This is a genomic window from Stenotrophomonas maltophilia, from assembly GCF_001676385.1.
In the GTDB taxonomy this organism is placed as follows: Bacteria; Pseudomonadota; Gammaproteobacteria; order Xanthomonadales; family Xanthomonadaceae; genus Stenotrophomonas; species Stenotrophomonas maltophilia_J.
Genome location: NZ_LYVJ01000014.1, coordinates 1 through 55,736, shown reverse-complemented (window position 1 = coordinate 55,736; position 55,736 = coordinate 1). Strand labels below are relative to the sequence as shown.

Genomic DNA, 55,736 nt, shown 5'->3' with positions numbered 1-55,736 from the left:
CTGTTTCCGCTCACCCAGCTGTTCGGTGGCGGGCCGTGGACGCGCATCCTGCATCCGTTCATCGGCCTGGTGATGGTGCTGGGCTTCGCCCTGCTGGCGATACGCATGTGGCGCGACAACCTGCCGGCCGCCGATGATCGCGCATGGCTGCGCGGCATGCGCGATGTGCTGCGCAACGAGGACGAGAAGCTGCCGCCGGTGGGGCGCTTCAATGCCGGCCAGAAGCTGCTGTTCTGGGCCATCATCGGTTGCCTGTCGGCGCTGCTGCTCACCGGCTTCGTGATCTGGCGGCAGTATTTCAGCCACTTCTTCCCGATCGGCGTGATCCGGTTCTCGGTGCTGGCGCACGCGCTGTTCGGCTGGGTGCTGGTCTGCGCGATCGTGGTGCACATCTATGCGGCGCTCTGGATCAAGGGCTCGGTGCGGGCGATGACCCAGGGAAAGGTCACCTACGGGTGGGCATACAAGCACCATCGGCAGTGGTTCCGGGACATCCTGCGCGGGCGCCGGGAAGAGGGGTAGCGGCAGGGCCTGCGGCCCTGTACCTGCTGGATCAACGTCAACGTCAAAAGCTGGCTGCCTGGGGCGGCGGGTTTCTGCAATCTGACGGTGGGTGCCGACCGTTGGTCGGCATTGATCGAATCCCGACCAACGGTCGGGATCCACTTTTGTAGAGTCGAGCCATGCTCGACTGCTTTGCTCGACTGCGTTGTTTGAACCCGCTGGACGCCAGCGCTGACAACGGCGAGGATGGGGGCTGGTTCTTCCGGCTGGCCCTGCATGGCGCAACGCATCCTTGAACCCGGTGAGATCGAGACGCTCGCCTCGCGCGACGTGCCGCGCATCATCCTGCCCGATACCGCGTCATTGTTCACCGGGCGCGCTGCGCGACTGCGCAGCCTTGCCGCGCACAGTGCCATCGGCGGCTACCTGCAGCTGCTGGCCGCGCTGGCCGACGCGCAGCAGGCGCTGTTGGACGAGCTGACGCAGCAGCAACGCGAGGAACTGCAGGTTCATGCGCGCGCGCAGCAGTCGAGTGCGGCCGCCGGTGCCGGCATGCCGCTGCGGCCGGCCAACACGCTGCAACTGGATGGGCGCTGGCGCGGCTGGCTGCGCACGCTGTGCCAGCACTGTGCCGACGAAGCCGGGCTGCCGGCGGAAACACGGCAGGAGCTGCTGCGCGTCGCCGCTGCCGATGACGCCTGGCTGGATGCCCAGGCGCACGCCGTGCTCGAACGCGATGACGCCCCCTCGTTGGACGCAGTGGCTGCACTGCTGGTGATGAATGCACTGCAGGTGTACTGGGCCCTACTCGCGGCCGGCTTCCACCCCGGCGACCTCAGGCCGCTGGCCGATGCGCCCGGCCTGTGCCCGCTGTGCGGCACCCTGCCGGTGACCAGCGTGGTGCAGGCCCGCCCGCCGTATGCCTCCTACCGCTACCTGTCGTGCTCGCTGTGCGCCTGCCAGTGGCACTACGTGCGGGTGCAGTGCAGCCAGTGTGGCGCCGCTGGCCCGGACATCGCCTACCGCGCCCTGGCCGATGTGGACGGCGACTCCGGCGAGGCGGTGCGCGAAAGCGCGGTGCGTGCCGAGACCTGCGATCGCTGCCACAGCTACCGCAAGATCCTCTATCTGGAGAAGGACCCGTCGCTGGAACCGGTGGCCGATGACCTCGGCACCCTGGCGCTGGACCTGCTGCTGGGCGAGGAAGGCTACGCCCGTGCCAGCCAGAACCCGCTGCTCTGGCAATCGGGCGGCGACTGAACGATGCCACGCTCGTCCCCCAACCCGGCATCGGCCGCCGCCCTGCCCTCGCTCGACCGGCTGCTGCGCCTGCCGGCGTTGTCGGCACTGATCGAAGGCCACGGCCGCAGCCGCATCGCCGGGCTGCTGCGTTCGCACGTGCAGATGCTGCGTGATCGAATCAACGCAGGGCAGTTCTCGGCCGAAGCGCTGCAGCAGGCCCTCGACGGCCCGGCGCTGTCCACGGCGCTGGAAGCCGCGCTGGCCGTCGATGCACGGCGGGACCTGCAGCCCATGTTCAACCTGACCGGCACCGTACTGCATACCAACCTGGGTCGTGCACTGCTGCCCGACGCCGCAGTGCAGGCGGTTGCGCGTGCGATGACCGCGCCGGTCGACCTGGAATTCGACATCACCCGTGGCCGCCGCGGCGACCGCGATGCACGGGTGCAGGCCCTGGTCTGCGAGCTGACCGGCGCCGAAGCTGCGACCGTGGTCAACAACAACGCCGCTGCGGTCCTGCTGCTGCTCAACAGCCTGGCCAACCGCCGCGAAGTGGTGGTGTCGCGCGGTGAGCTGGTGGAAATCGGTGGCGCCTTCCGCATCCCCGATGTGATGCGCAGCGCTGGCGCGCGCCTGCTGGAAGTAGGCACCACCAACCGTACCCATCCGGCTGACTTCGCCAACGCCATCAGCGCGCGCACGGCGCTGCTGATGGAGGTGCACGCCAGCAACTACGCGATCACCGGCTTCACCGCCAAGGTCGACACCGCTGCAATGGCGACCATCGCGCACCAGCATGGCCTGCCGCTGGCGGTGGACCTGGGCAGTGGCAGCCTGTGCGACCTGGCGGCGTTCGGCCTGCCGCATGAACCCACCGTGCAGGAAGCGCTGGCGGCGGGTGCCGACCTGGTCTCGTTCAGTGGCGACAAGCTGCTCGGCGGGCCTCAGGCCGGCATCATCGCCGGGCGCGCCGACCTGATCGGGCGGATCAACCGCAACCCACTCAAGCGCGCGCTGCGCATGGACAAGATGGGCCTGGCCGCACTGGAAGCGGTGTTGGCCCTGTACCGCGAACCAGAGCTGCTGGCCCAGCGGTTGCCGACCCTGCGCACGCTCTCGCGCACGCAGCAGGACATTGATGCACAGGCTCAGCGCCTTCTGCAGCCGATGCGTTCGGCGCTGGCGGCCGAGTACGTCCTTGAACGGGCATCGATGCACAGCCAGGTCGGCAGCGGCGCGCAGCCACAGGCGCAGCTTGGCAGTGCCGGGCTGCGCATCACGACCGCGCGCCGTGGCGGACTGGACCGCCTGGCCGGGCAACTGCGGAAGCTGCCACGGCCGGTCCTGGGCCATATCACCGATGATGCCCTTTGGCTGGACCTGCGCTGCCTGGAGCCTGCGGACGAAGCATGCTTCCTCGCCCAGTGGGGCATGCTGCGGTCATGATCGTCGGCACCGCCGGGCACATCGACCACGGCAAGACAAGCCTGGTACGGGCGCTGACCGGCGTCGAGACTGATCGCCTGCACGAAGAACGTACGCGCGGGATTTCGATTGAACTGGGCTATGCCTATGTCCCGGTCGAGGCCGCAGGCGCAGCGGGGGCCACCGCCATGCTGGGCTTCGTCGACGTACCGGGCCATGAGCGCTTCGTGCATACGATGGTGGCCGGTGCCACCGGCATCGATGCAGCGCTGCTGGTGGTCGCCGCCGACGACGGCGTGATGCCGCAGACCCGCGAGCATCTGGCAATCCTGCAACTGCTGGGCGTGGATCGGGGGGCGGTGGCGTTGACCAAGATCGACCGCGTGGACGCGGCACGCATCGCCGAGGTCGAAACGGAGGTCATGGCCCTGCTGGCAGGCACGCCACTACAGGACTCGCCCCTGTTCGCCTGCAACAGCACCAACGCCGAAGATGCGGGCACCTCGGCGTTACGCGCCCACCTGCACGCATGGGCGGCCGGAGGGGACAGCGCACGCCGGGCCACGCGATGCAGCGAACTGTTCCGCATGCCGGTCGACCGCGTATTCTCATTGCCGGGTCATGGCACCCTGGTGACCGGTGCCGTGCATGGCGGCCTGGTCACCGCCGGCGCGCATCTGCAGCTGATGCCGGCGGCCACCGACGTGCGCGTGCGCAGCATCCACGCGCAGAACCAGGCCAGCGAACGTGCGATGGCCGGGCAGCGCTGCGCGTTGAACCTGGCGTCCATCGCGCGCGACGACATCCACCGTGGCGACTGGATCGCCGACCCGCGCGCGCTGCTGGCGACCACTCGCGTCGATGTGCGCCTGCGGCTGTCCGCGCAGGCCGCCCCACTGCGCGACTGGACGCCCCTGCACATCCACTGGGGCACGATGCATCGGCAGGCCCATGTGGTGGTGTTGGGAGACGGCGATCATGGCGACGGGCAACTTGTACAGCTGGTATTCGACGCGCCGGTCTGCGCGATGTGCGGTGATCGCTTCATCGCCCGTGATTCAGCGGCCACCCACACGCTGGGTGGTGGGGTCGTGCTCGATCCGGAACCGCCACAGCGGCGCCGGCGCAGCCCGGCACGGCTTGCATGGCTGGTAGCGCTGGAGCAACTGGTGGCAGGCGCCGGTGTTGGCCCGCTACTGCAGCAGGCACCTTCGGGCATCCCCCTGGCCGCCCTGCAACGCTATTGCCGGCGTGCCGCTGAGCAGATCGACCTGCCCAGGGACGCGCGGCACATCGCCACCGGCGATGACGCGGTGATCGTCCTGGACTCGCACTGGCAGGTGCTGCGCGAGCAGGTCGTCACTTCGCTGCACAGCTGGCACGAGCGTCGCCCGGACGAACCCGGTGTCGACAGCGGTCGCCTGCGACGCAGCACCCTGCCCGCGCTCGCAGCGGGAACCTGGAATGCCCTGCTGCAGGACCTGCTCGCAGACGGCTCGCTGCAGCGGGTCGGCGCGTGGTGGCGCCTGCCCGGCCACGACCATGCGCCACCGGAGCGCGAACGCCTGCTGGTCCAACATGTGCTGCCGCGACTGCATGCCGGGCGCTTCGATCCCCCGTGGGTGCGCACCTTGGCCGCCGATATCGGCCTCGCCGAGGACGAGCTCCGCGCCGTGCTGCGCCGGGCCGCTGCGCGCGGCGAATTGTTCCAGGTAGTACCCGACCTGTTCTATGCACCGGCCCGCGTCGCCGAACTGGCCGCCATCATTGCCCAACTGGCGCAGCCAACCGGCACGGTGGACGCGGCGGCCTTCCGCGATGCCATCGGCCTGGGCCGCAAGCGCAGCATCCAGATCTTGGAGTTCTTCAATCGCGTTGGCTACACTCGGCGCATCGGTGACCATCATCGGCCGCGCGGTGACCTGCAGTGGAACGCCACGCGCGGATGAGCCCACCGGCACCGCCGTACCTTCGGAAGGCATGCGCATCCGGGCATGCGGCTGGGCTTCAAACCCAGTAGGGGGCGTCGATCGTTCCCTGGTAGGTTCGACTCCTGCTGCCTTCCGCCACTCGTGTTTCCGCAGGAGATGCCGGCATGGCCATGCACGCACCGTCCCCCGCCCCTTCTACGGCCGATGCCCCGCAGCGATTGACCTCGCTGGCCCACGGCGGCGGCTGCGGCTGCAAGATCGCACCGGGGGTGCTGTCCGAACTGCTGCGTGGCGTTCCAGCGCTTCCGGCACCGGCCGAACTGCTGGTCGGCCGCGAGCACAGTGATGACGCTGCGGTATATCGCCTGGGTGACCGCCAAGCGATCGTCGCCACCACCGATTTCTTCATGCCCATTGTCGACGACCCCGTCGACTTCGGCCGTATCGCCGCCACCAATGCGCTGTCCGATCTGTATGCGATGGGCGCGCGCCCGCTGTTCGCACTCGCCATCGTCGGCATGCCGATCAGCACCCTGCCCCAGGACACCATCCGCGGCATCCTGCAGGGCGGCGAGCGTGCCTGCGCCGATGCCGGCATCGTCGTTGCCGGCGGCCACAGCATCGACTCGATGGAACCCATCTATGGCCTGGCCGCGATCGGCGTACTCGACCCGCAGCGGCTCAAGCGCAACGCCGATGCGCGCGCCGGCGATGTGCTGGTGCTGGGCAAGCCGCTCGGCGTGGGCGTGTACTCGTCGGCGCTGAAGAAGGAACTGCTTGATGCCGAGGGCTATCGGCAGATGCTTGATTCAACCACCCGGCTGAATACCGTCGGCGTGCCGCTGGCCGCGCTGGAGGGCGTGCACGCGATGACCGACGTCACCGGCTTCGGCCTGCTCGGCCACCTGCTGGAAGTGTGCCGCGCCAGTGGTGTTGCCGCCGAAGTGGACAGCGTACAGGTGCCGCTGCTGCCACAGGCGCTGCAGCTGCTTCAGCGTGGCTGCGTGACTGGCGCCTCCAACCGCAACTGGGCTTCGTATGGCACCGAGGTTCGCTTCGCCGAAGGCGTGGCAGCCCACTGGCAGCCGCTGCTGACCGACCCGCAGACCAGCGGCGGCCTGCTGGTGTCCTGCGCCCCGGAAGCGGTGGATGCGGTGCTGGCCTGTTTCCGCGATGCCGGGTTCGCCCAGGCGGCCGTGGTCGGGCGGTTGGGCAAGGGAACTCCCGGCGTCCGCGTACGCTGATGCGCTGATGCGAAGAAGGCGCCCCGAAGGCGCCCCTGCTGCATCGCCGGGCGCAGCCTCACTCGATGTTCTGCACCTGCTCGCGGATCTGGTCGATCAGCACCTTCAGCTCGACCGCAGCGTTGGACGTGCGGCTGTCCACCGACTTCGATCCCAGCGTGTTGGCCTCGCGGTTGAATTCCTGCAGCAGGAAGTCCAGGCGGCGGCCGACCGGCTCGCGCTGCTTGAGCACGCGGCGGATTTCAACGATGTGGCTGCCGAGGCGGTCCAGTTCTTCGTCCACGTCCAGCTTCTGCAGCCACAGCACCAGTTCCTGCTCGGCGCGACCGGGGTCGACCGGGTGCGGCAGGTCGGCCAGGCGCGCGGCCAGCTTGGCGCGCTGGCCGTCGCGGATGGCCGGAATCAGGCTGCGGACCTCGGTGGCGATGCGCTCGATGCCGTCCACACGCTCGGCGATGGCCGCAGCCAGCTTGCCGCCTTCGCGTCCACGCGCTTCGACAAAGCCGTCCAGCACCTGCTCCAGCAGGGCCAGCGCCTCGGCCTGCAGGGCCGCGGCATCGGTGGCCTCGCCGCGGGTCACGCCCGGAAGCTGCAGCAGATCGGTGAAGCTGACCTGCAGGTTGGGGAAATCGGACGCCAGGCGGTGGGCCAGGCGACCCAGCTGGCCCAGCAGGGCCTCGTCCACCTGCAGGTTGGCCGCCGCTTCCGGCGCGCGCAGGCGCATCACCAGATCCAGCTTGCCGCGGCTCAGGCGTGCGGCGATGCGCTCGCGCAGCTGCGGTTCCAGCGCCCGCAGTTCCTCGGGCAGGCGCGTGCCGACCTCCAGGAAACGGTGGTTGACCGAGCGCAGCTCGCAGCCCAGCGTGCCCCACGGGGTGACCCGCTCGCCGCCGGCATAGGCGGTCATGCTTCGAATCATGGAATGTGTCCGGTGCGTGCAAAGGGGGAATGGTACCCTAGCGCCCTCACCAGAGCCCCCTTGCCCGCCCCGTGAAGGCCGCGGGCGTGGCGGCGTACTCCCTCGCCATTACGGAACCCGCACCATGTCCGATTCCCGCCCCAGCGGCCGCCAGCCCGACCAGCTCCGCCCGGTCGTCATCCAACGCGGCTTCACCCGCCATGCCGAAGGGTCGGTACTGGTGTGCTTCGGTGAAACCCGCGTGCTGTGCACCGCCAGCGTCGAGAACCGCGTGCCGGGTTTCCTGCGGGGCAAGGGCGAAGGCTGGGTGACCGCCGAGTACGGCATGCTGCCGCGTGCCACCCACACCCGTAGCGATCGTGAAGCCGCCCGCGGCAAGCAGGGCGGCCGCACGCTGGAGATCCAGCGCCTGATCGGCCGCAGCCTGCGCGCCTGCGTGGACCGCAACGCGCTGGGCGAGCGCACCATCACCCTCGACTGCGACGTGCTGCAGGCCGACGGTGGAACCCGCACCGCCGCCATCACCGGCGCCTACGTGGCGCTGGTCGATGCGGTGAACGTGCTGATCAAGCGCGGCGACATCAAGCGGAATCCGATCCTGGGCGCAGTGGCGGCGGTGTCGGTGGGCGTGTACCGCGGCACCCCGGTGCTGGACCTGGACTACGCCGAAGACAGCGACTGCGACACCGACATGAACGTGGTGATGAACGACGGCGGTGGCTTCATCGAGCTGCAGGGCACGGCCGAAGGCCATGCCTTCCGCCGCGACGAACTGGATGCGCTGCTGGGCCTGGCCGAAAAGGGCGTGGCTGAACTGCTCGCCGCGCAGCAGGCGGCGCTGTCGGCATGAACCGGCGCCTTGCCCTGACCACCCTGGTGGTGGCCGACTACGACGAAGCCATTGCCTGGTACACCGGCAAGCTCGGCTTCACGCTGCTGGAGGACATCGACCAGGGCCACAAGCGCTGGGTAGTGGTCGGCCCGACCGACGGCAGCGCCGCAGCGCTGCTGCTGGCGCGCGCCAGCAACGAGGAGCAGCGCAGCCGTATCGGCAACCAGACCGGGGGCCGCGTCGCCTTCTTCCTCAACACCGACGACTTCCACCGCGACCATGCGGCCATGCTGGCCGCAGGCGTCGAGTTCCTGGAAGCGCCGCGCGAAGAACCCTATGCAACGGTCGCGGTGTTCCGCGATCTCTATGGCAACACCTGGGATCTGCTGGAGCCCCGTCAATGAAGAAACTGGTACTGGCCAGCCACAACGCCGGCAAGCTGGTGGAGATGCAGGAGATCCTCGCCGACCTGCCGCTGCAGATCACCTCGGCCGCCGAGCTGGGCCTGGGCGACGTGGAAGAGACCGGGCTGACCTTCGTCGAGAACGCGCTGCTGAAGGCACGCGCGGCCTGCGAAGCGACCGGGCTGCCGGCGCTCGCCGATGACTCGGGCCTGATCGTCGACGCCCTCGGCGGCGCGCCCGGCCTGTACAGCGCGCGCTATGCCGGCCATCCGACCAATGCCGCGGCCAACAACGCCAAGCTGCTGGAGGAAATGGCCGACGTTCCCGACGGCCAGCGCAGCGCCCGCTTCTACGCGGTGATCGTGCTGCTGCGCCACGCCACCGACCCGCAGCCGCTGATCTGCGAGGGCCGCTGGGAAGGGCAGATCATCCGCGAGCTGCGTGGCACCAATGGCTTTGGCTACAACCCGGTGTTCCTGGATACCACCCACGGCCTCACCGCCGCGGAAATGGAGCCAGCCCTGAAGAACGCCATCAGCCACCGTGCCATTGCCCTGCAGCAGCTCAAGCAGCAGCTGGCGACACTGTACTGACGCCCCACCTGATCGAGCCAGGGAAGCCGGCCAGCGGCCGGCACTACCGATGAACCCCATGCCGCACGCCCACGACCACTGCAACCACCTGCCCGGCGAAGCCTGCTCCGCTGGCCACGACAGCCCGCCGCGGCTGGTGCCGCCACCGCTGTCGTTGTACGTGCACCTGCCGTGGTGCGTGCGCAAGTGCCCGTACTGCGATTTCAATTCGCACCAGGCCAAGGGCGAGCTGCCGTTCGACGCCTACATCGACGCACTGCTGCGCGACCTCGACCAGGACCTTCCGCTGGTCTGGGGCCGGGTGGTGCACAGCGTGTTCTTCGGCGGCGGAACGCCCAGCCTGTTTCCACCCGAAGCGATCGACCGCTTCCTGCAGCAGGCCAGCGCACGCCTGCGCTTTGCGCCCAATGCCGAGATCACTCTGGAAACCAACCCGGGCACCGCCGAGCATGGCCGTTTCGACCGCTACCGCGCGGCCGGCGTGAACCGCCTCAGCTTCGGCATCCAGAGTTTCGACGACGCGATGCTCAAGCGCCTGGGCCGCATCCACGACAGTGGCGAAGCCGAGCGCGCAGTGAAGATGGCGCAGGACGCGGGCTACGACAACGTCAACATCGACCTGATGTACGCGCTGCCGGAACAGACCCTGGCCGGTGCCGAGGCCGACCTGGAACGTGCATTTGCACTGCAACCGGCGCATATCTCGCACTACCAGCTGACCCTGGAACCGAACACGGTGTTCTTCGCGCGTCCGCCGCAGGGCATTCCCGATGAAGACAACGCCTGGGACATGCAGGAGCACTGCCAGGCGCTGCTGGCGCAGGCCGGTTTCGGCCAGTACGAGGTCAGCGCCTACGCGCGCCCCGGCCGGCAGAGTGCGCACAACCTGAACTACTGGCGTTTCGGTGACTATCTGGGCATCGGTGCTGGCGCGCACGGCAAGATCAGCTCGGGTGCCGAAGAACACGTGCTGCGCCGCTGGAAGCTGAAGCACCCGCAGGCCTACCTGGACAGCGCGGGCACCCCGGCCTCGTTCGGTGGCGACGATGTGATCGCGCCGGAGCGGCTGCCGTTCGAGTACATGCTGAACCTGCTGCGCCTGCACGAAGGCTTCGGCCTGCGCGATTTCGAGTCGCGCACCGGGCTGCCGCGCAGCGTGCTCGACGCACCGCTGGCCGAGGCCGTGCAGCGCGGCTGGCTGGACGTGACGGATGGCCATGTGCAGCCGACCGAACTGGGCCGACGATTCACCAACGATGTGGTGAGCCTGTTCCTGGAGGAGTGAGCCGCGAACAGCACGCGCGTTCACCCTAAAGTAGCGCCAGCCCGGGCCGACACGGTAGATTCACCAGAACGATCCGCGGGATTCCGGATACCGCCTGCCGATGTCAGCTGTCTTCTCCATTCTTCCTGCCGACAAGGACCGCCTGGCTGCCGCCGACCTGCCACCGCGGGTGCGCGACCTGCTGGGCGCCCTGATCGGCCTGTGCCGGCAGACACTGGCCGCCCCGCTGATCCTGACCGTGGAGGCGCTGGAACAGACCCTGATGCTCGACGCCGATCGTGCCCGCAATCCGCAGCAGCAGGCGGAGCTGATGGCGCAGCGCGGGCAACTGCATGCCTTTGCCGGCCACTTCGCCGATCGCATGCTCGATGCCCTGGCCGACGCCCTGGCACGGCTGCGCGAACCGCCGCCCGCGATCGCCGCCGGTTCCACGCCGCCGCCGCTGCCGGGCATGCTCGGCCTGTCGCTGGTCGACGAGCATGAAGTGGATCGCAACCTGCTGCTGGCCGAGATGGTGCGGCGGGAGACGCTGCGTTCGACCAATTCGCTGAACCTGCTGGGCCAGCGCCTGGGCGTCCTCGCCGCAGCGCCAGCCTTCGAGGCGGACGCGCTGCCGCTGGCGCCCCAGGCGCTGTGCGCGATGCTACGCCGGATCGCCGAGCACGACGCGCTCGGCGTGGAGGTGCAGCTGGCACTGTTCCGCAGCTTCGAGCGGCAGGTGCTGGAGCGCCTGGGTGATGTACTGGACCGCGCCAACGCGCTGCTGGCCCAGCACGGTGTGCTGCCGGGGCTGGTCTACACACCGTATCTCGCGCGCTCGTCGAGCACCCGGCGGATCATCACCCAGTCGGTCGGGGGAGGCCGCACGACCCAGCCCGTCCAACGTGCCCGCGCACCGTTGACCGGTTGGAATGGTTCCGCTCCCGCCGGCTCCTGGTCGAACCTGGTGCAGGACGCCGTCAACGACGCGGGCAGCGCGGGCTCTGCGGTCCCCGGCATGACCACATCCACCGGCGGCGCACTGCACGCGCTGCTGCAGCAGGCCCGCCATGCCACGACGGCCCCTGCCGAAACCACCGCCGTACCCAGCGCGGCGGTCGATGCCGTCCTCGCACGCCTGCAGGCCCAGTCCAGCGCAGCCACCGGCGTCGCCGATCTGCAGACCGCAGTGGTCGCCCAGCTGCGCAGCGAGCATGGCGCGCAGGCCGAGCTGGGCAGCCACGACCGCGACAACCTCGACCTGCTGCGCCTGCTGATGCAACAGGTACAGCAGCAGCAGCGCCCCGATCCGGTACCGGCCGCGCTGCTGGCCCGCCTGCAGGTGCCGCTGGCACGTGCGGCGATGGCCGACCCCGGCTTCTTCGTTCGTGACCAGCATCCCGCGCGCGAACTGCTCAACCAGATTGCCGAAGTCGGCGCCCACTGGCTGGCCGACGATGATGTGGATCCGCAGCTGCTGCAGCGCATGGCGCAGAGCGTGCAGGGCCTGCTCGGCCAGGACGTGCGTTCGCCCGAGGCTTTCGCCAGCGCCAGCGAGGAGGTGCAGCAGCACCAGCGCGCGGCAGCCCATCGCGCCGAACTGGCCGAGCGCCGCCACGTCGAAGCCGCCCGCGGCAAGGAACGCCTGGAACTGGCACGCCGCCAGGCCAACGCACGGATCGACCAGTGCTGCGATGCGCGGCAACCACCACGCTTCGTGCAGACCCTGCTGCGCCAGGCCTGGGCAGATGCACTGACCTTGACCCGCCTGCGCCATGGCGACGATTCGCCGCAGTGGCAGGAACGCCTGCAACAGACCGAGCGCATCGCTGCGGTGACGGCGCAGGCCGCCGGTGCCCCCGGCGGCACCGATGCCGCACTGGCCAGCGACGTGGAATCCGCTCTCGTGCAGGTCGGCTACCATGCCGAGGAAGCTGCCGCCGTTGCCCGCCGCCTGGCCACGCCCGGCGGTGAGGACGAAAGCACGTCGCGCACCGAACTCAGCGCACGGCTGAAGGCGCGGGCGCGGCTGGGCGAGCATGCCGGCACGGTCGCCGCTGCCGCTCCCGCCACGCCGCGCAGCAGCGCCGAAGAAGCGGCCTACCAGCAACTGTGCACGCTGCCGTTCGGCAGCTGGTTGGACATCGACCAGGGCGACGGCACGCTGCGCCGGCAGCGGCTGTCCTGGTACAGCCTGCTGACCGGCCATGCGCTGCTGGTCAACCCACGCGGGCAGAAAGTTGCCGATACCGACCTGGACACGCTGGCCCGGCGGATCAGCGCCGGCCACGCGCAGCTTGTCACTGAAGATCAGGGCCGGTTGGTCGACCGCGCCTGGGAAGCCAGCCTCGGTACGCTGCGCGCACTGGCCTCCGGTCCCACCCGGGAGACCCATGCATGAAGCCCGCCCCTCCCAAAGAGACACGCCGTGCCCCGCGCCGCCAGGTCTCGGACCTGGTGCCGGTTACCGACCAGATGCGCGAATGCGTGGTGGGCCGGCTAGGCAATGTATCCGAGACCGGCATGCTGATGCTGGCCAGCACGCCGCTGCGCGAGGATGCGCTGTACCAGCTCCGCTTTCCGCTGCCGATGGGCGACGGCCGCCACCAGGACATCGACGTGGGCGTGCACCTGCTGTGGAGCGAACCGGCGCATGCGCCGGGCCAGAGCTGGACCGGCTTCCGGTTCCTCACCCTGTCGCGCGAGCATCGGCAGCTGCTGCGCCAGTGGGTCGGCGAAGACAGCGACGACGGGCCGGTTTCGACGGCCTGAGTGCCGGTTCCGGCACAGCGGTTTTTCCCGGTATGCGGCAGAATCTAGGGCCGTTTTCCGTGTCGAGCCACCGCAATGATCCAGCAAGACCCCGGCGCCCTGTATCCCGACCACCTGGCCGTGCTGTGCCGACGTGCCGAACAGGCGCTGGCGCGCGGTGGCTTCGATCACCTGGTAGTGCCCAGCGGCACCCTTCACTACCAGGTGTTCGACGACCGCGACTATCCGTACGCAGTGAACCCCCAGTTCAAGGCCTGGCTGCCGCTGACCCGCGTGCCCAACAGCTGGATCGTGTTCACTCCGGGCAAGCGCCCGGCGGTGATCTTCCACCAGCCCTTCGATTACTGGCACGTGGTGCCGGATGCGCCCAGCGGCTGGTGGGTGGATCACTTCGACATCCACATCATCCGCAAACCGGACGAGGCACTGGCCCTGCTGCCGGCCGATCCGGCGCGCTGCGCGATCCTCGGCGAGCCGCAGAGCGCGCTGGGCAACTACGTGCCGAACAATCCCGCGCCGGTGGTGAACTACCTTGAATGGCACCGAGGCAGCAAGACGCCGTATGAAATCGCGCTGATGCGCCAGGCGCAGGTGCTGGGCGTGCGCGGCCACCGCGCCGCCGAGGCTGCCTTCCGCAATGGCGCCGACGAGTTCAGCATCCACATGGCGTACTGCCAGGCGGTCGGCCAGGATGCCAACGAACTGCCCTACGGCAACATCGTGGCGCTGAATGAACATGCCGCCGTGCTGCATTACACCGAGCTGGGCCGCAAGGCACCGCAGCCGCTGCGCAGTTTCCTGATCGATGCCGGCGCCAGCGCGTACGGCTACGCCAGCGACATCACCCGCACCTACGCCGCGCAGGGCCACGACGAGTTCGCGGCGATGATCGCCGCCGTTGACGCTGCCCAGCAGCAGATGTGCGCCGCGGTACGCCCCGGCTTCGACTACAAGCAGCTGCACGTGGACGCACATCTTTCGCTGATGGGCGTACTGAAGGACTTCGGCGTCATCAAGGTCTCGCCGCAGACCGCGCTGGAAACCGGCGTCAGCGCCGCGTTCTTCCCTCACGGCATCGGCCACCTGATCGGCCTGCAGGTGCACGACGTGGCCGGTTTTGCCGCCAGCGACGAAGGCGGCCGCATCGAGCGCCCGGCCGGGCACCCATACCTGCGCCTGACCCGCGTGCTGCAACCGGGCATGGTGGTGACCATCGAACCGGGCCTGTACTTCATCGACATGCTGTTGGATGAAGTGAAGAGCGCCGGTCATGGCGACGCGATCAACTGGGACCGCGTGGACTTCTTCCGTCCGTATGGCGGCATCCGCATCGAAGACGAAGTGCTGTGCACCGAGGGCGAGGCGGACAACCTGACGCGGCCGGAGTTTGCGGCGGCGAACGGCTGAGCCCCTCGTGGTTGGACGCTCAGAGCAAAAGCCGCGCTTGGTGGGGCGGGTGGGCCATGCAGGGGACGCTGCAGGTACGTCCCTGTAAGCTCGATGGCGCCATCCATGGCGCCAACGCCCCTGCATGGCCCACCCGCCCCACCTCTGACAGTTTCCTGCGCGCGTCCAACCACGGAAAGAAGAAAGAAAAGCAAAAGCGGGTCGTTCGCTGCGCTCGCTCTGTGTCGACCAAGGTCGACACCTACCAATAGCCGCCCGCCCCAACAATCGCAGTTGCCAGTAGATCCACGCCATGCGTGGATGATTCATTCGATATCTGACAGATGTGCCGACCAACGGTCGGCACCCACCAACAGCCACAGGAATCTGTCAGGGGTGGGGCGATGTGGGTGGGCAGGACCGTTGGCGCCATGGATGGCGCCATCGAGCCCCCAAGGATGGGTTTACGGCGTGTCCTGACCACCCACACCGCCCCGCCATCCCACGCAGTGCCGCTCTTGCTTTGGCCGTTGCCGTTGCTTCGGCTTGCAGCGGGTGCAGGGCTGCAAGCCCTGCAGAACACCCCCTACCCCGCCATCACCGCTTCGATCTCATCGGCGCTGCGCGCCAGCCCCTCGGTCAGCACGCGATGGCCATCATCAGTGATCACCACGTCATCTTCGGTACGGATGCCGATGCCACGCCAGCGCGGCTCCACGGTCGTGTCATCCACGCCGATGTACAGCCCCGGTTCGATGGTGAACGCCATGCCCGGCTCCAGCAGGCGCGAATCACCGGCGAGGCGGTAATCGCCCACATCGTGCACGTCCAACCCGATCCAGTGGCCGGTCTTGTGCCGGTAGAAGCGCTGGTACAGGCCTTCGGACAGGTTCTTTTCCAGCGTGCCCTTCAGCAGGCCCAGCCGCAGCAGGCCCTCGGTGAGGGTCTGCACCGCAGCCAGGTGGCCGGCCTCGTATGGCACGCCCGGCCTCGCCTCGGCCAGGGCTGCGGCCTGCGCCTGGCCGACCAGGTCGTGCAGCGCGCGCTGCTCGGTACTGAAGCGCCCGTTCACCGGGAAGGTACGGGTGATGTCGCTGGCGTAGCCACGGTACTCAGCGCCGGCATCGATCAGCACCAGCTCACCGTCACGCGAACGCGCGTTGTTGTCGCGGTAATGCAGGATGCAGCCGTTGCGGCCGGCACCGACAATGCTGCAGTACGCCGGCACCGCATCGTTGGCACGGAACACCCGTTCCAGCTCGGCCTGCAGTTCGTACTCGTGGATACCCGCCTTCGCCGCACGCATCGCCGCCAGGTGGGCACGCACGCTGATCTGTGCGGCGTGTTGCATCAGCGCCACTTCCGCACCGGACTTGAACAGGCGCTGCTCATGCAGCAGATGGCCCAGTTCCAGGAACTCATGCGGCGGCTGCGCACCGTGGCGCACCTGCGAGCGCACACGATTGACCCAACCGATCAACTTCAGGTCGAACTCTGCATCACGCCCGAAGTGATAGTAGACGCGCGAGCGCCCTTCCAGCAGGCCCGGCAGGATGTCATCCAGATCATCGATCGGATACGCATCGTCCATGCCGTACTGCGCCACCGCGCCTTCCTGGCCGGCACGGCTGCCGTCCCAGGCCTCACGCTCGGCGTCGCGCTCGCGGCAGAACAGGATGGCCTCACCGTGGCGGCGGCCGGGGATCAGCACCAGCACCGCTTCCGGTTCCGGAAAGCCACTGAGGTACTGGAAGTCGGAGTCCTGCCGGTACGGATAGTGGGTGTCGAGGCTGCGCACTTTCTCCGCTGCCGCCGGCAATACCAGGATCGCTTCTTCGCCGGCCATGTCCATCAGCTGGCGGCGGCGACGCTTGTATTCGCCGGCCGCGATGCCGGTGCGCTGCTTGATGTCCATCAGTTCAGGCGCTGCCGATGGCGCGAGGCCAGCACCACGTCACCGTGCAGCAGCAGCACCGCCACGCGGATGAATTCCTCGATCTCCGACAGGGCTTCGTCGTCATCATCGCCACCGGCCTCGAAATCCTCGCTGGAGGCGCGCGCCAGGCTGGCCATGTCGGTCAGCGCTTCTTCGCCCTCTTCGGACAGGGCCGGGCGGCGGCCGCCGCTGCCCAGGCCGAAGCCGCCCAGGAAGGAACGGGTCCAGCTGAACATGGCATCGGCCTGCGCGGAGACGTCGTCGCTGTCGGTCAGCAACAGCTCGAAGGCGAAGTCGCGGTCTTCCAGCTGCTTGATGGTGGCCTGCAGCAGCTGCCCCAGCACGCTGTCGGCGGGCACCGGCGGCAGGTTGTCGTCGGCCAGCACGCGCGCCGGCCAGTCGTTGCCGGGGGCACCGCCGGCGGCCAGCCAGCCACACAGCGCACCGTGCAGCTCGGCAGCGGTAGCGCCCAGGCCCAGCGCCTGGCTGGCGCGGGTAACGTCGTCGACGGAGGGTAGTTCGGTCATCGTGCGGCTCGTTCGGAAAGGAAACCCGGGGTGCGTACGCGCGCGCCCGTGAGACCCCGTAGTGTAGCAACCCGACGACATCCTCTCTGCGGCCGTCAGGCCTTGCTGCGACAACGCTTGACCGCCCTTACCCGGCTTGCCTATCGTGCCTGCATGGAACCCGCCGACCCCCTTGCCCAGCTGCAGGACTTCGCCGCCCGCGTGGAAGCGTTGCTTGAACGCAACCAGCGCCTGGCCGAGGAGAATCGCAGCCTGCGCCACCAGCAGGAACAGCTGGTGGCCGAGCGTTCCACGCTGCTGGCCAAGAACGAACAGGCGCGCTCGCGGGTGGAAGCGATGATCAGCCGGCTCAAATCCCTGGAGCAGCACACATGAGCGCCGAACCGGTCAGTGTCCGCATCCTCGATCGTGAATACACCGTGGGCGTCGGCGGCGATGAGCGCGACAGCCTGATGGCCGCCGCACGCCTGCTCGACGCCCGCATGCGCGAGATCCGCGGCAGCAACCGCATGGCCGCGGTCGACCGCGTGGCCGTGCTGGCCGCGCTGAACCTGGCGCACGAACTGCAGCTGCTGCGCGACGAGAACGCCCGCCAGGCGGTGGCCCTGCAGCAGACGCTGGCCGACCTGAACCGGCGCCTGGACCGCGCAATCGACGGCACCCCGTAAAAAAGGGGACGGAGGGAATTAAGGCGCATTCGCCCCTTCCGTGCTGGAAACGGCTTAATCCCCTCCGTCCCCTTTTTCGCATATCTGAATTGGCACGGACTGTTGCCGACGAACGGCCTATCCAGATCCTGTGCGCTGGCTATAATGGCGTCGCGTTCTCTGCGGTACTCGACGGCATGTGCAAACATTCGCCTTGTCCCTTAAGAACGACACCGGGAGCGCGACAGCGCCGGGAGTGCAGGTCCGCCTTGTAGCGGGAAGCCCGATGGTTCTCCAGCGTTCCCACTTGAGCCCCCGGGTTCAAGGTCGTTTCGCATGCATCGACATTGCGGAGAATGCAATATTCCGGCAAGGGCGGCGTCTTCGGGCGTCGCCCTTGTTCTTTCCGGCACAATGGTGGCTGATCCTTGCCGCACGCTGCCATGACCGACCCGCGCCAGGCCCTGCGCCACGACCTGCGGCAACGCCGCCGCGAGCTTTCCGCCGGTGCGCGTATCGCCGCCGCCGAATCCCTCGCCGATGCCCTGCTGGCCCTGCCATTCGCCCCGCGCGAAGGTGCCGTGGCCGGCTACTGGGCGCTGGATGGCGAAATCGCCCTGCATCGCTGGCAACTGCAATTGCCCCCAGGACTCACCTACTGCCTGCCGGTGCTGGCCGGCGAAGTGCTGCGCTTCGCGCCATGGCGGCCCGGCCAGCCGCTGACCCACAACCGCTACGGCATTCCCGAGCCGGATGTGGCGCTGGAAGAGACGCTGGACGCGGCACAGATGGCGCTGGTGGTGGCCCCGCTGGTGGGCTTCGATGCGCAGTGCCGGCGGCTGGGCATGGGGGGCGGCTGGTATGATCGCAGCTTCGCCTTCCGCCATGATCGGCCGGCGCCGCCCTGGCTGGTCGGTGCCGCCTTCGCGGTGCAGCAGGTCGAGTCCTTGCCGGTGGCGTCGTGGGACGTGCCGGTGGACGCGATCTGCACCGAAGCCGGCCCCCTGTTTCCCTCCGCTGCCCCTGTGAACGCATGACCGCCCGCAAGCGCTACTGGCTGATGAAGTCCGAACCGGACGCCTTCTCCATTGATGACCTGGCCAGGGTCAAGGTCGAACCCTGGAACGGGGTGCGCAACTACCAGGCGCGCAATTTCATGCGCGACGGCATGCAGGTCGGCGACGGCATCCTGTTCTATCATTCCAACACCAAGGTGCCGGGCATCGTCGGCCTGGCCACCGTGGCCAGCACGGCCTACCCGGACGACACCCAGTTCGATCCGAAGTCGGACTATTACGACCCCAGGAGCACGCGCGAGAATCCGCGCTGGATGCTGGTGGACGTGGCATTCGAGCGCAAGCTCAGGCAGGTGATCGCGCTGGACGAGATCAAGCTGCACGCCGAGGAACTGGGTGAAGGCTTCCCGCTGGTTGCCAAGGGCAACCGCCTGTCGGTGTTCCCGGTGACCGCCGCGCAGTGGAAGCTGCTGCTGTCGCTGGAAAAGAAATCCTGATTCCCTGCCTGAGAGTTCTCCCATGTCCGAAGCCAAGCGCCTGGCCGCCGAGAAAGCCATCGAGTACGTTGAAGACGGCATGATCGTCGGTGTCGGCACCGGATCCACCGTGGCCTATTTCATCGATGCCCTGGCCCGCATCCAGCACCGCATCAAGGGCGCCGTGTCCAGCTCCGAGCAGAGCACCGCGCGCCTGAAACAGCATGGCATCGAGGTGATCGAGCTGAATCACAGCGGCAACCTGTCGCTGTACGTGGACGGCGCCGACGAGTGCGACCCGAACAAGTGCCTGATCAAGGGCGGTGGCGCTGCACTGACCCGCGAGAAAATCATCGCCGAAGCCAGCGAGCGCTTCATCTGCATCATCGACCCGAGCAAGCAGGTGCCGGTGCTGGGCAGGTTCCCACTGCCGGTGGAGGTGATCCCGATGGCGCGCAGCCTGGTTGCCCGCCAGATCCGCGACATGACCGGCGGCCAGCCGACCTGGCGCGAGGGTGTCGTCACCGACAACGGCAACCAGATCCTGGACATCCACAACCTGCAGATCACCGATCCAGAGAAGCTGGAACGCGAGCTCAACCAGCTGCCGGGCGTGGTCTGCGTGGGCCTGTTCGCGCGCCGCCGCGCCGATGTGGTGATCGTCGGCGCAGAGCCGCCGGTCGTGCTCTGACTCTTTCAAAGGATCCTGACGATGTCGCTGTTGCGTTCACTGCTGATACTTCCGCTGCTGGCCCTGGCCGGCTGTGCCACCGATGCGGCCCGCCACTGGGTCGAGCTGGACGGTGCCCGCTACCACGTGGAACTGGCCACCAGCGATGAAGCGCGCGCGCGCGGGCTGATGTTCCGCGACCAGATGCCGGCCGACCACGGCATGCTGTTCATCCATGACCGCGAGGATATGCAGGCCTACTGGATGAAGAACACCAGGATCGCGCTGGACATCCTGTACTTCGACAGCCAGCGCAGGCTGGTCAGCCAGCAGCGCGACGTCCCCCCCTGCTCGGCGGGCGACATGTGCCCGCCCTATCCCAGCGGTGGCCCTGCCCGGTATGTGCTGGAGCTCAACGCCGGCCAGGCCGAGAAGCTGCAGCTCAAGGACGGCACCGAGCTGAAATTCGGCCCGGGCATCGAATAACAAGGTCAGCCGGGCTGCGCCCGGCGCCCGTGGTCATCCCCGTGGCTGACCGGCAACCCGATCGGGGGTCGGATCCTTTCGCACGCGAAAGGGATCTGACCCCTGGGTTTTTCACGCGCCACCGCTTGAAACCGCCTGCAAATGACGCCAGTCTGTAATCATGCAGGACCGGATCACACTCCCCGACTGGGATGCACTGGCCGACCTCGAAGACGAGGCGTTGCCGTTGCTGCCGACCGCGCTGCTGATCGCGCGCGATGAATACCCCGATCTGCAGCCTTCGACCTACGATGCGCTGATCCAGAGCCATGTCGACCATCTCCGGCCGGAAGTGGACAGCCTCGAGCCCAGCCCCCTGAAGATGGCGGCGATCAACCGCCACCTGTTCGACGAGCTGGGCTATAGCGGCGACCACGACAAGTATTACGACCCGCGCAACAGCTATCTCAACCAGGTCTTCGAGCGCCGCCTGGGCAATCCGATCTCGCTCGCCCTGGTGCAGATGGAAGTCTCGCGCCGGCTGGGCATTCCGCTCGACGGCGTCTCGTTCCCTGGCCACTTCCTGGTGCGCCTGCCAGTGGATGACGGCGTACTGGTGATGGACCCGTTCAATGGTGGCCGACCCCTCGATGTGGACGAGCTGCGCGAGCGGGCAAAGTCACACCTGGGCGGGCAGATGCCTGACGATCAGGTGCTGGCCCAGATCCTCGACCCGGCACCGGCCCGTGCGATCCTGATGCGCATGCTGCGCAACCTGCACGGCGTATACGCCGAGGCGAGCGAATGGGACCGCGCCGCGCGCAGTGCCGATCGCCTGCTCAAGCTGGCCCCGGAACAGGACGACGCGCTGCGCGACCGCGGTCTGGCCTACCTGCAGCTGGAATACCTGGCCGGTGCCCGCCACGACCTGGGGCAGTACCTGAAGCGCAATCCCGATGCCAGCGATGCACAATGGCTGCGCGAGAAGCTCATCGACATCGGTGGACCGGTGCCGCGGCTGCATTGAGATTGTCGGTGTGCGGACCAACGGTCCGCACCCACCCACGTCAATCGGCCTCGACCATCTCGAAGTCGGCCTTGGTCACCCCGCAATCCGGGCAGGTCCACGTCTCGGGGATGTCCTCCCAACGTGTCCCCGGCGCGATGCCCTCCTCCGGCAAGCCTTCCGCTTCGCTGTAAAGAAAGCCGCAAACCACGCACATCCAGGTGCGCAAGGTGGTGGGGGTGGCATCGCTCATCGGATAATCAGGGCTGGAATCACGGGCCGCCATTGTCCCATCGCGGTCCACGCACCGGTAGCCATCGATGACTTCTGCTTCCCCGGCGCCCCGCGGCGTCTACCTGATCACCCCGGACGAGCCCGATACGGCGCGCCTGCTGGGCCGCACCGCGCCGCTGCTGGCTGCCGGCGCCACCTGGCTGCAGTACCGCAACAAGACTGCCAGTGACGCGCTGCGACGGGAGCAGGCGGCGGCGCTGCAGGCGCTGTGCGCGGAACACCGCGTGCCGCTGATCGTCAACGACGACCCGGCGCTGGCCAAGGCCGTTGGCGCAGCGGGGGTGCATCTGGGCGGCACCGACGGCGACATCCCCAGCGCGCGCGCGCTGCTCGGCCCTGGCGCGATCATCGGCGCCTCCTGCTATGACCAGCTGGCCAATGCCGAGAAGGCCGTAGCGGCCGGCGCCAGCTACGTGGCCTTCGGCGCGTTCTTCCCGACCACCACCAAGATCACCAGCAGCCGCGCCCATACCGACCTGCTGCGTCAGACCGCCGCACTGGGCGTGCCGCGGGTGGCGATCGGCGGGCTGACGCCGAACAATGTCGGCCCCATCATCGACGCCGGCGCCGATCTGGTCGCCGTGGTCAGCAGCGTGTTCGCTGCGCCGGACCCGGTCGCGGCCCAGCGCGCCTTCCTCGCCCAGTTCGCGTAATGCCCAGGAAAGCCCCATGAACCACGACCAGTCCCATGCCCTGTTCTCCCGCGCCCAGCAGCTGCTGCCGGGCGGCGTCAATTCGCCGGTGCGCGCGTTCAAGTCGGTCGGCGGCGAGCCGTTCTTCGTCGAGCGCGCCGATGGCGCCTACCTCTACGACGTCGACGGCAACCGCTACATCGACTACGTCGGCTCCTGGGGACCGATGATCGTCGGCCACAACCATCCGGCCGTACGCCAGGCGGTGAAGAAGGCGATCGACAATGGCCTGTCCTTCGGTGCGCCGTGCGCGGCCGAAGTCACCATGGCCGAGACCATCACCCGCCTGGTGCCATCGTGCGAGATGGTGCGCATGGTCAACTCCGGCACCGAGGCCACGCTGTCGGCGATCCGCCTGGCGCGCGGCGCCACCGGCCGCAGCCGCATCGTCAAGTTCGAAGGCTGCTACCACGGCCACGGCGACTCGTTCCTGGTCAAGGCCGGCAGCGGCATGCTGACCCTGGGCGTGCCGACCTCCCCGGGCGTCCCGGCCGGGCTGAGCGAACTGACCCTGACCCTGCCCTACAACGACTTCGAAGCGGCCACCGCGCTGTTCGAACAGCAGGGCGATGACATCGCCGGCCTGATCATCGAGCCGGTGGTCGGCAATGCCAACTGCATTCCGCCGCGCGAAGGTTACCTGCAGCACCTGCGCGCACTGTGCACGCAGCATGGCGCGCTGCTGATCTTCGACGAAGTGATGACTGGCTTCCGCGTCGCCCTCGGCGGTGCGCAGGCGCACTACGGCATCACTCCGGACCTGACCACCTTTGGCAAGATCATCGGCGGTGGCATGCCGGTAGGTGCCTATGGCGGTCGCCGCGAGCTGATGCAGCAGATCGCCCCGGCCGGCCCGATCTACCAGGCCGGCACGCTGAGCGGCAACCCGGTGGCGATGGCTGCGGGCCTGGCAATGCTGGAGCTGATCCAGCAACCGGGCTTCCACGCCGATCTGGCTGAGCGGACTGGGCGTCTGTGTGCTGGCCTTGAAACGGCCGCCGCCGAAGCCGGCGTAGCGGTGACCACCACCCGCGTGGGCGCGATGTTCGGTCTGTTCTTCACCAGTGAGAAGGTCGAGACCTATGCGCAGGCCACTGCCTGTGACATCCCGGCATTCAACCGCTTCTTCCACGCAATGCTGGAACAGGGCGTGTTCCTGGCGCCATCGGCCTACGAGGCCGGCTTCCTGTCCAGCGCGCACGACGATGCCGTGATCGAAGCGACACTCGCCGCTGCCCGCGTGGCGTTCAAGGCCGCCAAGGGCTGATCGCAAAAAGGGGACGGAGGGGATTAAGTCGTTTGTGCACAAACGACTTAATCCCCTCCGTCCCCTTTTTTTTAACCGAAGACGAATTTGCCCTTCATCATCGCGAAGTGGCCGGGGAACGAACAGAAGAAGGTGTAATCGCCACCTTTCTGCAGGCCCTGGGTAGAGAAACGCACGCGCGTGGTCTCGCCGCCGCCGATCACCCGGGTATGCGCCAGCACGCGCTTGTCGGCCTTCGGCAGGTAGCTGTCCGCCAGGGTCATACGCATGCCTGCCATCGCCACCGGCGGGTAATCGGCAGTGCGCGTCAGTACCCAGTTGTGGCCCATCGCGGTGGCGGCGAGCTTGCCGGTGTGGCGCAGGGTCAGGTCCACGGCACTGCAATCAGCCGCGATCTTGATCTCGCGGCTGCTGAAGCTCATCTGATCGGTGCTGTCGATGCTCACCGCACACACCCGCGCCAACGCCGACGGCGCCAGCATCAGCGCACCCAATCCCACTGCCACCTTCCAAGCCTTCATCGTCGCGTCTCCTGGAGATCAGGCGCCATTCTAGGCAGGCCCGGGAAACCACGGCTGCGACCGTCTGTCGCACGGCCGTTGCAGGGTTTGCGAGCACGCCCGTCGATGGCATGCTCGAACGATGCCGATCGACCTGTTGCTGCTGGATGTGGATGGCGTGCTGGTTCAGTACCAGCGCGCGCAGCGCGTCCTGCACCTGGCACGGGCACTGGACGTGCCAACGCAGGCCGTGCGGGCCGCGCTGTACGACAGTGGGCTGGAAGCCGCGCACGACAGCGGCGCGCTGGATGGCCCGTCTTACCTGGCAAGGCTGGGAGCACATCTGGGCAGGACCGTCGACGTCGCTACATGGATCGCGGCACGGCGGGCTGCCAGCCATCCTCAGGCGGCCGTGCTGCAGCGGCTGCAGGCCCTGCAGCTGCCAATGGCGGTACTGACCAACAACGGTGCGCTGATGGTGGAGATGCTGCCCATCGTGCTGCCGGAGCTGTTCCCTGCCCTGCAGGGCCGCGTGTTCTGCAGCGCGGATTTCGGCCTGCGCAAGCCCGCACCGGCCGTGTTCCTGCGCACGCTTGAGGTGCTCGGCGTGAGCCCGGCGCGCACGCTGTTCGTCGATGACCTGTTCGCCAATGTGCGCGGCGCGCGCGCCGCCGGCCTGCACGCGGAAACCGTGCGCGATGGCCGCGGCCTGGGCAAAGTGTTGAAGCGCTACCGGATTGCGTGAACCACTGTAGAGCCGAGCCCATGCTCGGCTCACCGCGCTTTCAGGCAACAGCAGCCGAGCATGGGCTCGGCTCTACAGATGTCGCTGCGGCGTCAGCGCGCTGCGATGAACGCAGCAATCGCTGCGCGCAGGCGCTTCAGGCCTTCGGCCACTTCTTCGTCGGTGATGTTCAGGGACGGCACGAAGCGCAGCACGTCCGGGCCGGCCTGCAGGGTCAGCAGGCCCTGCTCGGCAGCGTGGTCGAGAATCACACCGGCCTGGCCGGCGAAATCCTTGCTTAGTACCGCCCCCAGCATCAGGCCACGGCCCCGCACCTCACTGAACACGCCGAACTCGTCGTTGATGCGGGTGAAGCCATCGCGCAGCGCCTTCGACTGGCGGCTGACATTGGCGGCGATCTCTGCCGAGGCCAGCTTGCGCAGCGCCACGCGGGCAACCGCGGCGGCCAGCGGATTGCCACCGAAGGTGGTGCCGTGCGCGCCGAACTGCATGGTCTCGGCCACCTTCGGGCCGGCCAGCATCGCACCGATCGGGAAGCCACCGCCGAGTGCCTTGGCCAGGGTCACCATGTCCGGCACCACGTCATCCTGCCAGTGCGCGAACAGCGTACCGGTGCGGCCCATGCCAGCCTGGATCTCGTCCAGCACCAGCAGCGCATTGTGCTGGTCGCACAGTTCGCGCACGCGCTTGAGGAAACCGGACTTGGCCGGCATCACGCCGCCCTCGCCCTGGATCGGCTCCAGCATCACCGCCGCCACGTCACCGGCGGCCATCGCGGTTTCCAGCTGCACCTCATCGTTGAAATCGATGTAGCGGAAGCCACCGGGCAGCGGCTCATAGCCTTCCTGGTACTTCGGCTGGGCGGTGGCGGTCACCGCGCCCAGGGTGCGGCCGTGGAAGCTGCCACGGAAGGTGATGATCACCCGCTTGTCGGCCGGCCGACCCTGGCTGGAAGCCCACTTGCGGACCATCTTGATCGCCACTTCGTTGGCTTCGGCACCGGAATTGCACAGGAACACGCGCTCGGCGAAGCGACTGGCCTTCACCAGCTCCTCGGCCAGGTGCAGCGGCGGCGCGCTGTAGAACACGTTGCTGGTGTGCCAGAGCTTGCCGGCCTGCTCGACCAGCGCGGCCACCAGGTCCGGGTCGTTGTGGCCCAGGCCGCACACGGCGATGCCGGCGGCCAGGTCGATGAACTCGCGGCCCTGGCTGTCCCATACGCGGGCACCCTGGCCCCGCTCCAGTACCACCTGGCGGGGCTTGTAGACCGGCAGGTAATAGTTCGAAAGGGAGATCAGCGGATCGGTAGCGGCGGTCATGGCGGTCGGCAGGATTCAGGAATCCCCATTCTCGCGCCGGAACCCCTGCGGCACAATGCGCCCATGCGACCGTTTTCCGCCCCCCAGCTCAACCCCGCCACCGACACCGGCTGGCGTCGTACGTGGTTCGACATCATCTACCGCCATGACACCCGGCCCTCGCGCAACTTCGACCTGATCCTGGTGGTGGCGATCATCGCCAGCATCCTGGTGGTGATGATCGACAGCGTGCAGCGCCTGCATGCCGAGTGGTCTTCCTGGTTGTACGTGGTCGAATGGGGTTTCACCATTCTCTTCACCGCCGAATACCTGCTGCGGCTGGCGGTGGTCAGGCGCCCGCTGCGCTACGCGGTGAGCGTCTGGGGCATCATCGACCTGCTGTCGATCCTGCCGGCTTACCTGTCGATGTTCATCCCCGGCGCCCAGAGCCTGCTGGTGGTGCGTGCGCTGCGCATCCTGCGGGTGTTCCGCATCCTCAAGCTGACCCGCTACATCGAAGAAAGCGGTGTCCTGATGACATCGCTGTGGCGCAGCCGGCGCAAGGTGCTGGTCTTCCTGTTCACGGTGATCACCATCACCATCATCGCCGGCGCGCTGATGTACGTGATCGAAGGCCCCGAGCACGGCTTCACCAACATCCCGGCCAGCATGTACTGGGCAGTGGTGACCATGGCCACGGTCGGCTTCGGCGATATCGTGCCGCAGACCGTGCTCGGCCGCTTCGTGACCTCGGTGCTGATCCTGATCGGCTACAGCATCATCGCCGTGCCCACCGGCATCTATACCGCCGAGCTGGCCAGCACCATGCGCGAAGCCGAGCTGGCCGCGCGCCGTGATGCCCGCGGCTGCCCGAACTGCGGGCTGGAAGGCCATGAGCCAGACGCCCGCCACTGCCGCAGGTGCGGCGGTGGACTACCGGATGCATTCAACCACTGAGGCGCCACGCCGGGCCTGCTCCCCGTCGGTTGCACGGGCACTTCCGGATCAGCTGCACCCCGTCGCAGCCAAGCGGTTCGACTGCAGCCTGGCCGATGCAGGCAACGCCTCGACTACTGGCGGTTGCTCTGGAAAACCAGGGTGTTGTAGACGTCCAGAAGGCGCGCAGCCGAACCACGCGGGCCCATCGACGGCGAGTCCAGCATGCGTCGTTCGAAATCCGTGTATGGGGTCTTTTCGCTCACCCGCTGCAGGCGTTCCTTGCCTTCGCGGCGGAACCGCTCGGCCTCGCGCTCGAAGCTGTTCCAGTCCAGCTTGCCCGGCTCCTGGTCAGCCACTTTGGCGTGGGCTTCGTCGGAAATACGGTTGAAGGCGTCCAGGCGCTCGCGGGCCTGGGCCACATCGAAGTCGTCCTTGCTCATCAGGTCCATGATCGCCTTGGCCTCCAGCATCATCGCCAGCCGGTAGTACTCACGGGTGCGCCCCTCCGCCTGCTCCAGGATCTTCAGCTGCTCACGCTGGGCCGCATCGTTCTGGCGCTCAAGCTCGGCGCTGAAAGCCTCGCTGGCACCGGCGAAGTCCTTGAACGCAGCCATCAACGGCGCGTGCAGCTGCTTGCCCTTGGCGAACTGATCGTCTTCGTAATCCTGGCGCTCGTAGTAGTCATGCGCTTGATGGCTGACCGGTGCCAGCGCCTTCAGCGCCTGCAGATACCGGCCCGCCGCCGCGTCCAGTCCGGGCAGGGCCGGCTTGGCTGCGATCGCCTCGGTGATCGGCCCGTCGCACTGCTTCAGGTCGTAGTCGCCGATCTCGCTCGGCGCATACACGCGCGTTTCGCGCCCGGTGGGGCCGGCATCCAGGTCCTTGACCCAGCCGGTGTAGGAACGAATGCTGCCCTGCACGTCCGAATCGACCGCATTGAAGCAGCCGATATAGGCATTGAGCTTGACGGTCAGCTGCTGCTGCGCATTGGCGGTCGACGCGTCCCCGGCCTCCTGCCTGGCGGTGCCTTCCGAACTGCCTGCGGTTGCGGGTGCCTTGCCACCACAGGCGGCCAGGATCAACGACAGGGCGGCGGCCAGTGCCGCAGTGGAGAGGGTACGGGGCATGTGCTCACATCTTTGCTGGAAACGATTACAGCCGTGCATTCTAGCGTAGTGCGCCGGAGGCGGCAGCCCTGGGTCCGCGCTGCCGGTCCCGTTCAGTCCAGGAACAGGTCAGGCAGCAGCGGGCGCGACGGATCCACCGCGTAAGCGGACAGATCGGTGACACCGGCCTGCCCCAGCACTTCATCGTCGATCAGGAACCGCCCGTGGAAGCCCGCCGCGTCGCGCACCAGCACCGCATGTGCAGCGTCCGCCATGATCTGCGGCGTGCGGCAGCCAGCCGCCTCCACGCCGGGAATCATGTTGATCGCATCGGTGGCGATCACCGTACGTGGCCACAGTGCATTGACTGCTACGCCCTGCGGGCCGAACTCCGCTGCCAACCCCAGGGTGACGAAACTCATGCCCATCTTGGCCAGCGTGTAGCCGGTATGAGCGCCCCACCACTTCGGCTCCAGGCTGGGCGGAGGTGCCAGTGTGAGGATGTGCGGGTTCGGCGCCTGCAGCAGGTACGGCAGGCAGGCCTGCGCGCACAGGAAGCTGCCACGCGAATTGACCTGCTGCATCAGGTCGAAGCGCTTCATCGGCGTATCCAGCGTGCCGCGCAGCCAGATAGCGCTGGCGTTGTTGATCAGGATGTCGATGCCACCGAACGTATCGACCGTGGCCGCAACCGCCGCCTTTACCTGGTCTTCCTCGCGGATATCGCACTTCAGGGCCAGGCCCTGGCCACCTGCCGCATTCACCGCTTCGGCTGCGGTATGGATGGTGCCCGGCAACTTCGGATTGGGCACCGACGACTTGGCGGCGATGGCGACGTTGGCACCATCACGCGCGGCGCGCAGCGCGATGGCCAGGCCGATGCCACGCGAGGCCCCGGTGATGAACAGCGTTTTGCCCTGCAGACTGCCCACGTTCCACACTCCAGCGTATGCAATGAGCCACTAGTATGCCGCGCCGACGCCGGGTTCACCCTGCCTTGACGATACTCGGGTTTCCAGCCAACACACGAGGCCCACGCCATGCGCCGTTCCCGCCTGTTGCTGCCTGTCCTGGGATTTGCCCTGTTGACCGCGTGCCAGGACCGACCATCGGAACCCGGCAAGGAGCCCGCCGCAGGCGATACGCCGGGCGCGGAAAAGGCTGCCGCCGACGGCAGGATGCGCTGGAGCGAGGCCGTGGTCTGGGATGGCGACCTCAATGCCTGCCGCCAGGGCGAGAGTGCAGCCACCCGCGACTGCCTGCGCGATGCCATGCGCGCCGGCGGGGCCAGTGCCGAGGCGATCACCGCGGCCGAGCAGTTGTCCAGTGCGGGGGAACTGGCCTACGTCACCGCCTGGCATGAGAACGAAGGCCTGGGCGTCGCCACGATCGAATACCCGTTCCGGGCGAACACCAACGAAGGCACCCGCCTGGTCGACGCCAGCGGCAAGCGCATCGACGTCGACGCGGTGCAGCTGGACGACACCCTGCGGGCCGACCCGGCCGTACAGGACGTGCTGAAGGCGCACCCCCAGGCAACGCCGTTCGCGCCTGCGCAATCAGCCGGCGCGTCGCCGCTGGAAAACGGCGGCATCCGACTGCTGTACCGCACGCCACTGCGCGACTGTCACGCCTGCCCGGATGTAGGCCAGCTGCAGATTGCCTACGATTTCGACGCCAAACGCAACTTCATTGGCCAGCAGGTGGTGCCGGCGACGCCGTAAGGTCACCGACCTCTGTAGAGCCGAGCCAAGCCCGGCTCTGCAACGCGATTCCGCCGGGCATCCACGCATGGCGTGGATCTATTGGTACAACTGCACCTACTTCCTCAGCAGGTGCGGCACGATCAATCGATGTACAGGCGCAACCAGCTACATGTGCGGTCGCAGGACGCTGCCCGCACTCGGCGCGGCGGTCACCACCGCTGATGGACTCACGGCTTCGGCCCCTGCCCCTCGTTGTCCTCCCAACGCAGGATGCGACGGGTCACGAAGCGGTAGACCGGCTTGCCGGTGGCGAACCATAGTTCGCGCACCCAGGAGGTGCGCTTGAGCACGCGCTTCTCCACGGGGGTCAGCGATTCCCGGCAATACATGCGCTTGTGCTTGAGCAGGTGGCGCAGATCCTCGCGGGCCAGCAGGCGCATCCAGCGTGATCGCGGGTTGCCGATCACCGCAAGCTGGAAATCGATCAGTGCCGGGCGGCCGTCCTCGGTCACCAGCCAGTTGGCTTCCTTGGCCAGGTCGTTGTGAGCCACACCCCTGCGATGCAGCTGCTGCAGCAGGCGCCGCGCTGCGCGGAACCAGGCGAGGTCACCCCGTGGTGGGCGCTGGTACAGGGCGTCGCCTGCCATGAAGCTGCGGTCCAGATGGCGGCCGTCCCAGGCCAGCAGTTCCGGTACATCCGCCATGCCGCGGATGTGCTGCAGCGCGCGCGCTTCGCGGCGGGCCAGCCACCAGGCCGGTAGCCGCAGCCACAGCGGCGTGGCGCCCAGGTCACGGCGAACGAAGAGGCCATCCGGTCCTTCCACGAGAAGGATGCGGCCAAAGCTGTCGGCCTTCAGGGCGTGCGCTGGAGCGTCTGGCATATGCGGCATGGCGCCATTCTAGGCGATGCCGCAGGTCGCGAACGGCCAGCCAGCGGCGGGGAACCAGTCACCTGCACGCCCCTATAATCCGGCAATGGACTCTTCATGGATCGACGCCACCCTCGCGTGGATTGCCGCCCACCCCGTGCTGGCGGGCGCCGTTATCTTCCTCATCGCCTTCTGCGATGCGGTCATCATTCTCGGCGCCATCGTGCCGGCCCTGCCACTGCTGTTCGCGGTCGGCGTGTTCATCGGCCTGGGCCAGATTTCCGGGCCATACGCGGTGGCTGCCGCGGCACTTGGCGCCTTCGCCGGCGACGGCATCAGTTACTGGATCGGACGCCGCTGGGGTGACCGCCTGCGTGGCATCTGGCCGTTCAGCCGCTATCCACAACTGCTCGATCGTGGCGAAAACCTGTTCCGGCGCAATGCGTTCAAGAGCATCCTGATCGCGCGCTACGTGGGCGCCATCCGTCCATTCGTGCCGGCCATCGCCGGCATGATGAAGATGCCGGCCGGCCGCTACGTGCAGGCCAGCGGCATCGCCAGCATTTCGTGGGCCGTGCTGTTCCTGGCGCCGGGCTGGATCCTCGGCGAGGCCTATGACGCGGTCGCGGCAGTGGCCGGGCGGCTGGTCGTGGTGGTCGGCCTGCTCGCAGTGATCCTCGGCCTGGTCTGGGCCATCGTGCTGTACGGTTACCGCTGGTCTGCCGCACGCATGGACAACTGGCTCGCGCGCCTGCTGGACTGGTCCAACCGGCATCCGACGCTCGGCCGCTATACGGTGGGCGTACTGGACCCCAGGCGTCGCGAGTCGGTGCCGCTGGCGATGCTGGCACTCATGCTGCTGTTGCTCGGCTGGGGCTGGTTCGCGCTGCTGACCGTGGTGGTCGCGCATGGCGAACCGCTGGCGGTCGACCTGCTGGTGCACCAGGCCATGCTGGCGCTGCGCAACCCGCTGGCGGACTACCCGATGGCGGCACTGGCCTCGCTCGGTGCCTGGCAGGTGTTGTTGCCGGCCACCGCTGCCGCGATGGGCTACCTGATCTGGCGCCGGCGCTGGATGGCGGCTGCACACTGGCTGGCGGCACTGGCCTTCGGACTGGCGCTGACGCTGCTGCTCGGGGCCACCGTGGATGTGGTGCGCCCGCTCGATGCAAGCAGCGGCTTCGGCTTCCCGTCGGTGTCGGTGACCATGGCCACCATCACCTTCGGCTTCTTCGCGGTGCTGATCGCGCGCGAGATGCCTGGCCGCACCCGTGTCTGGCCGTACCTGGTCTCCGGCATCGTGGTCAGCCTGATCGGCTTCGCGCGCCTGTACCTGGGCGCGCATTGGCTGAGCGACGTGATCGGCGGCATGCTGTTCGGCACGTTCTGGCTGCTGGTGCTGGGCATCGCCTACCGCCGGCGTTTCAACCGCTCGTTCTGGGTGAAGCCGGTGACGTGGCTGTTCTATGGTGTCTTCGCAGTGGCAGCGATGGGGTATGCGCCGCGAAACATCCCGGTAAAGCTGGAGCGCTTCGAGCCCAACCTGCCCCCACCGCAGGCGATGGAGATGCAGGCGTGGTGGCAGAACGACTGGTCACAGCTGCCGGCGCGCCGCAACGAGTTCGACGATGACCAGCGCTGGCCGCTGGACGTGCAGGTCGCTGGCCCGCTGGCGCCGCTGCAGGCGCAGCTGGAAGCGCACGGTTGGAAACGGCAGGAGCAGGCCGGCTGGCAGCAGGCCCTGCTGATGCTCGACAAGAATACCGGCGCCGACGAACTGCCGGTACTGCCGGCAACACTGGAAACACGAGTGGAAGCGCTGCTGATGGTGCGCGAGGGCGCGCAGCCGGATGAGCGCTACGTGCTGCGCCTGTGGCCGGCGCCGGCACGGCTGCAACCCGGCAACACGCCACTGTGGCTGGGCAGCGCGCAGACCCTGCGCTACCAGCGCCATTTCGAGTGGATCGGCATGTGGCACCCGCTGCGTGGGGTCGACCCGGCATTGAATGCGCTGAAGGGGGCCGTGCAGGGCCTGCCGCAGCGTGAGGACGTGCACAGCGAAACCGGGCTGCCAGTGCTGCGGTTGCAGACCACCACACCCTGACGGGTATCGGTGCGCGATCACCCACTGTAGAGCCGAGCCGATGCTCGGCTGCGCTTCGCCGGATCCATCAAGCCGAGCATAGGCTCGGCTCTACAGCGGATCCACGCCATGCGTGGATGGCTGCTACGGCATCCAGCCCAGCAACTGCTGCAGGCGCTGGTGCGGGTCGTCCATCTGCAGCAGCTGCAACCGTTGCTGGTCGCTCAGCGGCAGCAGTTCGGCCAGCCGCCAGCCGACCCAGCTGGCCTGGTCGAGCAGCGCCGGATTGGCCGGCGCGTAGGCCTCGCCAGCCTGTTCGATGATGTGCCCCAGCACGGTGGCCAGCAGCGCATGCTGCGGCCGAAGTTCATCGTCGGGGTCTTCATCGCACCAGCGCACATCCGCCACCACCAGGCCGTTGTCGCGCACCCGGGTGCGCTCGACATGGAAGCGACGGGTACCACGCAGGCGCAGCTGCAGCACGCCGTCGGCGCCGACATCGAAGTCCTCGATGCGTACCTGCACGCCAAAAGCAGCCGGCGTTGCCGGAGCGCCCACTTCCTGGCCGTCGAGGATCAGGCAGACGCCAAAGCCCTCACCGCCATGCCCGCACTCACGGATCAGGTCCAGGTAGCGCCGCTCGAACACACGCAGGCCCACGGCGGCACCCGGCACCAGCGTAGTGTGCAGCGGAAACAATGGCAGCGAGCCAACGCTCATCGGGACTGAAGGGCGGCCAGGAAGCGGCGCGGTGCGCCGTCGAAACCTCCGTTGGACATGAACACCACGTGGTCGCCGCTGCGCACGCTGGACTGCAGCTGGGCCAGCAGTGCATCGGTATCGGGCACGGCATGTGCCTCGCCGCGCACTGCGTGGATCACCGCCGCCGCGTCCCAGGCCAGTTCCGGCCGATGCAGGAACACCACCTCGTCGGCCTGCGCCAGCGACGGAGCCAGGGCCTGCGCATGCGCGCCCAGCCGCATCGAATTGCTGCGCGGTTCCATCGCAACCACGATGCGCGCCTCGCCAACCCGGGCGCGCAGCCCCTCCAGCGTAGTGGCGATCGCGGTCGGATGATGGGCGAAATCGTCGTAGACGGTAATGCCGTCGTGGCTGCCAATCACTTCCATGCGACGCTTGACGCTGCGGAAGCGGGCCAGTGCCGGGATCACCTCGACCGGTGCCACGCCTACCGCATGCGCGGCGGCCAGCGCAGCCAGGCCATTGAGCACGTTGTGGCGGCCCAGCAGCGGCCACCGCACATCGCCCAATGCCTGCCCACGGTGGTGCACGCGGAACGCGCTGCCGTCGGCCGCCAGCAGTTCGGCATGCCATTCCAGCGCCGGATCGAAACCGAAACGCTCGACCGGGGTCCAGCAGCCCATCGCCAGGACTTCGGCCAGGTGCGGATCCTCGCCGTTGACGATCAGGCGACCGCGGGCCGGCACCGTCCGCACCAGATGGTGGAACTGGCGCTGGATCGCGGCCACGTCCGGGAAGATGTCGGCGTGGTCGTACTCAAGGTTGTTGAGGATGGCCACCAAAGGCCGGTAGTGCACGAACTTGCTGCGCTTGTCGAAGAAGGCCGTGTCGTACTCATCGGCCTCGACCACGAATTCGCGCCCCTGGCCCAGGCGGGCGGAGACGCCGAAATCCTCCGCGACGCCCCCGATCAGGAAGCCCGGCGAGCGCCCGGCGTTTTCCAGCAGCCAGGTCAGGATGGTGGTGGTGGTGGTCTTGCCATGGGTACCAGCCACCGCCAGCGTGTCGCGGCCCGGAAGCACCTGCTCGGACAGCCACTGCGCACCGGAGATGTAGCGCTGGCCGGCGTCCAGTACAGCCTCCACGGCCGGATTTCCGCGCGAAAGCGCGTTGCCGATCACGACCTGGTCGGTACCGGCCGGTACGCTGTCGGCGCGGTAGCCCTGGTCCAGGCGGATGCCCAGCTGCTCGAGCTGGGTCGACATCGGCGGATAGATGGCCTGGTCGCTGCCGCTGACCGAATGGCCCAGTTCACGCGCCAGGGCGGCTACGCCGCCCATGAAGGTACCGGCGATTGCAAGGATATGTACGCTGCTCATGACCGAAGATTGTGACTGATGACGGCTGTATAGGGCCAATGTCCGCTGCCGGGTAAGACAACTCCTACACGGGATGTGAGAAAACTCCAATCAACTGTCGGGGAATTCCCGATAGCGATGTTCTGTGAACCCGGACACAATTCAACCTGCCAGCCGCAGTACCCGAACCGGTCCTACTCCCCAAGAGGCCATCCCCAAGGGAGCTCATGCTGCGGGGGCCCTGAGCAAGCCCTCCGCTGGCGCCTATCAAACGACACAGGCCTGGTCCGCACGGACCAGGCCTGTGTTGTTCCGGCCGAGGCAGCGACGGCACGCCGGCCGGATCAGGCCTTGATCACCGCCAGGATGCGGGCTTCGATCTCGTCCAACTCGCCGACGCCATCGACGCGGGCCAGGGTGCCACGGCCGGCATAGAAGTCGACCACCGGGGCGGTCTGGTCGTTGTAGACCTGCAGGCGCTGGCGCACCGCTTCGGGCGTGTCATCGGCGCGGCCCTGCTCCTTGGCGCGGCCGGCGATGCGCTCGACCAGCAGTTCGGTGGGCACGTCCAGCTGCACCACGGCGTCCAGCGGCTGGCCGATCTTCGCCAGCAGGCCGTCCATCGCGTTGGCCTGGGCCACATTGCGCGGATAACCGTCGAGGATGAAGCCCTTGGCGACATCAGCCTGGGTCAGGCGCGACTCCAGCATGCCCAGCAGGATGTCGTCCGACACCAGGTTGCCGGCGTCCATCACCGTCTTGGCCTGCTTGCCCAGCTCCGTCCCCGCGGCGATTTCCGCGCGCAGCATGTCACCGGTCGAAATATGGGCAATGCCCAGCTTTTCCTTCAGGCGCGTCGCCTGTGTCCCCTTGCCCGAACCGGGCGGTCCCAACAGAACCAATCGCATCGACCTGACTCCAACGTGTTGAAAACAAAGAAGGTTCGCGCCCCGGACGGACCGGTATCGCTGCACCGCAATAGCGCCACTTTACCGCATCCGGGTAATGTCCCTGCAATGTCCTTTCCTCCCAGCAGGTAGAAGCATGCGCAACGGTACCCTCCTCTATGCCCAGTCCGGCGGTGTCACTGCGGTCATCAACGCCACCGCGGCGGCCGTGATCGAGCAGGCGCGTGCCAAGGGCATCAAGGTGCTGGCCGCCCGCAACGGCATCCTTGGCGCACTGCGCGAGGAGCTGATCGACACCAGCAAGGAGAGCGCCGCAGCGATCCGCGCCCTTGCCCATACCCCGGGCGGCGCCTTCGGCTCGTGCCGGGTCAAGCTGAAATCGCTGGACGCCGACCGTGCCCGCTACGACCGGCTGCTGGAGGTGCTGCGCGCGCACGGCGTGCGCTGGTTCCTCTACAACGGTGGCAATGACTCGGCCGATACCGCACTGAAGGTCTCGCAGCTGGCCAAGGCGTCCGGCTATGACCTGACCTGCATCGGCGTGCCCAAGACCATCGACAACGACCTGGCGGTGACCGACACCTGCCCCGGCTTCGGCTCGGCGGCCAAGTACACCGCCGTCTCGGTACGCGAGGCGGCACTGGATGTGGCGGCAATGGCCGAGACCTCCACCCGTGTCTTCATCTACGAGGCGATGGGCCGCCACGCAGGTTGGCTGGCTGCCGCCGCCGGCCTGGCCGGCAACGGCGATGACGAAGCGCCGCACATCATCCTGCTGCCCGAGCGCGCCTACGACGAGGCCGCGTTCCTGGCCAAGGTCAAGGCCGTGGTCGAGCGCGTCGGCTACTGCGTGGTGGTGGCCTCGGAGGGTATCGCCACCGCCGATGGCCGCTTCGTCGCCGACGCCGGTGGCGGCAAGGACTCGTTCGGGCACGCGCAACTCGGCGGCGTGGCCGCGCACCTGGCCGGCCGCGTCAAGGACCAGCTGGGCCTGAAGGTGCACTGGGCGTTGCCTGACTACCTGCAGCGCTCGGCCCGCCACCTGGCCAGCAGGACCGACTGGGAGCAGGCGCAGGCGGTCGGCAAGGCTGCGGTGCAGTTGGCACTGAAGGGCCAGAACGGCGTGATGCCGGTGATCGTGCGCAGCAGCGATGCGCCCTACCGCTGGAAGATCGAGGCGGCGCCGCTGTCGAAGATCGCCAACCACGAAAAGAAGATGCCGGCCGGCTTCATCCGCCGGGACGGATTCGGCATCTCCGCCAGGGCGCGCGCCTACCTGTCGCCGCTGATCAAGGGCGAGGCCCCGCTCCCGTACGGCGCCGACGGCCTGCCCAAGTACGTGACGCTGAAGAATGTGGTGGTAAAAAAGAAATTGCCGGCCTTCGAAGGCTGAACCGAAAAAGGGGACGGAGGGGATTAAGTCGCATGCGCCCCTTCGTCAACCCATCGGCGTCACCAATGGGCCGGATACGACTTAATCCCCTCCGTCCCCTTTTCGTGGAGCAATGCCATGGCACTGCGTGTTGTTCGACTCGGCACGCCGCGCGCGCCCGACGAGGGCCTGCGCATCGGCACGGTGCGGCGCCCGCCGCGCGGCGTGCCGCGCAGCGAATTCGCGCGGCAGGACTGGTACGACGTCTGGTTTCCAACCCTGTCGCCCAGCGCGGTGCTGGTGAAGCAGGCGCATGAGGCCAGGACCGCCGCCGACTGGAATGCGTTCTTCCGCCACTACAAGGCCGAGATGAAGGCGCCCGATGCCGCCCACGCGCTGGACCTGCTGGCCGCGATGTCGCAGCACAGCGACATCAGCGTGGGCTGCTACTGCGAAGACGAAGCGCACTGCCATCGCACGGCACTGCGCGAGCTGCTGGTGGCGCGGGGAGCGAAGCTGGCGGATTGATCACCGGATGCCGGCCAGCGGCCGGCACTACCGCTCGTGGATGGCGGCGCCACCAGCGCAATCTCAATTGCAGGCCTTGCCTTCCATCTGCAACTGCGCGGCGAACATCGTCACCTGCGGAATCCTGCCGGCGGCCGCCTGCTTCTTCGCCTCCTCCAGATAGATGCGCGACTGGCCCTGCCCATCCAGCTCGACCTTGTTGCTTGACGGCAGGCGCCACACCCGCACCACCGCCTGCTGCGCCGGGCACGCGGCACTGGGCACGCGGATCACATCGTTGAGTTTCCAGCCCCTGTCGACGCTCGGCTGTGCCTTGGCGTAATCGACGAAGCGCGCGCGCGGCTGGCACTGCTCGCTGGTACGCACGGCAGAGAAGCGGTACGGCGCGGCGGCATCGCCGGTGAACGCCCCCTCCAGCCGTGCGCAGGCCTCGGGAATCTGGCGCAGGGTATGCACCGCGCCCACCGCCTGGGGTGCACCCACGGCGCGCTGCAGCTCCGGGGTTTCCGTGGCGAGTGCCGGCACGGCCGGGGCCAGGGCGGCAAGCATCAACAGGGACAGGCGCATGGGAGATCTCCTACGGGACTGTGCGCAGGCTTGCAGAGACTGGCTTAACGGGGTGCAAAGGCCTGTGGCTCTCGAATCGTGCCCATGCCCCGGCGGCAGGGCCCGCGCGCATGGCGATGCCTTCCGTCCTGAGGGCGCCCACAGGACCATGAGGCGCGGGTCGTAGAGGCCAGTCGAGCATGGCTCGACTCTACAAGTGGCGGCACGCATACTGCGGGCACCAGGGAATGCTGAACACCGCCATACGTCGGACGACCGCCAAGGTCGGTACGGGTTGGTTCCAGGCTGCAGCCCGTCGTCCCCCTCGTGGTGAAGTTCATCGCTACTGGATGCTTGTCCATCCATTCTGCGGAGGGGTCTAATGCTGGAACGTCACGGGCTGTCACTGGCGCTGGGCTGCGCCATTCTCGCGATCCTGTTCGGAATCGTCTCGGCGCGCTGGATCCTGCGCCAACCCACCGGCAATGAGCGCATGATCGCGATCGCCACCGCGATCCAGGAAGGCGCGCGCGCCTACCTCAACCGCCAGTACCTGACCATCGGCATCGCCGGCGTGGTGCTGTTCGTGCTGGTCGGCATCTTCCTCAGCTGGTACACCACGATTGGCTTCGCGGTGGGCGCAGTACTGTCCGGTGCCGCCGGCTACATCGGCATGAACGTGTCGGTACGCGCCAATGTGCGCACCGCAGAAGCTGCACGCAACGGCATCGGCGCCGCAATGGACGTCGCCTTCCGCGGTGGCGCGATCACCGGCATGCTGGTGGTCGGACTGGGCCTGCTGGGCGTGGCCGGCTACTACGCGCTGTTGCTGCGCCTGGGCCTGCCGATGGAGCAGGCGCTGCATGCGCTGGTCGGCCTGGCCTTCGGCTCCTCGCTGATCTCGATCTTCGCGCGCCTGGGTGGTGGCATCTTCACCAAGGGCGCCGACGTGGGGGCCGACCTGGTCGGCAAGGTCGAAGCCGGTATTCCCGAGGACGACCCGCGCAACCCGGCGGTGATTGCCGACAACGTCGGTGACAACGTCGGCGACTGCGCCGGCATGGCCGCCGACCTGTTCGAGACCTACGCGGTGACCGTCATCGCCACCATGCTGCTGGGCAGCCTGATGCTGGCCGAAGCCGGCGCCAATGCGGTGTTGTATCCGCTGGTACTGGGCGGGGTGTCGATCATCGCTTCGATCATCGGCGCGCTGTTCGTCAAGGTGAAGCCAGGCGGCTCGATCATGGGTGCGCTGTACAAGGGCGTGATCGTCTCCGGCGTGCTGGCGGCCATCGCGTTCTACCCGATCACCACCGGGCTGATGTCTGACAACGCGCACGGGCCGATGGCACTGTACGGCTGCGCGCTGATCGGGCTGGTCCTGACCGGCCTGATCGTGTGGATCACCGAGTACTACACCGGCACCCAGTACACGCCGGTGCAGCACGTGGCACAGGCCTCGACCACCGGCCACGGCACCAACATCATCGCCGGTCTCGGCATCTCGATGAAGTCCACCGCGCTGCCGGTGGTGGCGGTGTGCGCGGCGATCTGGGGCGCGTTCGCGCTGGGCGGCCTGTACGGCATCGCCATCGCCGCCACCGCGATGCTGTCGATGGCGGGCATGATCGTCGCCCTCGACGCCTACGGCCCGATCACCGACAACGCCGGCGGCATCGCCGAAATGGCCGAGCTGCCTTCCGAGATCCGCGACATCACCGACCCGCTGGATGCGGTGGGCAACACCACCAAGGCGGTGACCAAGGGCTATGCGATCGGATCGGCGGCGCTGGCGGCGCTGGTGCTGTTCGCCGACTACACGCACAACCTGCAGGCTGCGCATCCCGGGCAGGAGTTCCGCTTCGATCTCAGCGACCACACGGTGATCATCGGCCTGCTGATCGGCGGCCTGATTCCCTACCTGTTCGGTGCGATGGCGATGGAAGCAGTCGGCCGCGCGGCCGGTGCGGTGGTGGAAGAGGTTCGCCGCCAGTTCCGCGAGATCCCCGGCATCATGCAGGGCACCGGCAAGCCGCAGTACGACAAGGCGGTGGACATGCTGACCCGCTCGGCGATCCGCGAAATGATCGTGCCCTCGCTGCTGCCGGTAGCGGTACCGGTGGTGGTCGGCCTGCTGCTGGGGCCGCGCGCGCTGGGCGGCCTGCTGATCGGTACGATCGTCACCGGCCTGTTCGTGGCCATTTCGATGACCACCGGCGGCGGCGCGTGGGACAACGCCAAGAAGTACATCGAGGACGGCCACTTCGGTGGCAAGGGCAGCGAAGCGCACAAGGCCGCGGTGACCGGCGATACCGTCGGTGACCCGTACAAGGACACCGCCGGCCCGGCGATCAATCCGCTGATCAAGATCATCAACATCGTGGCGCTGCTGCTGGTGCCGCTGTTGTAGATCCACGCCCTGCGTAAACCCGTAGAGTCGAGCCTGCTCGACTCTACGGCCCCGACCGCCTCATCCACCGGATGACAAGCAGCACCACCATGATCACCCAGCAGGCATAGATCGGCCCGTCCCAGCCATCGAAGAGGCTGAGCGGGCTACCAATGAAAGCGAGCGAGGCCAGCCACGCGCACAGGGCGCCGGGCAGCCACGCACCACGCCAGATGCAGAAGGCAGCGAACACCAGCAAGGGCAAGGCGAAGATGATCGCCGCCGTGAACGGTGCCAGCGAAAGAACGGCCACGCATGCAGCCAGGAACACGCTGCACCAGGCCAACACCCGTAACGTCCGTGTCGTCATGCCAACCTCCGCGCTTCCATTGACGGTCGTGCACAAGCATAACGCCTGCACGCTGCCGGGAGTTGCCGGTGCGGTCACCGCCCGCGCAGGAAGAATGACACTGCTGGCATTATCGACGTCATCACAGGCAATCAGTCAGCCCCTCGTAAACGTGGGTATCGGTTCCGGGCAGGGTGGCATGCAGAGCGTCATGCCCGGCGCCCTCCCACGCTGCCAGCAGCTCGTCCAAACGGGTTCCCGTCGCCAGTGGCAGCGCGCAGGCATAGCTTCCCTGGTCGACATCGATCCGCCCGGTCTGCTGGACCCAGGTGTAGCTTCCGGCGAACGTCCAGACACAACGGGCCACAATGCCGGTGGCCCGTTGCACCGAACAGCGCAGGCGCATCGCTCGAAGGTTGTAATACTGCCCTTCGCAGAAGGTATCCCCACAGATATCGTCAAAGCCGCGTACCAACAGGCGTTCGGCCGCCAGGAAGCGTTCGCGCCCGGTTGCCGGATCGGGGTAGTCACGAGCATCGACAAAGTGAGGGGTCGCCTGGGCGTTGGCTGCCATCAGCAGCGCGCAGGCCAGCCATCGTGCCGGGAAGAAGCGCATCACCCCACCCTCCCCGGCCTGCGGATGCAATCAGGCAACACGTCGAACAGACCACGGTCGAGGCCTGGCAAGGGCGCCGTCAGACCATCCGGCGCCTCCAAGGCAGCATGGAAAGTTTCGACAGGCACCCCCGGCCCCAGCTCCACCGGACAGACCCAGCGACCATTGTCCACCTGCACCACACCGGTATCGGCCTGCACCGCCAGCTCGCTGGCCACCACCACCCAGGCGCATCGCTGCACCGTTCCGCGATGAGCCAGCACCGCGCAGCGGAACTCCATCACCCGGTAATTGCTGTACTCACCTTCGCACCAGGTATCGGCACAGAGCCGGTCGAACTCCCTGGCCAAGACGGCCTTCAGCCCATAGGCACGCTCCCAGTTGGCCTCGGGCCGGGGATAATCGATCAGGTCCACGTGCGGGCCGCGGGCGAAGGCAGGCAGGGACGCCAGCAACAGCACGGCCGCCATGCATCGGGCATACCAGGGCATCGGCAGGACTCCTTGGGAATGGGCGTCCAGCCTGCGCCGGCACACCCCTCGGCCCCCATCAGCCAAGGCCGGTGCGCCCCGTAGGGCCTTGCCGCACCGGCAGGTCGGCTCCCTCCCGCTGCACAGCCCCCGGCAAAGGCATAAAATGGGGGGCTACCCGTCCGTCTATACCCCCACCTGGAGCACACCATGGGTCTGGAACTCGTCTCGCCCGGCAAGAACCCGCCGGAAGAAATCAACGTCATCATCGAGATCCCGAAGGACTCGGAGCCGGTGAAGTACGAAGTGGACAAGGAAACCGGTGCGATCTTCGTCGACCGCATCCTGTCCACCCCGATGCGCTATCCGTGCAACTACGGCTACGTGCCGAGCACCCTGTGCGGTGACGGCGATCCGGCCGATGTGCTGGTGGTGCTGCCGCTGCCGCTGGTGCCGGGCTCGGTCGTGCGCTGCCGCCCGGTGGGCGTGCTGAAGATGAGCGATGAGGCAGGCAGCGACGAGAAGATCCTGGCAGTGCCGGTCGCGAAGATCTTCAGCGGCTATGCCCACGTGGAAGACATCGAACAGGTCTCGAGCCACTGGCTGGAGCGCATCGGCCACTTCTTCGAGCACTACAAGGACCTCGAGAAGGGCAAGTGGGTCAAGCTGGACGGTTGGGGCGGCGCTGCCGAGGCCAAGACCATCCTGAAGGAAGCGCACCAGCGCTACCTCGACGGCAACAAGGCCTGAGCCTGAACCGGATCGCTCCGGTGGCAGCCCGCCGGAGCGATGCGGGTCACGTTTCATGACGGTGGCATATCACTCTGGCCGCCGTATTAGGTAAATTGCGTCACTTCACACGTCGTCGACATCCATCGTCGAGACAGCCAGGGGAATGTGTCGTGCGTATTCTGCTTGTTGGGGATGCAGCCAGCCTGCCGGCCGAGCTGACCGAATTCATTGCCGATCTTGGGGAAGACTGGCAACCGTTGACCGCCACCGATGGCCAGGCCGCGATGACCGCGGTGGCGACCCAGGGGGTGGACGCGGTGATTGCCTGTCCGCAGCTGCCGGATCTCAACGCGACCACGCTGTTGGGCCAGATCCGGACCTTGCGCCCGGAGACCATCCGCATCGCCCTGATCGATGGCCAACACGGCAACCGGCCACCGCCAGCGCGCCTGATCGGTGTCGCCCACCGCTTCCTGCCGCTGCCGCTGGCGCCCGAAGTGCTGCTCGAAGCACTGACCAGCCTGGAAGAACTGCGCGAGGTGCTGGACAGTCCGCGCCTGCGCGATGCCATCGGCCGTATCGAGAAACTGCCCTCGCCACCGCACCTGTACCTGAGCCTGACCCAGGCCCTGGAACATGACGACGATGCCGACAGCGCCGATGTGGCCAAGCTGGTCGCCGCCGATCCGGCGATCGCGGCGAAGGTGCTGCAGCTGTCCAATTCAGCGTTCTTCAGCCAGGGCCGCACCATTGCCGACCTGCGCACTGCGGTGACACGCCTTGGCCTGTCCACGCTGCGCGACCTGGTGCTGGCCAGCGAAGTCTTTTCGGCGCCGACGCTGTCGGCGGCCGAGCGCAATTCGCTGCAGCAGCGGGCCCTGCTCGCCTCGCGGCTGGCAGCGCGCCTGCTGCCGCAGTCCAGTGCCGAACTGGGTGCGACCGCCGCATTGCTGGCCGACATCGGCCTGCTGCTGCCGGGCGTGCGCAACGAACGCAGTGAACCGGCCCTGGCCGGCGACATGCGCCCGGGCCACGCCGAAGCCGGCGCCTACCTGCTGGGCCTGTGGGGCCTGCCGATGCCGATCATCGAGGCGGTGGCGTTCCACCTGCAGCCGCAGCGCGCCAACACCCGCAGCTTCTGGGTCACCGGTGCGGTGCACGTGGCGCTGGCCCTGGTCAACGGTGATCCGGTGGACGAGGACTACCTGCAGCGTGCGGGCGTGCTGAACAGGTTGCCGCAGTGGCGCGAGCACGCCAACGCCTTGATGGGCCTGGTTCCCAGCGAGGCCTGAGGCGGGCAGCACTGCGCGGATCCAAGGGCAGGCCGGTCGGCCTGCCCTTTTTGCTGGCCGCGTGTCGGCCGCCGTGCAGAACGAGGAAGGGCGGGCCTCGCGGCCCGCCCTCCTGGTACTGCGCTTGCGCTTCGGTGGATCAGAAGCGCTGGGTGTACTTCATGTAGTAGTAGCGACCGATGTCGAAGCCACCGTAGTACGAGAAGCTCGAGTTCGGCTGGCTGTACATGACCGGGCCTTCGTGGTTGAACACGTTGTTGGCACCGACAGCGACAGTGGCCTTCCACGGCAGGGTGTAGCGGACCTGCAGGTCATGGAAGGTGTTCGAGCCCACCTTGCGGGTCGGCTGGGCCAGGGTGTAGGCCGAGCTGAAGTCGGGCAGGTTGCACTCGGTGTCGTAGGAGCACGGCTCCTTCATGCTCGAGTAGTAACGCACGGCCCAGTTCACGCCCAGGTTGCCCAGGCTCCAATCGACGTTGAGGTTCGAACGGACGCGGAAGTTGGCACCCCAGTCGCCGGTTGCCCAGCTGGTGTGCTGCTCGACCGCGGTCTCGGCCTCGTTGTCACGCTTGTACTCGAGGTAATCGACGTAGGTGGTCTTCCAGTCGATCACGAACTGGCCGAAGGAGAACTCCGGCAGGCGGTACTTGACGCCCAGGTCGTAACCGGCGGTTTCCTGGTAGCCGCCGTTGATCAGCGTACGGGTCACGTCGACCACCTGGTTGGTGGTGCGTCCCTCGGTGCCACGGCTGAAGCGGTCACACGCCGACTCCACGCCCAGCACATAGCACTGGTTGAGGATCGAGGTCACCGACTCGGCGGCGATCACGTCGTCGATGCGGATCTTCCACCAGTCCAGGCTGATGTCCAGGCCCTGCACGAAGTTCGGGCTGTAGACCAGGCCAGCGGTCCAGGTCTTGGAGGTTTCCGGCTTCAGCTCCGGGTTCGAGCCGGACTCGAACGCGCTGTAGGACTGGGTGCCCGGACCGGTCGACTGCGCACCGCCCGAGGTGATCTGGCGGAAGTTGGCCGGCACGCCACCGGCCTGGCAGGCAGCGGCCACGGCAGCGTTGCGCGCCGCCGAACCGAAGCTGCTGTCGCACGGATCGGTGTAGGAGTCGAAGGTCTGGGAGGTGCCGCCGTACATGTTGGCGATGCTCGGGGCACGGAAGCCCGTCGAGTAGGTCGCGCGCACCAGCAGGTCGTCGATCGGCTTCCACTTCAGGCCGAACTTGCTGTTGATGGTGTCACCGAAGGTGTTGTAGTCGGAGTAGCGACCGGCCACGTCCAGCGACAGCTCCTTGGCGAACGGCATGTCGGCCAGCACCGGCACGTTCAGTTCGACGTAGAACTCGTCGAGCTTGTAGCTGCCCTCGGTCGGCTTGCCGGCCAGGTCGGTGCTCAGGCCGGACTGCAGCAGTGCATCCGGACTGTACTCACCGCTTTCTTCGCGGTGTTCGTAACCGGCAGCCAGCGACAGGTCACCGGCCGGCAGCGAGAACAGCGAGCCGGAGATGTTGGCGCTGTAGGCCTTGGTGGTGTTGGTGTAGGTGTCGTGGCTGGGCAGGTACAGGTACGCCTGCAGGGCCGGATCGGCCAGCGAGCCGTTGCCGGTGCTGCCGTACGGTGCCAGCGGGTTCCACGGCGTGCAGCCGGCGATGACCTTGTCGGCGGTGCCGCAGCGGGCCACGCCGCCGGCATCGATGAACGACGGGCCGACGGCATTCTGCACATTCGGGATGAACAGGTTGCCGGTGCCGGTCTTCACACCCTTGTTCTGGTTGTAGACGTAGCCCACGTCCCAATCCCAGAACTTGTCACCGAACTCGAACGAGCCTTCCAGCCCGGCCGAGAAGCGGAAGGTCTCCTGCTCGGACTCGGTCTGGCGCGGCACTTCGGAGGTCCGACGGATGAAGTTCGCTTCCGTGCCCAGCGGGTTGTAGATGCTGTCGGCCGACAGCGGAGTGCCGTAGACCTCGGACTGGTACGGGTAGCCGGCAATCTGCTGGGTCGCCGTACGCTTGGTGTACAGCACGTTCGCGGTGGCGCGGATGTTGTCGGTCAGGTCGTAGTTGCCGTTGGCGAAGACCGAACGACGGGTCAGCTTGTTCTGCAGCCACATTTCCTGGCTGGCATTGGTGTAGTCGGCAGTACCGAACTCACGGAAATCGGCCATGGTGTTGCCCGTGCCGTTGTTGGCGCGGGTGTACCAATTGTCGTTGCTGTCGATCAGCACGCCATGGTTGGATGCCGGCGACCAGCCATTGGCGTCCGCATCCGTCGGGTTCGGGTGGAACTGGCCATTCGGGTAGCGGCTGAAGGCACGATCCTTCGCCCAGACCGGATCTTCCTTGCTGTACTCGGCGCCGAAAGTGATCGAACCGCGCTCACCGGTCTGGCCGTAGACGAAGTTGTAGACCTGCTTTTCGCCGTCGCCCTTGCTGTACTGGCCGCCGTAGACGCTGGCTTCCAGGCCGTCGAAGTTCTTGCGGGTGATGATGTTGATCACGCCGGCGATGGCATCCGAACCGTAGATGGCCGAGGCGCCGTCGGTCAGCACTTCGACGCGCTCGATGACCGAGGTCGGAATCGCAGCCAGGTCGGTGTAGCCGCCGGTGCTGACGCCCATGCGCTTGCCGTCCAGCAGCACCAGGGTGCGCTCCGGGCCGAGGTTGCGCAGGTCGACGTACTGGCCACCGACTTCTTCGCCCGAGGACAGTGCATCAGCGCGGCTGATGGCCGGCGAACCGGTGGCAGCCAGGTTCTGCACGATGTCGGCGACGCTGGTGAAGCCCTGCTTCTCGATGTCCGCGCGCTGCAGTGCGATCACCGGCTGCGCGGTTTCCATGTTGGCCTGGCGGATGCGCGAACCGGTGACCGAAATGCGGTCCAGGTCGGTCGTGCCGGTGCTGGCGGCAGCGTCCTGCGCCGAAGCGAAGGACGGCGCCAAGGCCAGCGCAATGCCGGCGGGCAGCAAGCCCAGCCGCACTGCAGGAATACGAACGTTCATCAATCTCTCCAAGGTACGTGTTAGTAGCGTGTTAAAACGCCGTAGCACGTTACGACCGCGTTGCACCGCTGTATTTGCGCGACACAACGGGAGACTTTGCAGATTGTGGCGGGAGCACCCCGCCGTTCTCACGGAAGCGTGATGCGGACTGGCCGTAACGGGCGCGGAACGCACGCGCGAAGCTGCAGCAGTTGTCGAAGCCACTGGCGGCAGCGACCTCGCCGATCATCATGTCGGTGTCGCGCAGCAGATCGGCAGCGCGCTCCAGGCGCAGGCGGGCCGACAACGACTGCGGGCTTTCCTCGTACAGGCTCTGGAAGGTCTTGGACAGGTACCAGCTGGAGAAGTTGGTCAGCTCGGCCAGCTCACCGATGCGCACCACGCGGTGGCTGTTGCCTTCCAGGTACAGGCGCGCGCGCTGCATGCGACCGAACACCTGGCGCTTGCGGCTGCGCGAGCGGCCCGGGCAGCGCTGCACGTTGTCGGCCAGGCTGCGCTGCAGGCCGGCCAGGTGCAGCAGGAGCGGGCGCAGCGCCTGCGCGGGCTGGCCACTGGCCTGGGCGTCACGCCACAGGCGCAGGCCGACGCGGCGTTCGGCGCGACTCATCAACCCGCGGCCCGCGTACAGGCCGCAGTCGGCCATCTCGGCCAGCACACGAAGCGCCTCGACGTTCAGGTTCAGGCCCACGCACAAGCCATTGCGACCGGCCTGCACCAAGGGCCGCGATTCCTTCTCGAACGCGATCCATTCCCCCTGGCGCAGCCGGAACCGGCCTTCCTTCGCTTCCACCCAGGACGTGCCCCGCACCTGCATCCACACCGTGAAGCTGGTACCCGCCGTCTGCAGGCTGCCCAGCCGAGCGACGCCCAGGCAGGTGGGCGCCGACTCGTCGACGGCCTTGTCGAGGGAGACGGATTGACCGCGATCGGCCAGGGAGATTTGACGCATGGAGGCACCACGGATTTGCCAAGTACAGGCCCCCGTTTTGCCCAATCAGGCGGCTCCGCGTCAGGAAAGACTGCCGAGATCGCCCCGAATTCGCGACGAGATCCCCCCGAAAAAATTACGAAGGACCTTTCCTGCCCAGAATCAACAACTTGCCGAAGGCCGTGAACAAGGCCGGCGGCGCTTCGGGCAGGCGCATCACGCCAATGTCGGCACCATCGTTGACCGCCAGGGCCAGATACAGGTCCTTTCCATCAGCACTGGCACTCAACCCATTGCTGGCGCTGAGCCGCTGCGCGTCCAGGCAGCGCTCCGGCTGCTGCTGCCCCGCCTGCAGGCGGACCAGCGTGGTGGCGCAAGCAGCGGTACTGCCGAGGTAATCGATGCTGCCATTACCCGCCACGGTCCAGGTCCGGTAGCGCCAGCGACTGGGGTGCTCCTGGCTGACCTGCTGCACACTGGCAGCGTTGAGGGCCGCATCGATCGACCACAGCCCGCCCGCGGCCAAGCGGGTGAACAGCACCCGTCCATTGCTGCGATCGAAGCGCGCCTGCGACACCCCGTCAAGGCTGGCAAGCCGCCGCCAGGGCTCACTGCTCCGGTCGAACAGGCTCAGTCGGGTGTGCCGGCCGGCGTCGCGTTCCAGCACCAGTACCTGGTCCGGCGATGCCCCGTACAGCGCCTGCAGCGGCTGCTCGACCGGAACCGGCAACCGATGCAGGCGCTCATCGCGTGGGGCGATCTCGTACACCACGGCCTGGCCGTGTTCGTCACGCCCGACCACCAGCACGCGCCGGCTGTCCAGCGACCAATCCGGTGCCTGCCGCCCCTCCGGGCGCAACCCTTCGATCAACCGCAGCGAATCGGGCCGCCGCATGTCGGCCCACCACAGCGCGAAACTGCCGGAACGATCGGAACTGAAGACCAGTTGCTGTCCATCCGGGGCCACCATCGGCTGCCCATCGCGGCCGCTGGATGCGAAGAGGCGTTCGCCCTCCCCTCCGGGCGGCATCCTGAACACGCCGAACTGGGCGCGCCGGTGCACGAAGGCAAGCATGTCACCACGCCGCGAAACCGCCGGCCACTGCGCGTCATCCAGGCCTGCGTCGCGCAGCGTGCGCTGTGCCACATCCAGGTAATACAGGCGCGCTTCGCTGTCCACGCGACGGCCGAAGACGATGTGCCGGCCGTCGCCGATCCAGGCCCACCCCCGCAGCTCGGCCGCTTCGTTGGTCAGCTGTTCGGCCGTGCCACCACCAGCGGGCACCCGCCACAGGTCGCCCAGCTGCGGGTTGCGGACGAACACGAGCCAGCGCCCGTCGGGCGAATAACGCGGCGCATAGTCGAAATCATCCTCGTCCACGTCGTAATCAAGCGCACGCCACTGGCCGCTGGCCAGGTCGAGCACTCGGATGCCGCGATAGGCATATCGGCCCGACATGCTGCCGAACACCAGGCCGTGGCCGTCGGGCGTCCAATCGAAGCTGAGCAGCTCGGTGCCGTCACAGCGGGTAGCCTGGCGCAGCGCGCCACCGGTGGCGCTTGCGATCAGCACCTGGCAACTGCCATTGGCGCCAAAGCGGGCAAAGGCGATCTCGCGGCCATCGGGCGACCAGCTCGGGAAGCGGTCGTTGGCTCCTTCCGGCGGTGCCAGCAGTTGTCGCGCCGGCGCATTACCGGACGTCTGCACCTTGATGGCACTGCCGCCGTTGCCGTCATCGTTGGCCCCTTCGTACGCGACCTGGGATCCATCGGGCGACAGCGTCGGATAAGTCTCGAACCCGGCCGTCGCCGTGATCAGGCGATACGGCCGCTCCGGGCTGCCGATTACCCGCGTGCCGTTCTCCACGGCGGCATCGACCGCTGAACCGGGCCCAGCGGGACGCCGTAGCAGCAGCGCGGTCAGCACCAGCAGTGCGAGCAGCATGGCCACGCCCAGTGCCAGCAGCAGGCGACGCCGCCAGTACCGCCAGCGCCGGCGGGGCTCCGGGGGCATGGCCGCCATCGCGGGCAGGACGCCACCGGCATCACTGGCCGGCGATGCCTGGGTGCCATCCACTTCCAGCCCCGGCTCGGCCAGCACCTGCACCGGCACCAGCAGCCGATAGCCGGTCTTGGCAATGGTTTCAATATAGGCCTGGCCATTATCTCCGTCGAGGGAGAAGGCCTTGCGCAACTGCGTGACCGCCTGGGTCAACACATCATTGGTGGGTAGCGTGTCCGGCCATACTTCGGCAAACAATTCGTCCCGTGTCACCACGCGCCCGGGCTGCCGCAGCAGCAGGCGAAGCACAGCCAGTGCCTTGGGCGTGAGTCTTCGCGGGCGGCGCGCGCCCGCAGCCATTACCTCGCGGGAAGACAACGTGACGATGCACTCGCCGATCCGGATCCGATCATGCTCGGACGGCTGTATTTCACTGCTGTTCATTTTTGCCATACAGTAGAAGAGACAGGCCCGGGGCAGCGTTTGCCATCGATACCCTCCCGTCCCTGGCACAGCAAAAAGCCAGACTCCGCACAAAGCATCGGCGCATACCGCAAAAACAATGAAGCGGGCGAATACTAGCCTATGTGGGTTACCTCGCCTATCGCGTGGCCGACATCAGGCTCTCTCTCGCCGACGCATTCACATAATCCGCAGCACCATTCGCGCCTTTCGGGGCGCGAAATTTTTATCTGCCGTTCATCTTCAGACGCGCCGGAGCATGGTCAGCCCGACCAGGCGCGAAACCACCAAAGCCAGATACATCACGCCTGCGAACTGCTCCAGCATGACCAGTGCGCGGGCCTGCGGATGCAGGGGCACCACATCGCTCAGCCCGACACCGGAAAGCAAACTGAAGCTCAGATAAAGCAGTTCCATCCAGCTGCGCTGCACGCTGCTGCCTGTGGCCTGGAAACTGCCTGGATACCATTGCTGGCACACCGCGAATGCAAAGGCGAATGCCCAGGCCAGCAGGGTGAAGGTCGCCCCGACTGCAAACAGTTCATCGCGGGTGACTTTATGGTCATCCAGCATATAGGCGATCAACGCCCCCGCCGTATAGAAATACAGCAGGCTTTCCAGCAGCTGGGCCGCCGTCAGCAGGGTGCTGCGATCCAGCAACGCACCCGCCAGCGAGAGCACGACGGCCGGGATGGCCACCAGCAGCGCCAGCCAGGTACCCAGCGGGCTGCGCTGGACCACCCACAGCGCCAGACCGAGTACCGCGATACCGAACATGCCCAGCACGGCGCGGCCCGCAGCGGTGTCGTCCAGCGCGGGATACAACAGCACCGCCAGCAATTGCGCGCCCAGCAACCAGGCCGAAGGATGGCGGCGGGCAATGGCCAGCCAACGCGTGGTGATGGCAACAGGCATGGCGTCCTTTCCCCAGGGAGATGGGCGGAGGATAGCCGGGAGCGGCGTGATGAGGCGTAGCGCCGGCCGCTGGCCAGCACTCTCCCCGGCCCTCAGCACAACCGAATGCCGGCCGGCGGCCGGCACTCGGTTACCCGTCACCCTTGGCGATAGACCTCGGCACCGGCCGCGCGGAACTCCGCCGACTTCTCCTTCATGCCGGCCTCGGCGTAGTCGCGCACGTCCTGGGTGATCTTCATCGAACAGAAGTGCGGGCCGCACATCGAACAGAAGTGCGCCAGCTTGTGCGCATCCTTCGGTAGTGTCTCGTCATGGAACTCCCTGGCCTTCTCCGGATCCAGGCCGAGGTGGAACTGGTCTTCCCAGCGGAACTCGAAACGCGCCTTGCTCAGCGCGTTGTCGCGCACCTGCGCGCCGGGATGGCCCTTGGCAAGGTCGGCTGCGTGCGCGGCAATGCGATAGGCCATGATGCCGTCGCGCACGTCCTGGCGGTTGGGGAGGCCCAGGTGTTCCTTGGGCGTTACATAGCAGAGCATCGCCGTGCCGAACCAACCGATCATCGCCGCGCCGATCGCGCTGGTGATGTGGTCGTAGCCCGGCGCGATGTCGGTGGTCAGCGGGCCCAGCGTGTAGAACGGTGCTTCGCCGCACTCGCGCAGCTGCTTGTCCATGTTCTCCTTGATCAGCTGCATCGGCACGTGGCCGGGGCCTTCGATCATGGTCTGCACATCGTGCTTCCAGGCGATCTTCGTCAGTTCACCCAGCGTTTCCAGCTCGCCGAACTGCGCCGCGTCGTTGGCATCGGCGATGCAGCCCGGGCGCAGGCCATCACCCAGCGAGAAGGTCACGTCGTAGGCCTTCATGATTTCGCAGATGTCTTCGAAGTGCGTGTAGAGGAAGTTCTCCCTGTGGTGCGCCAGGCACCACTTGGCCATGATCGAGCCACCGCGGCTGACGATGCCGGTAACGCGCCTGGCAGTGAGCGGCACATAGCGCAGCAGCACGCCGGCGTGGATGGTGAAGTAGTCCACGCCCTGCTCGGCCTGCTCGATCAGCGTGTCGCGGAAGATCTCCCAGGTCAGCGCTTCGGCATGGCCGTCCACCTTCTCCAGCGCCTGGTAGATCGGCACGGTACCAATCGCCACCGGCGAATTGCGGATGATCCACTCGCGGGTTTCGTGGATGTGCCTGCCGGTGGACAGGTCCATCACCGTGTCACCGCCCCAGCGGATCGCCCACACCAGCTTTTCCACTTCCTCGGCAATGCCGGAGGACACGGCACTGTTGCCGATGTTGGCGTTGATCTTGGTCAGGAAGTTGCGGCCGATGATCATCGGCTCGCTTTCCGGATGGTTGATGTTGTTGGGCAGCACCGCGCGGCCGCGTGCGATCTCGTCGCGCACGAATTCGGGCGTGATGATCTTCTGGATCGACGCGCCGAAGGCCTCGCCCGGGTGCTGCTGCAACAGCCCGGCATCGCGGATCGCGTCCAGCCGCTGGTTCTCGCGGATGGCGACGAATTCCATTTCCGGCGTGATGATGCCGCGGCGTGCGTAGTGCATCTGGGTGACGTTCGCGCCTGCCCGTGCGCGCCGCGGCAGGCTGCGTGCGGGGAAACGCACGGCATCGAGCTTCGGATCATGCTCGCGCTCGCGGCCGAACGAAGAACTCAGTCCTTCGAGCTGCTCGGTATCACCGCGCTCTTCCACCCAGCCGCGACGCAGTTCCGGCAGGCCTGCGGACAGATCGATGCGTACGTCTGGATCGGTGTAGGGGCCGGACGTGTCGTAGACCGTGACCGGCGCATTCTCTTCGCCGCCGAACAGCGTCGGCGTGCGGGTCAGCGCGATCTCGCGCATCGGCACCAGCAGGTCCGGGCGCGAACCCGATACGTGGATCTTGCGCGAACCGGGAATGGGCCGGGTCACGGATTCGGAGAGTTGCCGGGCCTGCTGCTGCAGGGCGGAGAGCTGTGCGTTCATCGGGCATCGTCCAGGAAGGTCAGGGACGAAGCGGCGGCGCACGGCTGCCACGCGCGGGCGGTCCTTCGGCGGAGTCCCGGCACGGCTGCATTGCAAAGCTTCCCTACGCCGGTATGAGCCGGATCAGGTTCCAAGGGACTGTCTCAACCGTGGCCAGATGGCCGCGGTACCCCCGCTTCTTGGCGTGCATTAGAGCATAGACCGCCCGCCTCCGGAGTCGCCCCGGGGTCGGATCCGCTTTCCCGCGGAAAGCGGATCAGACCCCAATCGCTATTCGTTAACAGAACAATGACATCGCATTCAGTAACGTGCACGCGCATCGTGTCGCTGCGACCGGTGTTTCCATCGTCGCCCCGCGACCCCTGCCCGGCCGGTGGCGCCTGCCGCCGGCCCTTCGCTGCAAGCTCTGCTCGCTCCCCTCAATCCTTTGATCGGAGAAGCTCCTCCATGGTGTTTCGCGTTTCCATCGCACTGGTTCTGCTGCTGGTGCTGCTCGCCGGTGTTGCACCCGGTCCCTTCAATGCCGTGGTGCAGAGCATCCTCGGTGAACTGATCCGCGGCATCGGCTGGCTGTACCTGCTGGTCGTGTTCCTGGCGCTCGTGTTCCTGATGTATCTGGCCTTTGGCCGCTTCGGCAACCTGCGCATCGGCGGTGAAGACGCCGAGCCGGAATTCTCGCGCGCCAGCTGGATGTCGATGCTGTTCGCCGCGGGCATGGGCATCGGCCTGGTGTTCTGGGGTGCTGCCGAGCCCATTTCACACTTCAGCAAGCCACCGGAAGGGCTGGCGCCTGAAAGCATGGACGCCGCGCGCGCCGCCATGCGCTATGCGTTCTTCCATTGGGGCCTGCACCCGTGGGCAGTCTATGCCCTCATCGGCCTGGCGATGGCCTGGTTCCAGTTCAACCGCAATGGCCGTGGACTGGTCAGCGACATGTTGCAGCCGATCATCGGCCGCCATCATCGCGGCTGGATCGGCCGTGTGGTCAACATCGCTGCCGTGGTTGCCACCGCAATTGGCGTGGCAACCACGCTTGGTTTTGGAACCATCCAGATCGCGGCCGGCATGGAACGCGTGTTCGGCCTGCACGCGGGCGTCCCGCTGCAACTGACCGTCATCGCCGTCGCCTTTGTGTTGTACATGGCCTCCACCCTCAGCGGCGTCGATCGCGGGGTCAAGTGGCTGTCCAACTTCAATCTCGCACTGGCCGCCCTGCTCTTGCTGCTGGTACTGGTGCTCGGCCCGACGGGCGCGATCTTCAACACCTTCACCACCACGCTGGGCTCCTACCTCAACCAGCTGATCACGATGAGCCTGCGCATGTCGCCGTTCTCGTCCAGCACCTGGGTGGCCGACTGGACGATCTTCTACTGGGCCTGGTGGATTTCCTGGGCGCCGTTCGTCGGTTCGTTCATCGCGCGCATCTCGCGCGGGCGCAGCGTGCGCGAGTTCGTCATCGGCGTGGTGCTGGCACCTACGCTGCTGGGCTTCTTCTGGTTCTCGGTGTTCGGCGGCACGGCGATCTGGATGCAGGTCTTCGGCCAGGCCGACCTGCTGCAGGCGCTGGGCAATGGCTACGAGACAGTGCTGTTCACGATGTTCGACAGCATGCCGTTGCCACTCTTGCTGTCAGGCATCGCGCTGGTGCTGCTGATGATCTTCTTCGTGACGTCGGCCGACTCCTCGGTACTGGTGCTGGCCAGCATGTCCACCGACGAGGCCGGCGATCCCCCTTCCAGGCGCAAGCTGGCGTGGGGCGTGAGCGTGGCGCTGATTGCTGGCGCGCTGCTGCTGGCCGGCGGCCTGGAGGCGCTGCAGGGCATGATCACCATCGCGGCACTACCATTCGCACTGCTGATGGTGCTGGTGATGGTGTCGCTGTACCGGGTGCTGGACCAGGAATACACGCGCGAGCGGCGGCAGGCGCAGCGCCAGCGGCACATGATCGATGCGTGGATCGCACGCGAGATGGCGGCGCAGGAGGAGACGCAGGCCGAGGCCGCGCGCGTGCACGATCAGGATTGAGGGGGGGGGGTGCCGCCTGCGGCTGCACCGCTTTTCTCAAGCAACGGCAACAGCAACTTCAAAAGCGGCTCTGGATTTCTGCTGGTCTGGCGGTGAGGGGGCCGATGGCGGGACACGCCGCAAGTACGTCCCTGTAGGCTCGGCCCCGGCATCCATGCCGTGGACGGTCCCGCCATCGGCCCCCTCACCGCCTCCGACAATTTCCTGGTGACGGTGGGTTTTCCACGCTATGCGTGGATGAGGTGTATCGGAGAACAAGAAGGGGTCGGATCCGTTTTCCTCCGGAAAACGGATCCGACCCCAACCCAAAGCGCGCGGCTGTTGCTGTTGTCTTTGCTTTTGATCTTCTTCTTTCTCTTCCTGCGGTGGCGGCCGCAGGAACTGTCAGGGGC

General features: G+C 67.2%; 53 protein-coding genes, 1 tRNA gene, 1 other RNA gene and 1 riboswitch (1 of these 56 running past the window's edge). Of the genes, 34 read left to right on the top strand and 21 right to left on the bottom strand.

The genetic code is table 11. The features are described from left to right. The 6 genes from A9K58_RS16900 to selD form a co-directional block, all read left to right on the top strand. On the top strand, positions 1 to 522 hold the 3' portion of the coding sequence (locus A9K58_RS16900) for a formate dehydrogenase subunit gamma (RefSeq protein WP_065200442.1). Its footprint begins 126 nt before the window's first position; 522 of the gene's 648 nt are visible here — the last part of the coding sequence; its start codon lies off the left edge, out of view; the stop codon is at positions 520 to 522. Positions 523 to 780: 258 nt separating this feature from the next. After that, complete coding sequence (gene fdhE, locus A9K58_RS16895) at positions 781 to 1,764, top strand: formate dehydrogenase accessory protein FdhE (protein ID WP_065200441.1); 984 nt, start codon at positions 781 to 783, stop codon at positions 1,762 to 1,764. A gap of 3 nt (positions 1,765 to 1,767) precedes the next feature. After that, positions 1,768 to 3,192: an L-seryl-tRNA(Sec) selenium transferase gene (selA, locus tag A9K58_RS16890; protein ID WP_065200440.1), complete on the top strand. Its 1,425-nt coding sequence runs from the start codon at positions 1,768 to 1,770 to the stop codon at positions 3,190 to 3,192. Further along, positions 3,189 to 5,120: a selenocysteine-specific translation elongation factor gene (gene selB / locus A9K58_RS16885; protein WP_065200439.1), complete on the top strand. Its 1,932-nt coding sequence runs from the start codon at positions 3,189 to 3,191 to the stop codon at positions 5,118 to 5,120. The genes selA and selB overlap by 4 nt, the downstream gene beginning before the upstream one ends. A gap of 24 nt (positions 5,121 to 5,144) precedes the next feature. After that, positions 5,145 to 5,240, top strand: a tRNA-Sec gene (locus A9K58_RS16880). 26 nt (positions 5,241 to 5,266) lie between these two features. After that, positions 5,267 to 6,346, top strand: a complete 1,080-nt coding sequence (gene selD, locus A9K58_RS16875; RefSeq protein ID WP_065200438.1) for a selenide, water dikinase SelD — start codon at positions 5,267 to 5,269, stop codon at positions 6,344 to 6,346. A gap of 58 nt (positions 6,347 to 6,404) precedes the next feature. On the opposite strand, the gene A9K58_RS16870 is transcribed toward selD, so the two are convergent. Continuing rightward, positions 6,405 to 7,265, bottom strand: a complete 861-nt coding sequence (locus tag A9K58_RS16870; protein ID WP_065200437.1) for a YicC/YloC family endoribonuclease — start codon at positions 7,263 to 7,265, stop codon at positions 6,405 to 6,407. Positions 7,266 to 7,389: 124 nt separating this feature from the next. Here A9K58_RS16870 and rph point away from each other — a divergent pair, with 124 nt between their 5' ends. The 7 genes from rph (at position 7,390) to pepQ (ending at position 14,537) form a co-directional block, all read left to right on the top strand. Next, positions 7,390 to 8,115 carry a ribonuclease PH gene (gene rph / locus A9K58_RS16865; RefSeq protein ID WP_053461298.1) on the top strand — a complete coding sequence of 242 codons (726 nt, stop codon included), beginning with the start codon at positions 7,390 to 7,392 and terminating at the stop codon, positions 8,113 to 8,115. Further along, positions 8,112 to 8,501 (top strand): VOC family protein, encoded by a 390-nt coding sequence (locus A9K58_RS16860; RefSeq protein WP_065200436.1) that lies wholly within the window; start codon positions 8,112 to 8,114, stop codon positions 8,499 to 8,501. Before rph ends, A9K58_RS16860 begins: the two co-directional genes overlap by 4 nt. After that, entirely contained in the window at positions 8,498 to 9,094 is a 597-nt protein-coding gene (gene rdgB, locus A9K58_RS16855) for an RdgB/HAM1 family non-canonical purine NTP pyrophosphatase (protein WP_065200435.1), read from the top strand. The genes A9K58_RS16860 and rdgB overlap by 4 nt, the downstream gene beginning before the upstream one ends. A 58-nt stretch (positions 9,095 to 9,152) precedes the next feature. After that, the gene (hemW, locus tag A9K58_RS16850; RefSeq protein ID WP_065200434.1) at positions 9,153 to 10,379 is read left to right on the top strand and encodes a radical SAM family heme chaperone HemW; all 1,227 of its coding nucleotides are present in this window, start codon (positions 9,153 to 9,155) and stop codon (positions 10,377 to 10,379) included. A 100-nt stretch (positions 10,380 to 10,479) separates the two neighbouring features. Continuing rightward, on the top strand, positions 10,480 to 12,759 hold the full coding sequence (locus A9K58_RS16845) for a DUF1631 family protein (protein ID WP_065200433.1): 2,280 nt from the start codon (positions 10,480 to 10,482) through the stop codon (positions 12,757 to 12,759). After that, positions 12,756 to 13,130: a PilZ domain-containing protein gene (locus tag A9K58_RS16840; protein WP_065200432.1), complete on the top strand. Its 375-nt coding sequence runs from the start codon at positions 12,756 to 12,758 to the stop codon at positions 13,128 to 13,130. The genes A9K58_RS16845 and A9K58_RS16840 overlap by 4 nt, the downstream gene beginning before the upstream one ends. A gap of 75 nt (positions 13,131 to 13,205) precedes the next feature. Further along, entirely contained in the window at positions 13,206 to 14,537 is a 1,332-nt protein-coding gene (gene pepQ / locus A9K58_RS16835; protein ID WP_065200431.1) for a Xaa-Pro dipeptidase, read from the top strand. 565 nt (positions 14,538 to 15,102) lie between these two features. Here pepQ and A9K58_RS16830 read toward each other — a convergent pair. Then, complete coding sequence (locus tag A9K58_RS16830; protein WP_155760532.1) at positions 15,103 to 16,425, bottom strand: aminopeptidase P N-terminal domain-containing protein; 1,323 nt, start codon at positions 16,423 to 16,425, stop codon at positions 15,103 to 15,105. A gap of 5 nt (positions 16,426 to 16,430) precedes the next feature. After that, a complete protein-coding gene (locus A9K58_RS16825; protein WP_065200429.1) occupies positions 16,431 to 16,979 on the bottom strand; it encodes a UPF0149 family protein in 549 nt (182 codons plus the stop codon). 153 nt (positions 16,980 to 17,132) lie between these two features. Here A9K58_RS16825 and A9K58_RS16820 point away from each other — a divergent pair, with 153 nt between their 5' ends. The 8 genes from A9K58_RS16820 to A9K58_RS16785 all read left to right on the top strand — a co-directional run bounded on the left by A9K58_RS16820 (position 17,133) and on the right by A9K58_RS16785 (position 21,280). After that, positions 17,133 to 17,354, top strand: a complete 222-nt coding sequence (locus tag A9K58_RS16820; protein WP_005410898.1) for a TIGR02449 family protein — start codon at positions 17,133 to 17,135, stop codon at positions 17,352 to 17,354. Continuing rightward, entirely contained in the window at positions 17,351 to 17,647 is a 297-nt protein-coding gene (locus A9K58_RS16815; RefSeq protein WP_005410899.1) for a cell division protein ZapA, read from the top strand. Before A9K58_RS16820 ends, A9K58_RS16815 begins: the two co-directional genes overlap by 4 nt. A gap of 153 nt (positions 17,648 to 17,800) precedes the next feature. Then, positions 17,801 to 17,986: non-coding RNA, 6S RNA (gene ssrS / locus A9K58_RS16810), on the top strand. Between the two features lie 83 nt (positions 17,987 to 18,069). Then, positions 18,070 to 18,663 carry a 5-formyltetrahydrofolate cyclo-ligase gene (locus A9K58_RS16805; RefSeq protein WP_065200428.1) on the top strand — a complete coding sequence of 198 codons (594 nt, stop codon included), beginning with the start codon at positions 18,070 to 18,072 and terminating at the stop codon, positions 18,661 to 18,663. Beyond that, positions 18,660 to 19,139 (top strand): EVE domain-containing protein, encoded by a 480-nt coding sequence (locus A9K58_RS16800; RefSeq protein ID WP_065200427.1) that lies wholly within the window; start codon positions 18,660 to 18,662, stop codon positions 19,137 to 19,139. The genes A9K58_RS16805 and A9K58_RS16800 overlap by 4 nt, the downstream gene beginning before the upstream one ends. A gap of 22 nt (positions 19,140 to 19,161) precedes the next feature. Then, positions 19,162 to 19,809, top strand: coding sequence for a ribose-5-phosphate isomerase RpiA (gene rpiA, locus A9K58_RS16795; RefSeq protein WP_065200426.1), 648 nt, complete (start codon positions 19,162 to 19,164; stop codon positions 19,807 to 19,809). 21 nt (positions 19,810 to 19,830) lie between these two features. Beyond that, positions 19,831 to 20,274: a DUF192 domain-containing protein gene (locus A9K58_RS16790; RefSeq protein WP_065200425.1), complete on the top strand. Its 444-nt coding sequence runs from the start codon at positions 19,831 to 19,833 to the stop codon at positions 20,272 to 20,274. 160 nt (positions 20,275 to 20,434) lie between these two features. Further along, a complete protein-coding gene (locus tag A9K58_RS16785) occupies positions 20,435 to 21,280 on the top strand; it encodes a SirB1 family protein (RefSeq protein ID WP_065200424.1) in 846 nt (281 codons plus the stop codon). 40 nt (positions 21,281 to 21,320) lie between these two features. Here A9K58_RS16785 and A9K58_RS16780 read toward each other — a convergent pair whose 3' ends face one another. Next, complete coding sequence (locus A9K58_RS16780) at positions 21,321 to 21,545, bottom strand: rubredoxin (RefSeq protein ID WP_081284117.1); 225 nt, start codon at positions 21,543 to 21,545, stop codon at positions 21,321 to 21,323. A gap of 34 nt (positions 21,546 to 21,579) precedes the next feature. Between A9K58_RS16780 and thiE the strand changes: the two genes are divergently transcribed. Continuing rightward, entirely contained in the window at positions 21,580 to 22,206 is a 627-nt protein-coding gene (gene thiE / locus A9K58_RS16775) for a thiamine phosphate synthase (RefSeq protein ID WP_065200422.1), read from the top strand. 16 nt (positions 22,207 to 22,222) lie between these two features. Continuing rightward, on the top strand, positions 22,223 to 23,512 hold the full coding sequence (gene hemL / locus A9K58_RS16770; protein WP_065200421.1) for a glutamate-1-semialdehyde 2,1-aminomutase: 1,290 nt from the start codon (positions 22,223 to 22,225) through the stop codon (positions 23,510 to 23,512). A 71-nt stretch (positions 23,513 to 23,583) separates the two neighbouring features. On the opposite strand, the gene azu is transcribed toward hemL, so the two are convergent. Then, complete coding sequence (gene azu, locus A9K58_RS16765) at positions 23,584 to 24,033, bottom strand: azurin (protein ID WP_065200420.1); 450 nt, start codon at positions 24,031 to 24,033, stop codon at positions 23,584 to 23,586. Positions 24,034 to 24,154: 121 nt separating this feature from the next. Between azu and A9K58_RS16760 the strand changes: the two genes are divergently transcribed. Next, positions 24,155 to 24,757, top strand: a complete 603-nt coding sequence (locus A9K58_RS16760; protein ID WP_065200419.1) for an HAD-IA family hydrolase — start codon at positions 24,155 to 24,157, stop codon at positions 24,755 to 24,757. Positions 24,758 to 24,849: 92 nt separating this feature from the next. On the opposite strand, the gene A9K58_RS16755 is transcribed toward A9K58_RS16760, so the two are convergent. Continuing rightward, the gene (locus A9K58_RS16755) at positions 24,850 to 26,076 is read right to left on the bottom strand and encodes an acetylornithine transaminase (RefSeq protein WP_065200418.1); all 1,227 of its coding nucleotides are present in this window, start codon (positions 26,074 to 26,076) and stop codon (positions 24,850 to 24,852) included. Between the two features lie 63 nt (positions 26,077 to 26,139). Here A9K58_RS16755 and A9K58_RS16750 point away from each other — a divergent pair, with 63 nt between their 5' ends. Next, a complete protein-coding gene (locus A9K58_RS16750) occupies positions 26,140 to 27,012 on the top strand; it encodes an ion transporter (RefSeq protein WP_065200417.1) in 873 nt (290 codons plus the stop codon). Between the two features lie 113 nt (positions 27,013 to 27,125). Here A9K58_RS16750 and A9K58_RS16745 read toward each other — a convergent pair whose 3' ends face one another. Together A9K58_RS16745 and A9K58_RS16740 are read right to left on the bottom strand one after the other, a co-directional pair. Continuing rightward, entirely contained in the window at positions 27,126 to 28,121 is a 996-nt protein-coding gene (locus A9K58_RS16745) for a YiiG family protein (RefSeq protein WP_065200416.1), read from the bottom strand. A 92-nt stretch (positions 28,122 to 28,213) separates the two neighbouring features. Beyond that, positions 28,214 to 29,032: an SDR family oxidoreductase gene (locus A9K58_RS16740; RefSeq protein WP_065200415.1), complete on the bottom strand. Its 819-nt coding sequence runs from the start codon at positions 29,030 to 29,032 to the stop codon at positions 28,214 to 28,216. A 108-nt stretch (positions 29,033 to 29,140) separates the two neighbouring features. Between A9K58_RS16740 and A9K58_RS16735 the strand changes: the two genes are divergently transcribed. Next, positions 29,141 to 29,824, top strand: coding sequence for a hypothetical protein (locus A9K58_RS16735; protein WP_065200414.1), 684 nt, complete (start codon positions 29,141 to 29,143; stop codon positions 29,822 to 29,824). Between the two features lie 209 nt (positions 29,825 to 30,033). Here the strand turns inward: A9K58_RS16735 and A9K58_RS16730 are convergent, their stop codons facing one another. Then, a complete protein-coding gene (locus A9K58_RS16730) occupies positions 30,034 to 30,696 on the bottom strand; it encodes a serine/threonine-protein kinase (RefSeq protein ID WP_065200413.1) in 663 nt (220 codons plus the stop codon). An 85-nt stretch (positions 30,697 to 30,781) separates the two neighbouring features. On the opposite strand from A9K58_RS16730, the gene A9K58_RS16725 reads away from it, so the two are divergent. Further along, positions 30,782 to 32,779, top strand: coding sequence for a bifunctional DedA family/phosphatase PAP2 family protein (locus tag A9K58_RS16725; RefSeq protein ID WP_065200412.1), 1,998 nt, complete (start codon positions 30,782 to 30,784; stop codon positions 32,777 to 32,779). 123 nt (positions 32,780 to 32,902) lie between these two features. Here the strand turns inward: A9K58_RS16725 and A9K58_RS16720 are convergent, their stop codons facing one another. The 3 genes from A9K58_RS16720 to A9K58_RS16710 form a co-directional block, all read right to left on the bottom strand. Then, positions 32,903 to 33,478, bottom strand: coding sequence for an LON peptidase substrate-binding domain-containing protein (locus tag A9K58_RS16720; protein ID WP_065200411.1), 576 nt, complete (start codon positions 33,476 to 33,478; stop codon positions 32,903 to 32,905). Further along, complete coding sequence (mpl, locus tag A9K58_RS16715; protein ID WP_065200410.1) at positions 33,475 to 34,839, bottom strand: UDP-N-acetylmuramate:L-alanyl-gamma-D-glutamyl-meso-diaminopimelate ligase; 1,365 nt, start codon at positions 34,837 to 34,839, stop codon at positions 33,475 to 33,477. Before mpl ends, A9K58_RS16720 begins: the two co-directional genes overlap by 4 nt. A 323-nt stretch (positions 34,840 to 35,162) precedes the next feature. After that, the gene (locus A9K58_RS16710) at positions 35,163 to 35,726 is read right to left on the bottom strand and encodes an adenylate kinase (RefSeq protein WP_065200409.1); all 564 of its coding nucleotides are present in this window, start codon (positions 35,724 to 35,726) and stop codon (positions 35,163 to 35,165) included. Positions 35,727 to 35,862: 136 nt separating this feature from the next. Here A9K58_RS16710 and A9K58_RS16705 point away from each other — a divergent pair, with 136 nt between their 5' ends. Both A9K58_RS16705 and A9K58_RS16700 read left to right on the top strand, forming a co-directional pair. Next, entirely contained in the window at positions 35,863 to 37,119 is a 1,257-nt protein-coding gene (locus A9K58_RS16705; RefSeq protein WP_065200408.1) for a 6-phosphofructokinase, read from the top strand. 117 nt (positions 37,120 to 37,236) lie between these two features. After that, positions 37,237 to 37,626 carry a DUF488 domain-containing protein gene (locus A9K58_RS16700; protein ID WP_065200407.1) on the top strand — a complete coding sequence of 130 codons (390 nt, stop codon included), beginning with the start codon at positions 37,237 to 37,239 and terminating at the stop codon, positions 37,624 to 37,626. 63 nt (positions 37,627 to 37,689) lie between these two features. Here A9K58_RS16700 and A9K58_RS16695 read toward each other — a convergent pair whose 3' ends face one another. After that, on the bottom strand, positions 37,690 to 38,193 hold the full coding sequence (locus A9K58_RS16695) for a hypothetical protein (RefSeq protein WP_065200406.1): 504 nt from the start codon (positions 38,191 to 38,193) through the stop codon (positions 37,690 to 37,692). A 361-nt stretch (positions 38,194 to 38,554) separates the two neighbouring features. Between A9K58_RS16695 and A9K58_RS16690 the strand changes: the two genes are divergently transcribed. Further along, complete coding sequence (locus A9K58_RS16690; RefSeq protein WP_065200405.1) at positions 38,555 to 40,582, top strand: sodium-translocating pyrophosphatase; 2,028 nt, start codon at positions 38,555 to 38,557, stop codon at positions 40,580 to 40,582. 43 nt (positions 40,583 to 40,625) lie between these two features. On the opposite strand, the gene A9K58_RS16685 is transcribed toward A9K58_RS16690, so the two are convergent. The 3 genes from A9K58_RS16685 to A9K58_RS16675 all read right to left on the bottom strand — a co-directional run bounded on the left by A9K58_RS16685 (position 40,626) and on the right by A9K58_RS16675 (position 42,017). Further along, the gene (locus tag A9K58_RS16685) at positions 40,626 to 40,967 is read right to left on the bottom strand and encodes a hypothetical protein (protein ID WP_231109338.1); all 342 of its coding nucleotides are present in this window, start codon (positions 40,965 to 40,967) and stop codon (positions 40,626 to 40,628) included. 85 nt (positions 40,968 to 41,052) lie between these two features. Continuing rightward, entirely contained in the window at positions 41,053 to 41,526 is a 474-nt protein-coding gene (locus A9K58_RS16680; protein ID WP_065200403.1) for a hypothetical protein, read from the bottom strand. Further along, positions 41,526 to 42,017, bottom strand: coding sequence for a hypothetical protein (locus A9K58_RS16675; protein ID WP_065200402.1), 492 nt, complete (start codon positions 42,015 to 42,017; stop codon positions 41,526 to 41,528). The genes A9K58_RS16680 and A9K58_RS16675 overlap by 1 nt, the downstream gene beginning before the upstream one ends. Before the next feature lie 189 nt (positions 42,018 to 42,206). Here A9K58_RS16675 and ppa point away from each other — a divergent pair, with 189 nt between their 5' ends. Further along, complete coding sequence (gene ppa / locus A9K58_RS16670; protein ID WP_065200401.1) at positions 42,207 to 42,746, top strand: inorganic diphosphatase; 540 nt, start codon at positions 42,207 to 42,209, stop codon at positions 42,744 to 42,746. A gap of 152 nt (positions 42,747 to 42,898) precedes the next feature. Beyond that, a complete protein-coding gene (locus tag A9K58_RS16665) occupies positions 42,899 to 44,020 on the top strand; it encodes an HDOD domain-containing protein (protein WP_065200400.1) in 1,122 nt (373 codons plus the stop codon). A 139-nt stretch (positions 44,021 to 44,159) separates the two neighbouring features. On the opposite strand, the gene A9K58_RS16660 is transcribed toward A9K58_RS16665, so the two are convergent. The 5 genes from A9K58_RS16660 to thiC all read right to left on the bottom strand — a co-directional run bounded on the left by A9K58_RS16660 (position 44,160) and on the right by thiC (position 53,319). After that, the gene (locus A9K58_RS16660; protein ID WP_065200399.1) at positions 44,160 to 47,030 is read right to left on the bottom strand and encodes a TonB-dependent receptor; all 2,871 of its coding nucleotides are present in this window, start codon (positions 47,028 to 47,030) and stop codon (positions 44,160 to 44,162) included. Between the two features lie 49 nt (positions 47,031 to 47,079). Beyond that, positions 47,080 to 47,979: a helix-turn-helix transcriptional regulator gene (locus A9K58_RS16655; protein WP_065200398.1), complete on the bottom strand. Its 900-nt coding sequence runs from the start codon at positions 47,977 to 47,979 to the stop codon at positions 47,080 to 47,082. A 115-nt stretch (positions 47,980 to 48,094) separates the two neighbouring features. After that, a complete protein-coding gene (locus A9K58_RS16650) occupies positions 48,095 to 50,404 on the bottom strand; it encodes a winged helix-turn-helix domain-containing protein (RefSeq protein ID WP_065200397.1) in 2,310 nt (769 codons plus the stop codon). Between the two features lie 261 nt (positions 50,405 to 50,665). Further along, positions 50,666 to 51,337, bottom strand: coding sequence for an ion channel (locus A9K58_RS16645; protein WP_065200396.1), 672 nt, complete (start codon positions 51,335 to 51,337; stop codon positions 50,666 to 50,668). A 137-nt stretch (positions 51,338 to 51,474) separates the two neighbouring features. After that, positions 51,475 to 53,319 (bottom strand): phosphomethylpyrimidine synthase ThiC, encoded by a 1,845-nt coding sequence (thiC, locus tag A9K58_RS16640; protein ID WP_065200395.1) that lies wholly within the window; start codon positions 53,317 to 53,319, stop codon positions 51,475 to 51,477. An 82-nt stretch (positions 53,320 to 53,401) separates the two neighbouring features. After that, a riboswitch (TPP riboswitch) is annotated at positions 53,402 to 53,503 on the bottom strand. Positions 53,504 to 53,766: 263 nt separating this feature from the next. On the opposite strand from thiC, the gene A9K58_RS16635 reads away from it, so the two are divergent. Both A9K58_RS16635 and A9K58_RS19950 read left to right on the top strand, forming a co-directional pair. Beyond that, on the top strand, positions 53,767 to 55,344 hold the full coding sequence (locus A9K58_RS16635; RefSeq protein ID WP_065200394.1) for a BCCT family transporter: 1,578 nt from the start codon (positions 53,767 to 53,769) through the stop codon (positions 55,342 to 55,344). A 159-nt stretch (positions 55,345 to 55,503) separates the two neighbouring features. Next, positions 55,504 to 55,736: hypothetical protein (locus A9K58_RS19950; protein WP_231109337.1), on the top strand; the 233-nt coding region annotated here is incomplete at its 3' end.

Excerpts from the sequence above, each read along its gene's own strand:
- fdhE (WP_065200441.1), top strand. The coding sequence starts at position 781 with ATGGCGCAACGCATCCTTGAACCCGGTGAGATCGAGACGCTCGCCTCG.
- selA (WP_065200440.1), top strand. The coding sequence starts at position 1,768 with ATGCCACGCTCGTCCCCCAACCCGGCATCGGCCGCCGCCCTGCCCTCG.
- selB (WP_065200439.1), top strand. The coding sequence starts at position 3,189 with ATGATCGTCGGCACCGCCGGGCACATCGACCACGGCAAGACAAGCCTG.
- selD (WP_065200438.1), top strand. The coding sequence starts at position 5,267 with ATGGCCATGCACGCACCGTCCCCCGCCCCTTCTACGGCCGATGCCCCG.
- A9K58_RS16870 (WP_065200437.1), bottom strand. The coding sequence starts at position 7,265 with ATGATTCGAAGCATGACCGCCTATGCCGGCGGCGAGCGGGTCACCCCG.
- rph (WP_053461298.1), top strand. The coding sequence starts at position 7,390 with ATGTCCGATTCCCGCCCCAGCGGCCGCCAGCCCGACCAGCTCCGCCCG.
- A9K58_RS16860 (WP_065200436.1), top strand. The coding sequence starts at position 8,112 with ATGAACCGGCGCCTTGCCCTGACCACCCTGGTGGTGGCCGACTACGAC.
- rdgB (WP_065200435.1), top strand. The coding sequence starts at position 8,498 with ATGAAGAAACTGGTACTGGCCAGCCACAACGCCGGCAAGCTGGTGGAG.
- hemW (WP_065200434.1), top strand. The coding sequence starts at position 9,153 with ATGCCGCACGCCCACGACCACTGCAACCACCTGCCCGGCGAAGCCTGC.
- A9K58_RS16845 (WP_065200433.1), top strand. The coding sequence starts at position 10,480 with ATGTCAGCTGTCTTCTCCATTCTTCCTGCCGACAAGGACCGCCTGGCT.
- A9K58_RS16840 (WP_065200432.1), top strand. The coding sequence starts at position 12,756 with ATGAAGCCCGCCCCTCCCAAAGAGACACGCCGTGCCCCGCGCCGCCAG.
- pepQ (WP_065200431.1), top strand. The coding sequence starts at position 13,206 with ATGATCCAGCAAGACCCCGGCGCCCTGTATCCCGACCACCTGGCCGTG.
- A9K58_RS16825 (WP_065200429.1), bottom strand. The coding sequence starts at position 16,979 with ATGACCGAACTACCCTCCGTCGACGACGTTACCCGCGCCAGCCAGGCG.
- A9K58_RS16820 (WP_005410898.1), top strand. The coding sequence starts at position 17,133 with ATGGAACCCGCCGACCCCCTTGCCCAGCTGCAGGACTTCGCCGCCCGC.
- A9K58_RS16815 (WP_005410899.1), top strand. The coding sequence starts at position 17,351 with ATGAGCGCCGAACCGGTCAGTGTCCGCATCCTCGATCGTGAATACACC.
- A9K58_RS16805 (WP_065200428.1), top strand. The coding sequence starts at position 18,070 with ATGACCGACCCGCGCCAGGCCCTGCGCCACGACCTGCGGCAACGCCGC.
- A9K58_RS16800 (WP_065200427.1), top strand. The coding sequence starts at position 18,660 with ATGACCGCCCGCAAGCGCTACTGGCTGATGAAGTCCGAACCGGACGCC.
- rpiA (WP_065200426.1), top strand. The coding sequence starts at position 19,162 with ATGTCCGAAGCCAAGCGCCTGGCCGCCGAGAAAGCCATCGAGTACGTT.
- A9K58_RS16790 (WP_065200425.1), top strand. The coding sequence starts at position 19,831 with ATGTCGCTGTTGCGTTCACTGCTGATACTTCCGCTGCTGGCCCTGGCC.
- A9K58_RS16785 (WP_065200424.1), top strand. The coding sequence starts at position 20,435 with ATGCAGGACCGGATCACACTCCCCGACTGGGATGCACTGGCCGACCTC.
- A9K58_RS16780 (WP_081284117.1), bottom strand. The coding sequence starts at position 21,545 with ATGGCGGCCCGTGATTCCAGCCCTGATTATCCGATGAGCGATGCCACC.
- thiE (WP_065200422.1), top strand. The coding sequence starts at position 21,580 with ATGACTTCTGCTTCCCCGGCGCCCCGCGGCGTCTACCTGATCACCCCG.
- hemL (WP_065200421.1), top strand. The coding sequence starts at position 22,223 with ATGAACCACGACCAGTCCCATGCCCTGTTCTCCCGCGCCCAGCAGCTG.
- azu (WP_065200420.1), bottom strand. The coding sequence starts at position 24,033 with ATGAAGGCTTGGAAGGTGGCAGTGGGATTGGGTGCGCTGATGCTGGCG.
- A9K58_RS16760 (WP_065200419.1), top strand. The coding sequence starts at position 24,155 with ATGCCGATCGACCTGTTGCTGCTGGATGTGGATGGCGTGCTGGTTCAG.
- A9K58_RS16755 (WP_065200418.1), bottom strand. The coding sequence starts at position 26,076 with ATGACCGCCGCTACCGATCCGCTGATCTCCCTTTCGAACTATTACCTG.
- A9K58_RS16750 (WP_065200417.1), top strand. The coding sequence starts at position 26,140 with ATGCGACCGTTTTCCGCCCCCCAGCTCAACCCCGCCACCGACACCGGC.
- A9K58_RS16745 (WP_065200416.1), bottom strand. The coding sequence starts at position 28,121 with ATGCCCCGTACCCTCTCCACTGCGGCACTGGCCGCCGCCCTGTCGTTG.
- A9K58_RS16735 (WP_065200414.1), top strand. The coding sequence starts at position 29,141 with ATGCGCCGTTCCCGCCTGTTGCTGCCTGTCCTGGGATTTGCCCTGTTG.
- A9K58_RS16730 (WP_065200413.1), bottom strand. The coding sequence starts at position 30,696 with ATGCCGCATATGCCAGACGCTCCAGCGCACGCCCTGAAGGCCGACAGC.
- A9K58_RS16725 (WP_065200412.1), top strand. The coding sequence starts at position 30,782 with ATGGACTCTTCATGGATCGACGCCACCCTCGCGTGGATTGCCGCCCAC.
- A9K58_RS16720 (WP_065200411.1), bottom strand. The coding sequence starts at position 33,478 with ATGAGCGTTGGCTCGCTGCCATTGTTTCCGCTGCACACTACGCTGGTG.
- mpl (WP_065200410.1), bottom strand. The coding sequence starts at position 34,839 with ATGAGCAGCGTACATATCCTTGCAATCGCCGGTACCTTCATGGGCGGC.
- A9K58_RS16710 (WP_065200409.1), bottom strand. The coding sequence starts at position 35,726 with ATGCGATTGGTTCTGTTGGGACCGCCCGGTTCGGGCAAGGGGACACAG.
- A9K58_RS16705 (WP_065200408.1), top strand. The coding sequence starts at position 35,863 with ATGCGCAACGGTACCCTCCTCTATGCCCAGTCCGGCGGTGTCACTGCG.
- A9K58_RS16700 (WP_065200407.1), top strand. The coding sequence starts at position 37,237 with ATGGCACTGCGTGTTGTTCGACTCGGCACGCCGCGCGCGCCCGACGAG.
- A9K58_RS16695 (WP_065200406.1), bottom strand. The coding sequence starts at position 38,193 with ATGCGCCTGTCCCTGTTGATGCTTGCCGCCCTGGCCCCGGCCGTGCCG.
- A9K58_RS16690 (WP_065200405.1), top strand. The coding sequence starts at position 38,555 with ATGCTGGAACGTCACGGGCTGTCACTGGCGCTGGGCTGCGCCATTCTC.
- A9K58_RS16680 (WP_065200403.1), bottom strand. The coding sequence starts at position 41,526 with ATGCGCTTCTTCCCGGCACGATGGCTGGCCTGCGCGCTGCTGATGGCA.
- A9K58_RS16675 (WP_065200402.1), bottom strand. The coding sequence starts at position 42,017 with ATGCCCTGGTATGCCCGATGCATGGCGGCCGTGCTGTTGCTGGCGTCC.
- ppa (WP_065200401.1), top strand. The coding sequence starts at position 42,207 with ATGGGTCTGGAACTCGTCTCGCCCGGCAAGAACCCGCCGGAAGAAATC.
- A9K58_RS16660 (WP_065200399.1), bottom strand. The coding sequence starts at position 47,030 with ATGAACGTTCGTATTCCTGCAGTGCGGCTGGGCTTGCTGCCCGCCGGC.
- A9K58_RS16655 (WP_065200398.1), bottom strand. The coding sequence starts at position 47,979 with ATGCGTCAAATCTCCCTGGCCGATCGCGGTCAATCCGTCTCCCTCGAC.
- A9K58_RS16650 (WP_065200397.1), bottom strand. The coding sequence starts at position 50,404 with ATGAACAGCAGTGAAATACAGCCGTCCGAGCATGATCGGATCCGGATC.
- A9K58_RS16645 (WP_065200396.1), bottom strand. The coding sequence starts at position 51,337 with ATGCCTGTTGCCATCACCACGCGTTGGCTGGCCATTGCCCGCCGCCAT.
- thiC (WP_065200395.1), bottom strand. The coding sequence starts at position 53,319 with ATGAACGCACAGCTCTCCGCCCTGCAGCAGCAGGCCCGGCAACTCTCC.
- A9K58_RS16635 (WP_065200394.1), top strand. The coding sequence starts at position 53,767 with ATGGTGTTTCGCGTTTCCATCGCACTGGTTCTGCTGCTGGTGCTGCTC.